The 57,671-nt window shown below is 37.8% G+C and carries 53 protein-coding genes, 1 tRNA gene, 1 other RNA gene and 3 other annotated features (1 of these 58 running past the window's edge); of the genes, 46 read left to right on the top strand and 9 right to left on the bottom strand.

The window, feature by feature from the left end; genetic code table 11:
* Positions 1-371: 371 nt before the first annotated feature.
* The 24 genes from rpsD (at position 372) to NPA36_RS08625 (ending at position 23,819) form a co-directional block, all read left to right on the top strand.
* On the top strand, positions 372-983 hold the full coding sequence (rpsD, locus tag NPA36_RS08510; RefSeq protein ID WP_256945703.1) for a 30S ribosomal protein S4: 612 nt from the start codon (positions 372-374) through the stop codon (positions 981-983).
* Positions 984-1,050: 67 nt separating this feature from the next.
* Positions 1,051-2,403 carry an MATE family efflux transporter gene (locus NPA36_RS08515; RefSeq protein ID WP_256945704.1) on the top strand — a complete coding sequence of 451 codons (1,353 nt, stop codon included), beginning with the start codon at positions 1,051-1,053 and terminating at the stop codon, positions 2,401-2,403.
* A 147-nt stretch (positions 2,404-2,550) separates the two neighbouring features.
* On the top strand, positions 2,551-4,269 hold the full coding sequence (locus tag NPA36_RS08520) for a septation ring formation regulator EzrA (RefSeq protein ID WP_256945705.1): 1,719 nt from the start codon (positions 2,551-2,553) through the stop codon (positions 4,267-4,269).
* Positions 4,270-4,389: 120 nt separating this feature from the next.
* On the top strand, positions 4,390-5,520 hold the full coding sequence (locus NPA36_RS08525; protein ID WP_256945706.1) for a cysteine desulfurase family protein: 1,131 nt from the start codon (positions 4,390-4,392) through the stop codon (positions 5,518-5,520).
* Between the two features lie 21 nt (positions 5,521-5,541).
* On the top strand, positions 5,542-6,747 hold the full coding sequence (gene thiI / locus NPA36_RS08530) for a tRNA uracil 4-sulfurtransferase ThiI (RefSeq protein WP_256945707.1): 1,206 nt from the start codon (positions 5,542-5,544) through the stop codon (positions 6,745-6,747).
* Between the two features lie 21 nt (positions 6,748-6,768).
* Positions 6,769-7,263, top strand: coding sequence for a thiol peroxidase (gene tpx / locus NPA36_RS08535; RefSeq protein WP_256945708.1), 495 nt, complete (start codon positions 6,769-6,771; stop codon positions 7,261-7,263).
* A gap of 73 nt (positions 7,264-7,336) precedes the next feature.
* Complete coding sequence (locus NPA36_RS08540) at positions 7,337-8,080, top strand: DUF975 family protein (protein WP_256945709.1); 744 nt, start codon at positions 7,337-7,339, stop codon at positions 8,078-8,080.
* A 126-nt stretch (positions 8,081-8,206) separates the two neighbouring features.
* Entirely contained in the window at positions 8,207-9,214 is a 1,008-nt protein-coding gene (locus tag NPA36_RS08545) for a DUF975 family protein (RefSeq protein WP_256945710.1), read from the top strand.
* A gap of 65 nt (positions 9,215-9,279) precedes the next feature.
* Positions 9,280-9,495, top strand: a binding site (T-box leader).
* A 57-nt stretch (positions 9,496-9,552) separates the two neighbouring features.
* A complete protein-coding gene (locus tag NPA36_RS08550; RefSeq protein ID WP_256945711.1) occupies positions 9,553-12,204 on the top strand; it encodes a valine--tRNA ligase in 2,652 nt (883 codons plus the stop codon).
* A 12-nt stretch (positions 12,205-12,216) separates the two neighbouring features.
* Positions 12,217-13,512: a bifunctional folylpolyglutamate synthase/dihydrofolate synthase gene (locus NPA36_RS08555; RefSeq protein ID WP_256945712.1), complete on the top strand. Its 1,296-nt coding sequence runs from the start codon at positions 12,217-12,219 to the stop codon at positions 13,510-13,512.
* A 59-nt stretch (positions 13,513-13,571) separates the two neighbouring features.
* Positions 13,572-14,264, top strand: a complete 693-nt coding sequence (radC, locus tag NPA36_RS08560; protein ID WP_256945713.1) for a RadC family protein — start codon at positions 13,572-13,574, stop codon at positions 14,262-14,264.
* 90 nt (positions 14,265-14,354) lie between these two features.
* Positions 14,355-14,627: a hypothetical protein gene (locus NPA36_RS08565; protein ID WP_256945714.1), complete on the top strand. Its 273-nt coding sequence runs from the start codon at positions 14,355-14,357 to the stop codon at positions 14,625-14,627.
* Positions 14,628-14,734: 107 nt separating this feature from the next.
* Positions 14,735-14,808, top strand: a tRNA-Arg gene (locus tag NPA36_RS08570).
* Positions 14,809-15,364: 556 nt separating this feature from the next.
* On the top strand, positions 15,365-16,372 hold the full coding sequence (locus NPA36_RS08575) for a rod shape-determining protein (RefSeq protein ID WP_256945715.1): 1,008 nt from the start codon (positions 15,365-15,367) through the stop codon (positions 16,370-16,372).
* Between the two features lie 39 nt (positions 16,373-16,411).
* Positions 16,412-17,257 carry a rod shape-determining protein MreC gene (gene mreC / locus NPA36_RS08580; RefSeq protein WP_256945716.1) on the top strand — a complete coding sequence of 282 codons (846 nt, stop codon included), beginning with the start codon at positions 16,412-16,414 and terminating at the stop codon, positions 17,255-17,257.
* Positions 17,258-17,260: 3 nt separating this feature from the next.
* Positions 17,261-17,812 carry a rod shape-determining protein MreD gene (gene mreD, locus NPA36_RS08585; RefSeq protein ID WP_256945717.1) on the top strand — a complete coding sequence of 184 codons (552 nt, stop codon included), beginning with the start codon at positions 17,261-17,263 and terminating at the stop codon, positions 17,810-17,812.
* 60 nt (positions 17,813-17,872) lie between these two features.
* Positions 17,873-18,130: a binding site (T-box leader), on the top strand.
* Positions 18,131-18,218: 88 nt separating this feature from the next.
* A complete protein-coding gene (locus NPA36_RS08590; protein WP_256945718.1) occupies positions 18,219-19,019 on the top strand; it encodes an amino acid ABC transporter substrate-binding protein in 801 nt (266 codons plus the stop codon).
* Positions 19,020-19,059: 40 nt separating this feature from the next.
* Complete coding sequence (locus NPA36_RS08595) at positions 19,060-19,695, top strand: amino acid ABC transporter permease (protein WP_256945719.1); 636 nt, start codon at positions 19,060-19,062, stop codon at positions 19,693-19,695.
* Complete coding sequence (locus NPA36_RS08600) at positions 19,695-20,363, top strand: amino acid ABC transporter ATP-binding protein (RefSeq protein ID WP_256945720.1); 669 nt, start codon at positions 19,695-19,697, stop codon at positions 20,361-20,363. Before NPA36_RS08595 ends, NPA36_RS08600 begins: the two co-directional genes overlap by 1 nt.
* A gap of 82 nt (positions 20,364-20,445) precedes the next feature.
* Positions 20,446-20,518: a sequence feature (ribosomal protein L21 leader region), on the top strand.
* Between the two features lie 16 nt (positions 20,519-20,534).
* The gene (rplU, locus tag NPA36_RS08605; RefSeq protein ID WP_256945721.1) at positions 20,535-20,843 is read left to right on the top strand and encodes a 50S ribosomal protein L21; all 309 of its coding nucleotides are present in this window, start codon (positions 20,535-20,537) and stop codon (positions 20,841-20,843) included.
* A 5-nt stretch (positions 20,844-20,848) separates the two neighbouring features.
* The gene (locus NPA36_RS08610) at positions 20,849-21,181 is read left to right on the top strand and encodes a ribosomal-processing cysteine protease Prp (RefSeq protein ID WP_256945722.1); all 333 of its coding nucleotides are present in this window, start codon (positions 20,849-20,851) and stop codon (positions 21,179-21,181) included.
* 21 nt (positions 21,182-21,202) lie between these two features.
* Positions 21,203-21,487 carry a 50S ribosomal protein L27 gene (gene rpmA, locus NPA36_RS08615; protein ID WP_256945723.1) on the top strand — a complete coding sequence of 95 codons (285 nt, stop codon included), beginning with the start codon at positions 21,203-21,205 and terminating at the stop codon, positions 21,485-21,487.
* 74 nt (positions 21,488-21,561) lie between these two features.
* A complete protein-coding gene (locus tag NPA36_RS08620) occupies positions 21,562-22,578 on the top strand; it encodes a class I SAM-dependent methyltransferase (RefSeq protein ID WP_407932810.1) in 1,017 nt (338 codons plus the stop codon).
* Positions 22,579-22,628: 50 nt separating this feature from the next.
* The gene (locus NPA36_RS08625) at positions 22,629-23,819 is read left to right on the top strand and encodes an acetate/propionate family kinase (protein ID WP_256945725.1); all 1,191 of its coding nucleotides are present in this window, start codon (positions 22,629-22,631) and stop codon (positions 23,817-23,819) included.
* Positions 23,820-23,883: 64 nt separating this feature from the next.
* Here NPA36_RS08625 and NPA36_RS08630 read toward each other — a convergent pair whose 3' ends face one another.
* The 3 genes from NPA36_RS08630 to NPA36_RS08640 all read right to left on the bottom strand — a co-directional run bounded on the left by NPA36_RS08630 (position 23,884) and on the right by NPA36_RS08640 (position 26,069).
* Entirely contained in the window at positions 23,884-24,351 is a 468-nt protein-coding gene (locus tag NPA36_RS08630) for a universal stress protein (RefSeq protein WP_256945726.1), read from the bottom strand.
* A 127-nt stretch (positions 24,352-24,478) separates the two neighbouring features.
* Positions 24,479-24,669: non-coding RNA, 6S RNA (ssrS, locus tag NPA36_RS08635), on the bottom strand.
* Between the two features lie 140 nt (positions 24,670-24,809).
* Positions 24,810-26,069, bottom strand: coding sequence for a replication-associated recombination protein A (locus NPA36_RS08640; protein ID WP_256945727.1), 1,260 nt, complete (start codon positions 26,067-26,069; stop codon positions 24,810-24,812).
* Positions 26,070-26,568: 499 nt separating this feature from the next.
* On the opposite strand from NPA36_RS08640, the gene gshAB reads away from it, so the two are divergent.
* The 3 genes from gshAB to NPA36_RS08655 all read left to right on the top strand — a co-directional run bounded on the left by gshAB (position 26,569) and on the right by NPA36_RS08655 (position 30,414).
* Complete coding sequence (gene gshAB, locus NPA36_RS08645) at positions 26,569-28,830, top strand: bifunctional glutamate--cysteine ligase GshA/glutathione synthetase GshB (RefSeq protein WP_256945728.1); 2,262 nt, start codon at positions 26,569-26,571, stop codon at positions 28,828-28,830.
* A gap of 21 nt (positions 28,831-28,851) precedes the next feature.
* Positions 28,852-29,985, top strand: a complete 1,134-nt coding sequence (locus NPA36_RS08650; RefSeq protein WP_256945729.1) for a cysteine desulfurase family protein — start codon at positions 28,852-28,854, stop codon at positions 29,983-29,985.
* Between the two features lie 84 nt (positions 29,986-30,069).
* Entirely contained in the window at positions 30,070-30,414 is a 345-nt protein-coding gene (locus tag NPA36_RS08655; RefSeq protein ID WP_256945730.1) for a DUF1831 domain-containing protein, read from the top strand.
* Positions 30,415-30,861: 447 nt separating this feature from the next.
* Here NPA36_RS08655 and NPA36_RS08660 read toward each other — a convergent pair whose 3' ends face one another.
* Positions 30,862-31,095, bottom strand: coding sequence for a helix-turn-helix domain-containing protein (locus NPA36_RS08660; RefSeq protein ID WP_256945731.1), 234 nt, complete (start codon positions 31,093-31,095; stop codon positions 30,862-30,864).
* A gap of 219 nt (positions 31,096-31,314) precedes the next feature.
* Here NPA36_RS08660 and mnmA point away from each other — a divergent pair, with 219 nt between their 5' ends.
* Complete coding sequence (gene mnmA / locus NPA36_RS08665; protein ID WP_256945732.1) at positions 31,315-32,442, top strand: tRNA 2-thiouridine(34) synthase MnmA; 1,128 nt, start codon at positions 31,315-31,317, stop codon at positions 32,440-32,442.
* A 540-nt stretch (positions 32,443-32,982) separates the two neighbouring features.
* Positions 32,983-35,484 carry an SF1B family DNA helicase RecD2 gene (gene recD2, locus NPA36_RS08670; RefSeq protein ID WP_256945733.1) on the top strand — a complete coding sequence of 834 codons (2,502 nt, stop codon included), beginning with the start codon at positions 32,983-32,985 and terminating at the stop codon, positions 35,482-35,484.
* Here the strand turns inward: recD2 and NPA36_RS08675 are convergent.
* The gene (locus tag NPA36_RS08675; protein WP_256945734.1) at positions 35,481-36,446 is read right to left on the bottom strand and encodes a diacylglycerol/lipid kinase family protein; all 966 of its coding nucleotides are present in this window, start codon (positions 36,444-36,446) and stop codon (positions 35,481-35,483) included. The genes recD2 and NPA36_RS08675 overlap by 4 nt on opposite strands.
* Before the next feature lie 167 nt (positions 36,447-36,613).
* Between NPA36_RS08675 and NPA36_RS08680 the strand changes: the two genes are divergently transcribed.
* The 12 genes from NPA36_RS08680 (at position 36,614) to NPA36_RS08735 (ending at position 47,883) form a co-directional block, all read left to right on the top strand.
* Entirely contained in the window at positions 36,614-37,726 is a 1,113-nt protein-coding gene (locus NPA36_RS08680; RefSeq protein ID WP_256945735.1) for a formylglycine-generating enzyme family protein, read from the top strand.
* Positions 37,727-38,034: 308 nt separating this feature from the next.
* Entirely contained in the window at positions 38,035-40,680 is a 2,646-nt protein-coding gene (gene alaS, locus NPA36_RS08685) for an alanine--tRNA ligase (protein WP_256945736.1), read from the top strand.
* Between the two features lie 126 nt (positions 40,681-40,806).
* Positions 40,807-41,073: an IreB family regulatory phosphoprotein gene (locus NPA36_RS08690; RefSeq protein WP_256945737.1), complete on the top strand. Its 267-nt coding sequence runs from the start codon at positions 40,807-40,809 to the stop codon at positions 41,071-41,073.
* Positions 41,073-41,495 (top strand): Holliday junction resolvase RuvX, encoded by a 423-nt coding sequence (gene ruvX / locus NPA36_RS08695; protein ID WP_256945738.1) that lies wholly within the window; start codon positions 41,073-41,075, stop codon positions 41,493-41,495. Before NPA36_RS08690 ends, ruvX begins: the two co-directional genes overlap by 1 nt.
* Before the next feature lie 31 nt (positions 41,496-41,526).
* Positions 41,527-41,832 carry a DUF1292 domain-containing protein gene (locus NPA36_RS08700; RefSeq protein ID WP_256945739.1) on the top strand — a complete coding sequence of 102 codons (306 nt, stop codon included), beginning with the start codon at positions 41,527-41,529 and terminating at the stop codon, positions 41,830-41,832.
* Between the two features lie 654 nt (positions 41,833-42,486).
* Entirely contained in the window at positions 42,487-43,632 is a 1,146-nt protein-coding gene (mltG, locus tag NPA36_RS08705) for an endolytic transglycosylase MltG (protein WP_256945740.1), read from the top strand.
* Between the two features lie 4 nt (positions 43,633-43,636).
* Entirely contained in the window at positions 43,637-44,287 is a 651-nt protein-coding gene (gene udk / locus NPA36_RS08710) for a uridine kinase (RefSeq protein WP_256945741.1), read from the top strand.
* 89 nt (positions 44,288-44,376) lie between these two features.
* Positions 44,377-44,856 (top strand): transcription elongation factor GreA, encoded by a 480-nt coding sequence (gene greA, locus NPA36_RS08715; protein WP_256945742.1) that lies wholly within the window; start codon positions 44,377-44,379, stop codon positions 44,854-44,856.
* A gap of 185 nt (positions 44,857-45,041) precedes the next feature.
* Positions 45,042-45,785, top strand: a complete 744-nt coding sequence (liaF, locus tag NPA36_RS08720) for a cell wall-active antibiotics response protein LiaF (protein WP_256945743.1) — start codon at positions 45,042-45,044, stop codon at positions 45,783-45,785.
* A gap of 230 nt (positions 45,786-46,015) precedes the next feature.
* Positions 46,016-46,831, top strand: coding sequence for a sensor histidine kinase (locus NPA36_RS08725; protein WP_256945744.1), 816 nt, complete (start codon positions 46,016-46,018; stop codon positions 46,829-46,831).
* Between the two features lie 38 nt (positions 46,832-46,869).
* Positions 46,870-47,505 carry a response regulator transcription factor gene (locus NPA36_RS08730; RefSeq protein ID WP_256945745.1) on the top strand — a complete coding sequence of 212 codons (636 nt, stop codon included), beginning with the start codon at positions 46,870-46,872 and terminating at the stop codon, positions 47,503-47,505.
* Positions 47,506-47,586: 81 nt separating this feature from the next.
* Positions 47,587-47,883: a HesB/YadR/YfhF family protein gene (locus tag NPA36_RS08735; protein ID WP_256945746.1), complete on the top strand. Its 297-nt coding sequence runs from the start codon at positions 47,587-47,589 to the stop codon at positions 47,881-47,883.
* Positions 47,884-48,356: 473 nt separating this feature from the next.
* Here NPA36_RS08735 and rnjA read toward each other — a convergent pair whose 3' ends face one another.
* From rnjA to def, 4 genes are all read right to left on the bottom strand, one after another.
* A complete protein-coding gene (rnjA, locus tag NPA36_RS08740) occupies positions 48,357-50,054 on the bottom strand; it encodes a ribonuclease J1 (protein ID WP_256945747.1) in 1,698 nt (565 codons plus the stop codon).
* Position 50,055: 1 nt separating this feature from the next.
* Positions 50,056-50,268, bottom strand: coding sequence for a DNA-directed RNA polymerase subunit epsilon (locus NPA36_RS08745; RefSeq protein WP_256945748.1), 213 nt, complete (start codon positions 50,266-50,268; stop codon positions 50,056-50,058).
* Between the two features lie 125 nt (positions 50,269-50,393).
* On the bottom strand, positions 50,394-51,110 hold the full coding sequence (locus NPA36_RS08750) for an HAD family hydrolase (protein ID WP_256945749.1): 717 nt from the start codon (positions 51,108-51,110) through the stop codon (positions 50,394-50,396).
* Complete coding sequence (def, locus tag NPA36_RS08755) at positions 51,103-51,663, bottom strand: peptide deformylase (protein ID WP_256945750.1); 561 nt, start codon at positions 51,661-51,663, stop codon at positions 51,103-51,105. Before def ends, NPA36_RS08750 begins: the two co-directional genes overlap by 8 nt.
* 185 nt (positions 51,664-51,848) lie before the next feature.
* On the opposite strand from def, the gene gdhA reads away from it, so the two are divergent.
* The 5 genes from gdhA to lpdA form a co-directional block, all read left to right on the top strand.
* Positions 51,849-53,192 (top strand): NADP-specific glutamate dehydrogenase, encoded by a 1,344-nt coding sequence (gene gdhA / locus NPA36_RS08760; protein ID WP_407932811.1) that lies wholly within the window; start codon positions 51,849-51,851, stop codon positions 53,190-53,192.
* Positions 53,193-53,561: 369 nt separating this feature from the next.
* Positions 53,562-54,668 (top strand): pyruvate dehydrogenase (acetyl-transferring) E1 component subunit alpha, encoded by a 1,107-nt coding sequence (pdhA, locus tag NPA36_RS08765; RefSeq protein WP_256945751.1) that lies wholly within the window; start codon positions 53,562-53,564, stop codon positions 54,666-54,668.
* 2 nt (positions 54,669-54,670) lie between these two features.
* Positions 54,671-55,648: an alpha-ketoacid dehydrogenase subunit beta gene (locus NPA36_RS08770; protein ID WP_256945752.1), complete on the top strand. Its 978-nt coding sequence runs from the start codon at positions 54,671-54,673 to the stop codon at positions 55,646-55,648.
* Between the two features lie 130 nt (positions 55,649-55,778).
* A complete protein-coding gene (locus NPA36_RS08775) occupies positions 55,779-57,416 on the top strand; it encodes a dihydrolipoyllysine-residue acetyltransferase (protein WP_256945753.1) in 1,638 nt (545 codons plus the stop codon).
* Between the two features lie 13 nt (positions 57,417-57,429).
* Positions 57,430-57,671, top strand: the 5' end (the start) of a protein-coding gene (gene lpdA, locus NPA36_RS08780) for a dihydrolipoyl dehydrogenase (protein WP_256945754.1). Its footprint extends 1,165 nt past the window's final position; the window shows 242 of its 1,407 coding nt (coding positions 1-242); the start codon lies at positions 57,430-57,432; its stop codon lies off the right edge, out of view.

Raw genomic sequence — 57,671 nt, forward strand, 5'->3', positions numbered from 1 at the left:
TTGGTTTCGCAACTTAACAATAACACAAGGTGTGTTCTTTTTGTACACCTAAATGGTGTACAATAAAAAAAGCCTAACTAGTGATAGATAGGCTTTTTTGTGTGCAATTTTAAAAACTATGAACAATCTAGGTTATTGAAAGTTGCTTAAGCAGAAAAACAAATCTAACTATTGCATTCTCATACCAAATAACGTACAATAATAAAAGTGTAAAATATGCAGCAGGAGTGAAGAAGAACGTCAACAGTTTGTCGCCGAAAGGGCAAAAGAGTAACCGCGGCTGCAAAGGTGAAATTTAAAGGACAAACTGCACGAATCGATCATCCGACTTAATATTTTACTCCAAAAAACAATTATTGGAGGAAACAAACATGTCACGTTACACAGGACCAAGCTGGAAATTATCTCGTCGTTTAGGGATTTCACTTTCAGGAACAGGTAAAGAAATCGAACGTCGTCCTTACGTACCAGGTCAACACGGACCAAACAACCGTAAAAAATTATCTGAGTATGGACAACAATTACAAGAAAAACAAAAATTACGCCATATGTATGGTATGAATGAACGTCAATTTGCTACGCTTTTCAAAAAAGCTGGTAAAATGAAAGAAGGGAAACATGGTGAAAACTTCATGATCCTTCTAGAACAGCGTTTAGACAATGTTGTTTACCGTTTAGGCCTTGCAACTACTCGTCGTCAAGCACGTCAATTAGTTAACCACGGTCATATCACAGTAAATGGCAAACGTGTTGATATTCCTTCATTCTCAGTACAAGTTGGAGATGTTATCGGTGTCCGTGAAAAATCAAGAAAGCTTTCTATCATTACAGAAGCTGTTGAATCATTATTTGGACGTCCTGAATTCGTCTCATTTGATACTGAAACATTAGAAGGTTCTTACACTCGTTTACCATTGCGTGAAGAATTAACTTCTGAAGTTGACGAATCATTTATCGTTGAATACTACAACAAACTTGGTTAATCTTATGAAAGGTTGTAAGTCCCTTAAACAAGGACTTGCAGCTTTTTTATTTTGAAGGAGGTGTCAAATGAAAACATCAAATCGTTTCGACCTGACACAAGGATCGATTATTCCAACCTTGATTCGCTTATCTATGCCCTTAATGGCTACCGCCTTCGTACAGATGGCCTATAACTTAACGGACATCTTTTGGATAGGAAAAATGGGTGTGGAGCAGGTAGCAGCAACAGGTACAATAGGTTACTATATCTGGCTGGCCAGTTCAGTGGTGCAGATTCCTAGGATTGGAGTTAGTGTTTTGGCCTCTCAATCCTTTGGGAAAAAGGATTTAGCCAAAGTTCAACGAATTGTCGAAAATGGTTTACAGATGGCATTGGCTTTATCTATTAGTTATGCGAGCTTCCTTTACCTGGCAAGAGGACCACTTATTGGCTTCTTCCATCTCTCTGAAAATGTGGCAAATTATGCTAATGAATATTTGTCGATTATTTTATTAGGTATGCCCTTTGTTTTTATGAATCCAATTCTTTCAACTACTTACACCAGCATTGGAAATAGCAAGACGCCATTTAGAATTAATGCCTTAGGTCTGTTAGCGAATATTCTTCTTGACCCGATTCTGATATTTGGTTTGGGTCCCATTCCTAGTTTAGGGGTAAAAGGAGCCGCTTTGGCAACAAGCCTTGCAAATCTTTTAGTAACCACACTTTTCTTATTAACCATGAGAAGGGAATATGAACTTTTATCTAGAGTTCGTATTCAAGCGAAAACGGATTGGGAATTGTGGAAAAGAATGGCTAAATTAGGCTTTCCGAGTAGTTTACAAAACAGCATTCATGCCTTTATCAGTATTCTATTAACGCGCTTAGTAGCTAAATCAGGCTCAGCAGCTGTTGCTGTATACTCCACTGGCTCACAAATCGAATCGATAAACTGGTTAACAACTGAAGGTGTTTCGTTTGCCCTAACTGCTTTTGTTGGTCAAAACTATGGTGCTCGGTTAAAAGAGAGAACTTTAACAGGTATTCGCTTAGGACTGAGATTGATGATATCTATCGGTTTAGTGGCCACTATTTTGATGGTTGTAGGTAGAAATTTTTGGTTTACCTTATTCATCTCTGATAGCCAAGAAGCCCTACGACTTGGAGCGATTTACCTACTTATTTTAGCTGCAAGTCAAATGTTTATGAGTTTAGAAATTGGTTCAACAGGTATCTTCCATGGAGTAGGAGAGACACGAGCTCCATCCATGGTTGGCATAGTATTTAATCTTTTGCGTATCCCATTAGCCTTACTTCTATTGCCGTATTATGGTGCTATCGGTGTTTGGGTAGCCATAACCATTTCTAGTATCATTAAAGGGATTGTAAATCCAATTTTATTAAAACAATTTTTAAAGAAGAAAATTTCATGGTCTTAATGTAAGGAAATTTTGAAATTTTTTTTGTGAAACTTTATGGGAATTGTCAATAAACTTTGCTAATGACTAGAAATACATGCTATACTAGAAAATGATAGTTAAATTGATAATATGTTTGATAGATATGAATATTTGGAGGAGTGGCAGATGGAATTTTTCTGGTTTTTACTTTTTATAGTAGTAATAGGGGCACTTGCATACGGAGCAACCTATTATATGAGACGAAGACAAGCAAAAGAAATTGAAGAAGTGAATGTAAGAAAGCAAAAAATAATGGCAGTTCCCATCGCGGACACTATTTATACCTTAAAGAATCTAAATTTGACTGGGCAGACGAAACGTACCTATGAAACATGGAATGCTACATGGCAGACGATTACTCGTTTTCGCTTTCCAGAAATTGAAGCGGCTATCGTCAGTGCTGAGCAGTATACAGAACGCTTGAATTTTGTAAAAGCTTCTCAAACAACAAAACTTGCTAATGAAATGATTGATGAAGCAAAAGTGGAAGTGGATAGAATTTTTTCTGCCTTACAAAAACTGCTTGATAGTGAAAAACAAAATAGAGCGGAATTAGAACAATTACAAGAGAATTATTCAACTCTAAGAAAAGATCTCTTGGCTCACTCATTTTCATTTGGTGATGCTCTAGAAACTTTGGAAAAACGATTGTCTTACCTTGAATTGGATTTTGCGAAATTCAATACCTTAACCAATGAAGGCGATCATTTAGAAGCTAAAGAAGTGCTTAGTCGCATAACAAAAGACATGAAGGAATTAGAAGAGATTATTGATTCTGTTCCTAAATATTTTAAAGAGATTGAAACAACCTATGAAGAACAAGTCGTTGATCTAAAAGAAGGCTACCAACGCATGGTGGAGGAGCACTACCTTTTCTCTAAAATTAATGTGGATGAAGAAATTCAAGAAATTGAAGAATCCATCAAACAAGCCAAAGAATACATTGCTACAACAGACTTAGATGATGCACGTAAACAAATGGATAAAACTAGTCGGGAAATCGATAGTCTTTATAATGTTCTACAAACAGAAATTGATGCTAGGGAATATGTCAATGTACATCAAGTTCAGATTGAGAAGAAGCTTGATCAAGTAATGCAGAGCAATCGCTATGTGAACTTGGAAATCGATCGAGTTGCACAAAACTATTTACTAAGCAATAATGAATCGGTGCAAGTGAAAGAATTTGAAGAACAACTGTTACAGGAAAAAGAAGCGGTAGATTATTATGCTAAAGCTTTAAAAGAGCATCAAGTTCCTTACTCTATTGTTAGAGAATACTACCAATTGGCAGCTAAGAAACTGACAGATATTGATTCTAACCAATCAGGATTGATTTCTCATCTGTCTACCTTGCGTCAACAGGAAAAAGGTATTCGTGATAGCTTGGATGTCTACGAATTAGATTTGAGAAACATGAAGCGTACGGTTGAAAAATACCATTTACCAGGATTGCAAAAAGAGTATCTAGAATTATTCTTCTCTACTGGTAGCAAGATTGAACAATTATCTCAAAAACTGAATAGGGTTAAAATTGATATGAGAGAGATTAACCAATTAAACAGTATTATTGAAGAAGATATTGAAGCTTTGGACATTAAAACAGAAGAGATTGTTGATAATGCTCAATTAACCGAATATATGATTCAACATGCTAATCGTTACCGTCTGTCCAATCCAACGATTGAAAGTGCCATTGAACAATCCCTAAAAATATTCAATGGAACCTACAATTATGCGGAATCTCTAGCAGTTATTGAAAGTGCCTTAAATGCGGTAGAACCAGATGCTGGTCAACGTGTTCGCAGTAACTATGAGAGTGAAAAACGCAACCCATTCTTTTAAACGCAAAACTCCTTATGGACCTGTTCTATAAGGAGTTTTTTCATGGGAAAAACGCAAAATAGTATTGACTCTGGCGTGAGTATGATAAAATGAGAACAAGAGAAAGTGAAGGAGAAACAAATGATTTATTTTGATAATAGTGCAACCACCCCTGTTTATCCGCAAGTTTTAGAGGTCTATCAAAAAGTAACACAGGACTACTGGGGAAACCCATCAAGTTTGCATGACTTAGGAGTTCAGGCCAATCGTGTTTTAGATAGGTCTAGACAAAATGTAGCAGGACTCTTGGGCGTTCTGCCAACAGAAGTTATTTTTACATCAAGTGGTACTGAGGGGAACAATTGGGTTATAAAGGGAACCGCCTTAGAAAAAAGAGTATATGGCAATCACTTGATTACCAGCAAGATTGAACATCCTTCTGTCCTTAGAACGATGAAACAGCTAGAAGAACAAGGATTTGAAGTGACTTATCTAGATGTGGATGATAAGGGAGAAGTGATGCTAGACCAACTAGTCCAAGCTTTGCGAAAAGACACCATTCTTGTTTCTATTATGGCTGTCAACAATGAGATTGGCTCTGTGCAGCCAATAAGAGAAATTGGGCGGATACTAGAAGATTATCCTTGGATTCATTTTCATGTGGATGGTGTGCAAGCTGTTGGGTTGAATCAAGCTTTAGTGACTAGTGAAAGAATTGATTTTCTAACACTTTCGGCTCATAAGTTTCATGGCCCAAGAGGGATAGGCATTGTCTACAAAAAGAAAAATAAAAAAATTCAGGCTCTTCTTTCTGGTGGGGGGCAGGAATTTGGCTATCGTAGTTCGACCGAGAATGTAGCTGGCATTGTAGCGACAACTAAAGCTTTACGAATGTCATTAGAGGAAGATAAGCATACAGAAACCCTTCGCAAAGAATTGTGGGATTTTTTAGCTCAACAGGAAGCTGTTCGTATTTTCTCACCGAAAAATGGTGCCCCTCATATTATTTGTTTTGCGCTTAAAGGAGTTAAAGGTGAGGTGCTTGTCCACGCTTTGGAAGAAAAGGATATCTATCTTTCTACGACCAGTGCCTGTTCAAGCAAGAAAAATGACCATTCCTCAACTCTAGGAGCTATGAATATTGATGATGCATGGGCAAGTGGGGCGGTTAGACTTAGCCTATCCAATCAAAATACTTTGGCAGAAGTTGCTGAGTTTAAAAGAGTGTTCTCAGATTTAATTAAAAAATTTAACTTATTTCGCTATAAATAAGTAAGAAAAGGGTGATAAAGAATGAAGGTCAGATTATTAATTCGCTATGGCGAACTGTCAACAAAAGGTAGGAATAAAAAAGCTTTCACGCAACGATTGGCTAGAAATATTAAACGCTGCTTGGTGGATTATCCCCACATAAAAGTCCATCCTGAATATGATTTTATGTATGTAGATTTAAATGGTGCTGATGTTTGGCAAGTTATTGATTTGCTAAAACCAGTATTTGGCATTCAATCTTTTTCACCAGTATATATCGTTGAAAAAGACATGGAGTTGGTTAAGGAAACAGTCATCAATCTCTTATCAACACTGAATCCAAATGAAAAAACCTTTAAAATTGCTACCAAACGGACAGACCATGAGTTTGCTTATAATACCAATGACAGTAATATATTTTTGGGCGATGCAGTATTGGAGGCTTTTCCGGGTATAAGAGTACAGGTGAAGAAACCAGATATCACGGTTCGGGTTGATATTCGACGAGAACATATTATGGTAAGTACTCAAACTATTCAAGGTGCTGGAGGACTTCCGGTAGGTACAAGTGGACGAGTCTCACTGATGCTTTCTGGTGGTATTGATTCACCAGTTGCAGCTTATTTAGCACTAAAAAGAGGGATGGAAGTTCAACTAGTCCATTTTGCTAGTCCGCCATATACTAGCCCTCAAGCTTTAGAAAAAACTAAAAAGTTAGCGGCAAAACTAGCTATTTATGGTGGCTCTATGCAATTCTTTACAGTCCCATTTACAGAAATTCAAGAAGAAATCAAAAAAGCAGTGCCTGAAAATTATATTATGACTATCATGAGACGACTCATGTTACGAATTACGGATAGGATTAGAGAAGAACAAGGTGGGTTAGCTATTTTGAATGGTGAGTCAGTTGGACAGGTTGCTTCACAAACCTTGGAAAGTATGATTGCCATTAATGATGTCACCAAAACGCCTATCATTCGCCCGGTTGCTACCATGGATAAATTGGATATTATTGCTATTGCTCAAGAGATAGATACTTTTGACTTATCTATTCAACCATTTGAAGACTGTTGTACGGTTTTTGCACCACCAAGTCCAAAGACAAGACCAAAACTAGAAAAAGCTAGAGAATATGAAGCACGTTTAGATATAGAAGCCCTTATGGAGCGGTGTTTAGCTGGCGTAGAAGTTGAAGAAATAAAGGCAAATTCGTTTACAAGTCAAAATGATATAGATGATTTATTCTAAAATTGAAAGGGGAAAAAGAAAATGGAAGTTACTCGTAAAGGCTCACCTTATCAAACAGAAGGACAAGTACCACAAGTTGGAGAATTAGTACCAGATTTTGTGGTGGTCAGTAGTAAAGATGATGAGTTACGTCTGGACACTCTAAAAGGACAAGTTACCCTAATTAGTGTGGTTCCTGATATCAATACTAGCGTTTGTGATATCCAAACTAAGAAATTCAATCAAGAAATAGCAGCACTCGATGATATCCAACTAGTGACCGTTTCAACCAACACCAAAGAAGATTTTCTAGAATGGTGTGCAGGAAATGGTGTAGATATGTTGATGGCTAGCGATACGCAAAGAGATTTCGGTAAAAAATATGGTATCTATATTCCAGAATTAGACGTAGATCAACGTGCAGTATTCTTGTTGGATAAAGAAGGAAGACTGGTTTACAAAGAAATCTTGGTAGAGATGGTTGACCAACCAAACTATGAAGTGGCTATTGAAGAAGCAAAGGCTTTGCGTGAATAAGTGATTCAATTCTTGAAGAAGGCTTGTAAATAGAGTTTGTCAAATACAAAGTAGAAAAAAGAAGTGTGTCGTAATGGAAAAAAAGCCTTTTAACCGTGTCAAAATAAAGAAAGAAGCAAAAAATATTGTTTTGAAACATTATCTAGCTGCAATTGTTCCTTTTATTCTTGCTGCACTTGGAGGTGTTTTTGCTAATCAGGATTGGACTATTTTAGCTGCAATTTATAGTATTGTAGTGAGTTTGCTTATCCTTAAGTATTCGTTAGCCTTGGTGCGAAACCCTGATAGAGTTCAGTCCAACATCCTTGATACCTTGCGTTATTCATTGGTGGATAATTTTTGGACAAGATTAATCTATATGATTATTCTTAGTGTTATCGTTTTTATCATTAATATGGGTGTATTTTTGGCCGTAACAACTATGGGAGGATTATCCTTTATTTTTGGGATATCTCTCTTTAGAGCAGACTTAGATTTTATGTTTTTGTTAACCTTTTTTGCTGTATTAGTATTCTTATTTTTCATCTATCTAATTAATATCTATTTTTATTTTTATTCTTACATCATTCAGGATAATCTATCTGAAGGGAATCGATTACCAAAACTAACAGTTCTTGAAACTCTTTCAAAATCTTTTGAACTGATGCGTGGCCGTGTAGGAGAGTTCATTCTATTACATCTATCTATGCTTGGTTGGGCCCTATCTTGTGTACTAATTATTCCAATCTTTTTCGTTGTTCCATATATGAGCACCGTGACAACTATCTGGATTAATAAAGTCATGGCTGAGGATGATGAAATAGTGGATTTTGGTTAGTTTCGTATTTTTATGGTAGACCTCCCATTCTAGAAAAGTAGTAGGGAGGTTTTTGATTTTTTTGGACAAATTTTCTGCTAATTTTTTAAGTTTTGCTTGAAAAAGTGAGAATCTATTGGTAAAGTATTGTATATTAGTGAACAATTAGGAGGGCTTAAAATAAAAATCGCTATTGATCGTAGAAAAATAAAGAAAGAAGCAAAAACGTTAGTAGGAAAAAATTATTTTTTGGGATTTGTGGGTACCTTGCCATTAATGGTGTCACTTTTTACTTTGGTAAGAAACGTATTTTTTGGTATTTTGTTAAACAATGAATTGATTTCTTCCCTGTTATCGTCTGCGTATTTGGATTACTTTATAGTAATGTATATCATTGTGTCATTAATTATGTTTATTGGAATATGGTTTTACTATCTGTTGCCCGGTTTATTTATTGGAGTGCAACTTATAATTATCTTTTTCTCACAAAAAAATGATTTTTCTTATTTTTTTAATTCAATTCCTGATATACTTATTCAAACAGTGATTTCTGCAATCCTCTTAACCATTGTCAATAAATTCTTTTTAATTTTTGTTAGAAACCCATATTATGTTAGAGCAAATATAAAAAAAACTATTGCTTATATTTTTCAAGATAATCTTATTTCAAGAATGTTATATTCATTTATAGGAATAATAACAATATCACTTTTTAATCTTCTGATTACAGTAATATCATCTTTGGTAGTAGGAACTCTACTTGGAATTGCAATTTTTTCTCTTTCGGCAGGATTTAGTGGTCTTCCTTTTCAACTTTTTTCTTTATTACTATCTCTTTCAAGTCCATTTTTAAGTCTATTTTTTATTTTTATCAATTTCAATTTCTATTTTTTCTTTTTCATTATTCAGGATAATCTATCGCATGGAAATCAAGCAGAAAACTTTTCAATTTGGGAAACCTTAAAAAAATCAAAACAGTTAATGTCAGGTCGGACTTGGGAATTTTTAAGGTTATTACTTTCAATGTCTGGTTGGATTCTTACTTGTATTTTTGTTATTCCAGCTTTTTACGTTGTACCATATGTGATTACGACAATAACTATTTGGACAGATCAAGTTATGGCAGAAGATAGTGAGATAGTCGATTTTGGGTAACATTTGCTAGCTCAAGATTGCAGTTATGGGTTAAACATGCTAAACTAGTGGCAAGCAAATAATACGAATAAACTTTGATCAAGAGGAGTATATTCTAGTAGACGTCCAAGAGAGAAGAACATAGGCTGAAAGTTCTTTACGATACGGGATAGAAGGTAGCTTGTGAGTTCAAGTGGCGAAACGATGAGCCATTTGCGGAAAAACTCCGTTAACAGTGTAAAGGTGTTTATGAGATTTGTAGACACAAATTTAGGTGGTACCACGATATATTCGTCCTATAGGGAGCTTGCTCTCTATAGGACTTTTTTTATTTTTATAACAACGAAAGAGGGGATTACATGTCAAAAGCAGAAGAAATGGCAACAAAATACCAACCAAAGATGGTTGAAGAAGGTAAGTATAGTCAATGGGTAGAATCAGGAGTGTTTCGTCCAAACGAGGATCCTACAAAAGAAGCTTATTCCATCGTTATTCCACCACCAAATGTAACAGGTAAGCTTCATCTGGGCCATGCTTGGGATGTTACCTTGCAGGACATGATTATTCGTCAAAAAAGAATGCAGGGCTATGATACCCTATGGCTACCAGGAATGGACCATGCTGGTATCGCAACTCAAGCCAAAGTAGAAGAAAAACTACGTGGCGAAGGAAAAACGCGTAATGATTTAGGAAGAGAAGGCTTCTTGGCACAAACTTGGGAGTGGAAAGAAGAGTATGCAGGTCATATTCGTCAGCAATGGGCAAATATGGGTATCTCTGTTGACTATAGCCGTGAACGGTTTACCTTGGACCAAGGCTTATCTGATGCTGTTCAAAAGGTCTTTGTAACCCTCTATGAAAAGGGACTTATCTACCGAGGCGAGTACATTATTAACTGGGACCCGAAAGCAAAGACATCTCTATCTGATATCGAGGTCATTCATAAAGATCTAGAAGGTGCCTTTTACCACATGAAATACCCATTGGCAGATGGCTCTGGTTTCTTAGAAGTGGCAACAACTCGACCTGAAACCATGTTGGGAGATACGGCAGTCGCTGTTCACCCAGATGATGAAAGGTACCAACAATACATTGGAAAATCAGTTATCCTACCTTTAGTGAATAAAGAAATTCCAATTGTAGCCGATGAGTACGTGGAGCAAGATTTTGGGACCGGTGTTGTAAAAATTACACCTGCTCATGACCCAAATGACTTTGAAGTAGGTAATCGCCACAACCTTCCACGTGTCAATGTAATGAATGATGATGCTAGCATGAATGTCTTGGCTGGCAAATATGCTGGTATGGACCGATTCCAAGCAAGAAAGTCGATTGTTGCTGATTTAGAAGAAGCTGGATTGTTGGTGAAAATTGAAAAACATATTCATAGTGTAGGACACTCAGAAAGAACTGGGGTTGTCGTTGAGCCTCGTCTTTCTACACAATGGTTTGTTAAGATGCAACCACTGGCTCAAGAAGCTATTAAAGCTCAAAGAGAAGGGGGAGACAGAAGTGTAAACTTTTATCCACCACGCTTTAATGATGCCTATATTCGTTGGATGGAAAACATTCATGACTGGGTAATCTCACGTCAATTATGGTGGGGACATCGAATCCCAGCTTGGTACCATAAAGAAACTGGTCAAGTCTACGTTGGTATGGATGAACCGAGCGACATTGCGAATTGGCAACAAGACCCAGATGTTTTAGATACTTGGTTTAGTTCAGCACTTTGGCCATTTTCAACCATGGGCTGGCCGGATGAAAGTTCTAGAGACTTCCAACGGTATTTCCCTAACAACACCTTGGTTACTGGCTATGACATTCTAACCTTTTGGGTGAGCCGTATGATGTTCCAAAGTTTAGAATTTACTGGCAAACGTCCATTCCAAAATGTATTGCTTCATGGACTAATCCGTGATTCCCAAGGCCGTAAGATGAGCAAGTCACTGGGAAATGGTGTTGACCCAATGGAAGTCATTGAAACATATGGTGCAGATGCCTTACGTTGGTTCCTTGCAACAGGGTCCACTCCAGGACAGGATGTGCGCTTCTCAGAAGAAAAAATGGATGCTGCTTGGAACTTTATAAATAAAATTTGGAATGCAAGCCGTTTTGCCTTAATCAATATCGGTGACTTGACACTTGACCAGCTGGATATTTCAGGCAAAAAATCTTTGGCGGACAAATGGATATTAACTAGATTGAATCAAACTATTGAAAAAGTTACGGAACTCTTTGATAAGTTTGAATTTGGTGAAGCTGGAAGGTACTTGTACCATTTCATCTGGAATGATTTCTGTGACTGGTATATCGAAATGTCGAAGGAAACCTTATCTGGTGATGATGAGGAAGCTAAATTGACCACTAAATCAATTTTAGTCTATGTGTTAGATCAAACCTTACGTTTGTTGCACCCAATCATGCCATTTGTAACGGAAGAAATATGGCAGGCAGTTCCTCATAAGGGCGACTCCATCGTGGTAGCTGACTATCCAACATTCGACCCAAGCTTAATGGATGAAACTGCAGCAGACCAAATGGAGTTCCTAATGGACTTTATTCGTGCCGTACGTCAAGTGAGAAATGAGATGAACACACCTCTTTCTAAACCGATTGAGATAATTGCTAAGACGAGTCAGCAAAACTATACGGAAATTTTAGAAGCCAATAAAGATTACATTTCACGTTTTTGTAACCCATCTTTCTTGGCATTTGGCTTGGATAAAACTGCTCCTGATAATGCGGTAACCACTATTATTACTGGTGCTGAGATTTATTTACCACTTGCTGGCTTGATTAAGATAGATGAAGAAATCCTCCGTTTGGAAAAAGAAGCAGAAAAACTGAATGAAGAAATTCAACGTGTTGATAAAAAGTTAGCCAATGAGAAATTTGTCGCCAAAGCACCACAAGCAGTCGTTGAAGCTGAAAAAGAAAAAGGACTTGCTTATCAAGAACAAAGAAAAGCTGTACTAGATAGAATTGAGAATCTAAAAAAATTAAATTAAGGAATATACCTCATGATTAGTACACAAATAGATGAATGGTTACAGACCCGTCAAGATGGAAAACGAAAGCATGGGTTGCAACGGATGGAGTTGGTATTACAACTTTTGGATAATCCTCATTTAGATTACCCCATCATCCATTTGACGGGGACCAATGGCAAGGGCTCAACCACAGCATTTTTGCAATCTTTAGCTATGTCTCATGGTATTCAGGTAGGTATTTTTGTTTCGCCGCATTTGGAACGTATAAATGACCGAATTCGTGTGAATCAAATGGACATTTCGGATGGTGATTTTGATCGGATTGCCCATATAATTCAAAAAGCTGAAAGAAGTTTACCTAGCGATATGGAAAATTTATCGTACTTTGAGATAATGACCTTGATTATGTTGCGGTATTTTTCTGAGAGAAAAGTAGAACTGGCCTTGATTGAGGTGGGCATTGGTGGTTTGATGGATTCAACCAATATTGTCCCCTCATGGATTAGTGTTATCACGTCAATTGGCTTGGATCATCAAGCACTCTTAGGCTCAACCATTGAAGAAATTGCTATTCAAAAGTCAGGTATTTTCAAGAAAGGAACCGTTGCTGTTTGTGGGCCCTTGCCTGACCAAGCAAGATTGGTTGTGGAGCGTGTGTCCCAAGCTTACCAAGTTGACTTGAGAATGGTTGACAGGGATTTTAGTATTGTTAGAGATTTAGAACATGCTAAGTATTTTAATTTTACATCAAAGAATTTACCTTTGTATAAAATTGAAAAACTCCAATCAGGTTTAATTGGTTCACATCAACAAGTCAATGCTAGTTTGGCAATTGAAGCTTTCTTAATATTTATGAACAAAATTAAGCGACAAGTTGATCTTGATAAGATAAAAGAAGCAATTGCAAATACTTCTTGGCCAGGTCGGATGGAATTAATTCAAAAAAATAAAGTCGTCTATCTAGATGGAGCTCATAATGTTCCAGCAGTGGAAGCCTTAGTGCGTGTTATCCAAGATATGAATGATTTTCAAGCAAATAAAGGGACAATCTTGTTTGGTGCCTTAAAGAGAAAAGATTATCATCAAATGTTGGAACTGTTAGAAAAGAAGCTTCCCCATACAGAACTAGTCTTAACGACCTTTTCTGGACATGGATCGCTAGACAAGAAGGATATCGAGGAATTGCTGGTGATGCACCGAGTATCATTTGTTGACAACTTTCAGGAATGGATTAATCAGTGGTTAGCTGTACCAGACAATTCATGGTTAGTCATTACAGGTTCTCTATATTTTATATCTGAAATTCGAACTTTTTTACTAAAATAAAATAAATTCCACCTTTTTTGCGTATCTATATGTAGAGACAATGAAAGGTGGAATTTTTAATGCGAGAAAAAAATATTTTGATGGAAGTACCCTTATCGGCCATGCCACGTGAAAGGTTAGAACACTATGGTGAAAAAGCCTTATCAACTCATGAATTATTGGCGATACTACTGCGAACTGGTTCAAAAGAACTGAATGTTTTACAATTATCCCTTTTAGTTCTTAATACCTTTGAGGATCTCTACTCTCTAAAGATGGCTAGTTTGGATGAACTGACAAAGATTCATGGCATAGGACGAACCAAAGCCATTGAAATTAAGGCTATGATTGAATTGGGCATAAGAGTCTCTGAATCCAATCAAGTTAAGATGGGAACATTATCGTCATCCCAAGTTGCTGGAAAGATTATTCAAAAAGAGTTAAAAGATGAGTACCAAGAACATTTACTTGCTTTATTTTTAAATACTAAAAATGAAATTATTAAGAAGAAAACCATTTATCGAGGTGGACTAAACTCAAGTATCGCACATCCAAGAGAAATATTTCGTGAGGCTGTCAGGTTTTCTGCAGCTAAAATTATTATTGGGCACAACCATCCAAGTGGCAATCTGGAACCTTCAGAAGCTGATATAAATTTTACCAAAAGAATGTGTGAGTGCAGTCACATGATGGGGATAGACTTTCTAGATCATTTTATTGTAGGCTCAAATGGGTTTCAGTCTTTGAGAGAGTTGGGTTATATTAGCGATTAAATAAAAATTTCTTTTTCTACTTGTTAAAGCTTGTTTAGATTAGGTATAATAGTAGTGTGACTAAGTGAGCAAATAAGGAGAGTGGAACTTATGTTAGATGAGATGATTACCTTATTAAAATATGAATATCGAGTTGTACCAGGTGAGTATTTTAACGTAGAAACGCCATGGGTAGAGGATATTTCGGAAGTTAAAACGATTATTATTGACCAGGACCATGTGTTTACCAAGATGGTCAGCATCTATCCAAGAAATTTTGTCATCTTTTTAGAACAATTTCCTGAAAGTAGTATCTATCGGACTAACTACCCACTTGAAATGATTGAAAATAGTGATTCTCATCGTATTATTTTTGATAAGTAAGTGTTGATCGAAAAGGAGGGACCTAGAAGTGGGGAACTTCTTTTTGATTTTTCAAAATTCCTTTGACACAGGGATAGAAGATGGGGTATAATTGTCAGTGTTCTGATGTTTCAGTAGCTCAGCAGGATAGAGCATTCGCCTTCTAAGCGAACGGTCGGGGGTTCGAATCCCTCCTGAAACGTATAAGCATATTAGAAAGTCGTTAGTAAGAGGTCATCTTACTAACGACTTTTTGTTTACCAAAACCTTTCTAACAAGTCAGATATAACTGGGCAAAAATTCTGCAATAAAATAAAAAATTTTCTAAATCATAAAAGAGTCCCCCAGAAATCTATCCGAAATGAGAACGGTGGCACCGCCGTGAGCCAAGGTCTCACCGGCTTAGCTGTCTACGTGGCTGTAAATCGGCACAAGCCAACATCCACTGTGCGTCAGCTATGCATTACACCGTTCTGTACGGATAGATTTATGGGGAGCTCTTTTATTTGGTTACCATTTGGACTTTTCTCCAGCCCTGATATATTTCTAGGGAAAGTCTGTTATTACGTAAGCGAAGAGAATTTTCATCTATTTATTACAAACACAAGTCAAATCTCAGAAATAAAACGGTTTACGTAACAAATTTAAAAAAACTTTTTAAAATGCAATAAAAAGCGAGCGAGACATGCCAAATTTTGTTATACTAGATAGGAATTCTTACAGACAATCTGTTGAAGAATTATTGAGGAGGAATATGAGTGACTTCATTATTATTTAAAGGACAAAATATTGGTATTGATTTAGGAACGGCGAATACTATTGTATATCTTGAAGGACAGGGTATTGTAACTAGAGAGCCTTCTGTTGTAGCCAAAAACTTAAACACTGAAGAAATTATCGCTGTGGGACAAGCAGCATTTGACATGATTGGAAGAACGCCTGAAAATATTGTTGCAATGAGACCAATGAAAGATGGTGTGATTGCAGATTATAATACGACAACTGCCATGCTGAGATACCATATTCAAGCCTTAATCGGTAAAGCATTCTTTAAGCCAGTTGTTATGATTTGCGTACCTAGTGGCATTACCGATGTTGAAAAAAGAGCTGTATTAGATGCAACTAAAATAGCTGGTGCTAAGGAAGCCTATGTTGTTGAGGAACCATTTGCTGCAGCGGTAGGAGCCGGTCTGCCTGTACAAGATCCGACTGGTAGTATGATTGTTGATATTGGTGGTGGAACAACAGATGTTGCGACTATTTCTCTAGGTGGCATTGTTAACAGCCAATCGATTCGTATTGGTGGCGATGAGCTCAATGATGCTATTATTCAATTCGTGCGCAAAAAACACAATCTATTGATTGGGGATCGTACCGCTGAAGAGATTAAAATTGAGCTAGGTACTGCTTCTATTAAACACGCAGAATCCTATGGTACCATGCAAATTAGAGGACGTGACATGGTTTCAGGTCTGCCTAGAACAATAGAGGTTTCAGCAGTAGAAGTTGCGGAAGCTATGAGCGAGATTATTGGACAGATTCTACAAACGGTTAAGGAAGTCTTAGAACAAACACCACCAGAAATTTCTGCAGATATCATTGACCATGGAATTGTTTTAACTGGTGGCGGAGCCATGCTTAGGAATTTAACAGATGTTATTGCTGAGCAAACTCAAGTACCTGTATTTGTTGCGAATGCTCCTCTCGATTGTGTTGCTATTGGAACCGGAATGATTTTAGCCAATCCACATTTAATGAAAAAATAATGCCAAAGCGCACAAAAATACGAGAGAGGACTTGATCAAGTGAATCCATTTTTTTCAAATAAAAAATTAATCGGATTACTATTAAGCGTGATTGCAATCGTTTCTCTAATTGTTATTTCTATCAATATGCGTAGCTCTTTTATTACGCAAGGAATAAATGATGTCACATCTATTGTGGGAAGAGTTATTGCGTATCCAGCTAATAGTCTCCGAAACTTTGTAGAAGCCATTGATGATATTTCTAATACCTATACAGAAAATCAACAACTAAAACAAAAAATCGCAACTATTTATGAATTAGAAACAACGCTAAATGATTTAAAAAAAGATAATGAAAAAATGAAAGAAGCCCTTGCTCTTCAAGATACCTTGAATGAAAAAGAGTTAATTAATGCTACTGTCATTGCCCGCAACCCTGATTCTTGGTTGGATCTGATCACAATCAATAAAGGAAGCAATCAAGGAATTGAAGCCAATATGTCCGTTATGAGTGATAATGGACTAGTTGGTAAAGTCCTAGATGTTAATGCGACTAGTGCTCGAGTTGCGCTATTGTCAAATTCAGATACTAGCTTGATTCGTGTAGCTTCAATGATTCAAAGTGAATCTGAACCAGTTTATGGGACCATAACTGGTTATGACCTTAAAACAAATCAATTAATTATGAGTCAGATTAAAGCTTCTGTTGATATAAAAATTGGGGACAAGGTTGTCACATCTGGTTTGGGTGGTGTTTCACCAAGTTCTCTATATATCGGTACCGTTCAAGAAGTAACCATGGACCGTTATGGCCTATACAAAGAAGTGAAAATTACACCAGCTGCTGACACAAATGATATTCGCTATGTAACTGTTGTAAAACGTACCAGTGAAGGCGGGGAATAGACTATGTTCCATGCTAAACGTTATTTTTGGGTACCTATTCTTTTGTTCTTTCTAATGTTATTGGATGGGGTATTTGCTAGTGTATTCTCGGTTTGGCTAATCGAACCGGGCTATATTTTAGTACCACGGCTGACCGTAATTGGGTTAGTCTTGATTAGTTTTTTGGTCAACATGCCATCCTTGTGGTGGGTTTCTATTATCATCGGTTTGATGTATGATAGTTATTTCTCAGGTATTTTGGGTATTTATTTATGTATTTTCCCTTGTATCGTGTCGATTATTAGACGATTTAAAAATAATATTCGTATCAATGCCTTTACTATGGGACTTTCCATTATTGTTTTTATCACTTTTGTTGAAGCGGCTGTCTTCATCTTCTATATGTTTTTGGGTAAGGCACACATGGATTGGCAAACCTTCCTTGTTCGCCGTTTAAATCCAACCTTAGTATTAAATATAGTGCTCTATTATATTAGCTATATTCCTTTGAAGTCTCTTGCGTCATGGATTAGTGAAGAACCAAGACGGTCTAGGCATTCTCTTTTAAGAAAATAATTATCAAAAAAGCCTTGCTTTTTAAAAATTTTATGGTATTCTAACCATATATTAATTTTATACTCTGCGTTGAAGAGACCCAGTAAGACTTGCTCTGGTTAAAGAGAGGTTGCGGTGCTGCAAGCAACTACCATCAAGGATGAATCACAGCTCTAAGCATAACTATTGAAGAGTCTACTCCTTATAGGATGTATCCATTTGTAGATAGTTACGGGAATATCCGTTAGCGTATAAAGAATAGGGAAACTATTCTTACAGAGGTATTTCTTGCGAGAGGAATACGAAAAAAGGTGGAACCACGTCATTAACGTCCTTTTCTAATCTAGCAATAGATTGGAAAAGGATTTTTTTGTTTTAATTTTTTGGTTTAAAAAGTATCTTTATAAAATGGAATGGAGTGAGAAAGATGAAAGCAAAACAAATAGCAGGTATCTTAATGGTAGGGTTAACAAGTCTAGCTCTCGCAGCTTGTGGGAATAGTAGTAAAGAAGGAGAAAATTCTGGCGTTAAATCAACTGAAAAAACCAATCTTATAGTAGGATTAGATGATACGTTTGCACCGATGGGTTTTCGTGATGACAATGGTGAAATTGTTGGATTTGATATTGATTTGTCTAAAGAAATTGGAAATAGAACTGGACTAACCTTTACCTACCAACCCATTGATTGGGCCTTGAAAGAAACGGAATTGAGTTCAGGAAATATTGATTTGATATGGAATGGTTATACCATAACCGATGCTCGTAAGGAAAAAGTCTTATTCTCTGCTCCTTACATGTCCAATGCTCAAATTGTTGTCGTCAATGAAAATAGTCCCATTCAAAATATAGCAGACCTATCTGATAAAATTGTGGCAACTCAAACGGCTTCCAGCTCTTATGAAGCTTTGGAAGCCAGTGGCAAAGTATCCAGTTTTAAAAATGGAGAAGTTATCTCTTATGCAAGTTACAATGATGTGTTTAATGATTTGGAAGCTGGGCGTGCTGATGCGATTGTGGTCGATGAAACCTTAGGCCGTTATTACATGCAACAAAAGTCTGTCACATCGCTACGTGTTCTAAAAGAAAACTTTGGGCAAGAAGAGTATGGTATCGGTCTTAGAAAGGCTGACACAGACCTTAAAGCCAAGATTGACAAAGCCCTTGAAGAGATTAAAGCAGATGGAACTTATGATAAAATTCATTCCAAATGGTTCTCGAATAACTAAAACAAGGCAAAAGTGATAGAAAAAACAAAGAGGTGAGCACATGACCATTATCGCAGAAATATGGAGATCTTTATTGTCTGGGTTGCAAACGACCTTAAGCATCTTCTTGATTGTATCCATTGTAAGTATTCCATTAGGTTTCTTGATTGCCTGTGCAAGAGTTTTCGCCGGCAAATGGATTGGAGCAATCATTCAAGTTTATATTTATATTATGAGAGGCAGCCCCTTGTTACTCCAATTGATGTTTATCTTCTTTGGCTTACCAACTGTAGGGATTGTTTTAGATCGTTTTACAGCAGCTATACTAGCCTTTATTTTAAACTATGCCGCCTATTATGCCGAAATTTTTCGTGGTGGGATTATGTCAATTCCACAAGGTCAGTTTGAATCGATTGCCGTTTTAGGGATTGGTAAACTTCGTGGATTTCGTCGAATTATCATTCCTCAAGTTTTAAAAACAGTATTGCCATCAGTTGGTAATGAGGTCATCTCTTTGGTTAAGGACACCTCCTTAGTCTATGTCTTAGGCATTGGAGAGCTCCTAAGAGCTGGTCAGATTGCTGCTAATGCCAAAGCCTCACTAATCCCTTTTGTAGCAGTGGGCATCCTCTATCTGTCCTTAACCGCTATTGTAACACTAATCCTTAATTGGACAGAAAAGAAGGTGGTCTATTAATGAACCAGGTATTATTACAAGTAACTTCTATCTCAAAAAGTTATGATGAACTCTTAGTGATTAGAGACTTTTCTATGACCATTAAAGCTGGCGAAATTGTAGCCCTTTTAGGCCGCTCTGGGACAGGTAAAACAACCTTTATGAGATTGATTAATAATTTGGAAAAAACCAATCAAGGAAGTATTCAAATTGGTCAGACTTTTCTTTGTAAAGATGGTCTATACTCTGATAGAAAAGAACAACGACTTTACCAAAATAAAATTGGTATGGTCTTCCAAGATTATCAATTATTCCCAAATTTAACCATTCTAGAAAACCTATGTGAAGCCCCTTTGGCACAAAAGTTAGATAAGAAAGAGGTCATCGTTCAAAAAGCTAGACAACTATTAGAAAAACTTGGGATAGCAGATAAAGAAGGGGTTATGCCATCAACCTTATCCGGTGGTCAAAGACAAAGGGTGGCGATTGCTAGAGCCATGATGCTTAACCCAGACATTTTATGCTTTGACGAACCAACTTCAGCACTAGATTTAGAGACTACCAATGAGATTGGCCAGCTAATAAAAACGCTAGCTAAGGAAGGAACGGGGATTCTAATCGTAACGCACGACAACCCATTCGCTGAGAAATTCAGCCATCGTATGGTCTATTCTAGTGATTTTGTTTAAAGTCTTTAAGCAGGTAATAAATAAACTACTTGACTTAGTAGGTTCGTTTTTGGTACTATATGACTGTTGTAATTGTGAAGCACCACAGCTACAACCGCACGGCTTAGAGTTATAAGACCTTAGGGCACTTTAAGCTGGCGAGTCTGAGTCTAATATAATAGGAGGTGCAATATGTACGCAATTGTTAAAACAGGTGGAAAACAAGTTAAAGTTGAAGTTGGACAAGCAATCTACGTTGAAAAAATTAATGCAGAAGCTGGTGACAAAGTAACTTTTGACGAAGTAGTATTTGTAGGTGGAGATTCAGTGAAAGTTGGAGCGCCATTCGTAACAGGAGCAACTGTTGAAGGAACTGTTGAAAAACAAGGCCGTCAAAAGAAAGTTGTGACATTCAAATACAAACGTCGTAAAGATTCTCATCGTAAACAAGGTCACCGTCAACCTTACACAAAAGTTGTCATCGAAGCTATCAACGCTTAATCGCTATGATTACTGTAACTGTAAGGGATAATGATTTTAGGGTAGTGTCACTCGAGATGACTGGACATGCCAATTATGCAGAGCACGGATCCGATATCGTATGTGCAGCTGTGTCTGCCTTAGTATTGACGACTGTTAACAGCATTGAACGCCTAGCTAGTTATCAACCTATCGTAGAAGTTGATGAACAAAATGGAGGCTATCTTTATTTTGAAACATTAACCAATCTCACTAGTGAGCAAGAATATATTACCCACATCTTATTACAAAATTTACTGTATGGATTGGAAGATATCCAAGAACAATATGCTTCTTATCTTTCAATTTCATTTGCATAAACATCCAAGGAGGTGCACACCATGTTAAAATTGAACTTACAATTATTTGCCCACAAAAAAGGGGGCGGTTCTACTTCAAACGGACGTGATTCAGAATCTAAACGTCTTGGCGCTAAACGTGCTGATGGACAATTAGTTTCAGGTGGATCAATCTTATACCGTCAACGTGGAACAAAAATCCATCCAGGACAAAACGTTGGAATCGGTGGAGATGATACTTTGTTTGCTAAAGTTGATGGCGTTGTTCGTTTCGAACGCAAAGGCCGTGACAAGAAGCAAGTATCTGTATACCCAGTAGCAAAATAATGACTTAATACCCCTAGAGATGATTGATTTCTAGGGGTTTGTTTTTGCATATTTTTGATTAAAATCTTAGTGAGGTGAGTGGATTGAGTGAAACGTCTCTAGTATTTAAAGGCTTTGAGCAACTGTGGAAAGCCGTTCAGATCCTACAAGAAGAAATCGGCTATTCGTATGTTGAATCTTTAGGAGAAAATCTACAAAATCTATTGAATAATCAAGAAGCCCAACAAGTTGATGGACAACCTTCATTGGAAACCATCAACAAATTGGATAAATTGTATCAAGACTTACAGATAAAAGATATGTCAGGTGATGACATTAGAAGATTAGTACAATATACCTTCTTGAAAGCTGCCAAAGAAGATGGCTTGCAGGCCAATCATCAGATGACACCAGATGCGGTAGCCTTATTAGTAGCGTTTATGGCAGACCATTTAACCAAAAAAGGTCAACAGATTTTTATTGGAGACTTTGCGGTTGGTTCTGGAAATTTATTGAGCACTATTTTACTGTTTTTGAAGCAATCTCATAAAAATGTGGCAGGTGTGGGGATTGATAATGATGAGGTCCTGTTGCACTTGGCTACACAAGCTATGTATTTAGAAAACTTAGAAGTTAGCCTAGTCTTACAAGATTCCTTGACTGAATTATTGGTTAAACCTTTGGATTTAGTGGTCAGTGACCTACCAATTGGTTATTATCCAGTAAAATCTAATGCTGAAAGATTTCAAACCAATAGCATAGATGATGATGCGTATGCCCACCATCTACTGATTGAGCAACATATCAACTATCTAAAAGAAGGTGGAATTGCTATTTTTGTCGTTCCAAGTAATCTTTTTGATAGCCCACAAGCTCCAGCCTTATTAGATTATTTGCAAAAAGAAAGCTTTATCCAAGCCATGTTAGGGTTACCGAGCAATCTTTTCCAATCTCAAAATATGGCTAAGTCCATTTTAATTGTGCAAAAGAAGGGCAATGGTGCTAAACAGGTTTCACAAGTCTTATTAGGTGAGATTCCCGATTTAAAAAACATCAAAAAAACCACAAAATTCACTGAAACATTCGAAAAGTGGTCTAAAGAAATGGTATAATGTTAGCGGTACATTGTACAAGATTTACTAATAGAATAGGAGAGAAGAGAATGTCAAAGTCTATTGCTATAAATGCAGGTAGTTCTAGTTTAAAATTTCAATTATTTAATATGCCACAAGAAGAAGTTGTTGCTAAAGGATTGGTAGAACGTATTGGAATCAATGATTCTATTTTTTCAATCTCATATGGAGACGACCAAAAATTTGAAGTGGTTGAAGACATTCCAAACCATGAAGTTGCGGTTGAAAAATTGCTAGCAAAACTTGTAGAGTTAGAGATTATAAAAGACTTTAACGAAATTACTGGTGTGGGTCATCGTGTCGTAGCTGGGGGAGAATTATTTAAAGATTCAGCCCTAGTTGATGATAAAGTGATTGAACAAGTAGAAGAATTAGCTGAGTTTGCACCATTGCATAACAAAGCTGAAGCAGTTGGTATGAGAGCCTTTAAGCATTTATTGCCAGATATTACTAGTGTGGCAGTTTTCGATACTTCTTTCCATACAACAATGCCTAAAAAAGCTTATTTATACAGCATTCCAATGGACTATTACCACAAATTTAAAGCTCGTAAATATGGTGCTCACGGAACAAGTCACCGTTACGTATCTGAACGTGCAGCAATCTTGATGGGCAAACCAATTGAAGATTTAAAAATTATCACATGTCATTTAGGAAATGGTGCTTCCATTACTGCCGTTGATGGCGGTAAATCAGTTGATACATCAATGGGCTTCACTCCACTAGCAGGGATTACAATGGGAACTCGTTCAGGTGATATTGACGCTTCATTAGTAGCCTTCTTGATGAATAAATTAAACATTACTGATGTGAATGAGTTTGTGGATATCTTAAACAAAAAATCTGGTTTGCTAGGTCTTTCAGGAGTTTCCAGTGATATGCGTGATGTGATGGCTGCTGCAGAAACAAACGAAGACGCAAAAGTTGCGGTTGAAATCTTCGTTGACCGTATTCAAAAATATATTGGTCAATATGTAGCTGTTATGAATGGAGTAGATGCTATCGTCTTCACTGCAGGTATTGGTGAAAACTCAAAAGAAATTCGTAAAGCTGTTATTGAAGGACTAACTTGGTTTGGTTGTGACATTGATGACGAGCGCAACAACATCCGTGGAAAAGAAGCCATTATTTCTACAGATGCTGCTAAAGTAAAAGTCTATAACATTCCTACCAACGAAGAAGTTGAAATCGCAAGGGATATCGAAAGACTTCGTAAATAAGAATAAAATAAAAAGCCCTAGTAGCTCAAGTGATGAGCTGCTAGGGCTTTTTTTGAAAGGTTTATTAATCTTTAGCAGGTAATTCATTGCTGAGGTCGGTACGAACAACCATCACATCACAAGAAGCATTTCTAATAACATACTCAGAAACTGATCCAATAAAGAGTCGCTCAACAGCATTTAATCCTGTCGCTCCAATCATAATTAAATCAATGTTGTGCAAATGAGGAAGCTCTTTGGAGATAAACATCTTCGGAGAACCATACTCGATAATCGTTTCAATATTGAAAAACTCATTTTCGTTGGCATAAGCAATGTAATCATTGAATAAGGCTTCAGTTTGTTTTTGGATTTCGTCTGTAAAATCACCTTCAAAACCAGTTGGTGTTTGTAGAGAACGGGTGTCAATAATGTGTGCTAAAAAAATTCTAGCTTTATGACGTTTTGCCACTTCGACTGCCTTGTTGTAGGCTAATCTTGCTTCATCAGAACCATCCACTGGGACTAAAATGCGACTGTATTCATGGTACATAGTTATCACTCCTTTGATTTCTATATACTTATTGTACAACAATTTCACGAGAAATGAAATCGTAACCAATCAGAACACAGAAAAACCATCCAAATGAATGGATGGTAAAAGTTTAAAACTTTATTAGTAGATCTCCGATGGTGCCGTTTTTGTATTCCTAAGTTTTGAACCCGCATCAAAAGCAGGTGGGCTCCTATGAGTTGCTTGCTAACTTCCATGTGAAATGGCTTGTTATCTGCAGCATCAATGTGGATCCCGTTAAAAGTAATTATTTGTTCGGTCAACACATATCGAATACCGCGCACACCTCAGATTTCTATAGTCATATATTAGCATAGAAAAACGATTAATGCAACCACTTACAAGGATTAATCTATTAAGAAGTGCATAAGATTATAAGCATTCGTTAAACTATTTTGATAGGTCAATGGAAGATTTTTGTTTATTTCTATTAGCATTTAATGGTATTTTTTGTATTGTTGCTGCAAGGCTTCTTCATATTTTCCGGTAGGGTCTGCCTCGAAATAACGGGCATTTTTTAAGTTGCTCGGTAGGTAATCTTGTTTGACCCAGTGGTTTGGGTAGTTGTGAGGGTACTTGTAGTCTATCCCACGTCCTAATTTTTCTGCACCTTGATAGTGGTTGTCTTTTAAATGGAGTGGAACAGAGCCGGATTTTCCTAATCGTACATCTGCTAAGGCAGCGTCAATGGCTTTAATAGCTGTATTGGATTTAGGTGATAGGGCTAGGTCGATGATGGCATTGGCAAGGGGGATACGTGCTTCTGGCAAGCCAAGTTTTTCTGCGGCTTGTACAGCAGAGACGACGCGAGAGGCGGCTGCGGGGTTTCCTAAGCCGATGTCTTCATAGGCAATGACCATGAGCCTACGACAGAGAATGACCAATTCGCCAGCCTCAATGAGCCTTGCCGCATAATGAAGTGCAGCGTCTACATCACTGCCACGGATAGATTTTTGAAATGCTGAAATCACATCGTAATGGGCATCACCATCTTTATCGTGGGTCAAGGCCTTGCGTTGCAGGGATTGTTCTGCAATTTCTAAAGTAATGGTGATAAGACCATCTTGATCAGGTTTTGTGGATAAGACAGCCAATTCCAAAGCATTAAGGGAGCTTCTGACATCGCCATTTGACGTTCTGGAGAAATGCTGCAATGCTTCAGGAGCTAGCTTAGTTTGATAAGACCCCAATCCATTATCTGAATCAGTTAAGGCACGTTCTAAAGTCAGTGCAATTTCGTCATCTGTTAAAGGATAGAGTTCAAAAATTTGGCATCTTGACCTTATGGCGGGGCTGATACTCATGTATGGATTCTCTGTGGTTGCACCAATCAAGACTATTCGACCACTTTCAAGGTGTGGGAGTAAGAAATCTTGTTTTGGTTTGTCCAGACGATGAATTTCATCTAAGAGCAGGATAACGGTGCCGCTCATCTTGGCTTCTTCAGCCACAATTTGTAAGGATTTTTTGCTATCAGTTGCTGCGTTAAGGATACGAAAGGCATACTTAGTAGAACCGGCAATAGCACTGGCTATACTAGTTTTTCCAATACCAGGAGGGCCATAGAGAATCATGGAACTCAACTTATTGGCTTCGACCATCCGTCGAATAATCTGATTAGGGCCTACCAAATGATTTTGTCCCACAACTTGATCTAGATTAGTAGGACGCATACGATACGCTAAAGGTTGACTCATAAAGAACACCACACTTTCACTAACTAGTATACCCTATAAAAGACAAGAGTAAAATAAAAGCAAATTACAAGGCAAACAAAAAAATATAGAATATAATAGAGAGAGAGTGAGGAGTAGCGCTTAGGGCTGTAGAAATTTAGGGAATTCTACGAAAGCATCAGAGATGCTGTAGAGAATTCATCTAATTTCATAAGCCCTGTTACTCCGAACGCGTTTAAAGAGAGAGCGTGAGCTTGGGTGTTAATACCTGACAGAAATTTAGGAAATTCCACGAAAGCTTCGCAGAAGCTGTAGGGAATTTATCTAATTTCCGAGGGTATACCTAAGCGAGCGCGTTTAAAAACAGAGCGTGAGGGCGACTGCCCAGCTATGACAGGATTTTAGGAAATTTTTACGGAAGCCTTGAGATGGCCAAAGCAATAAAAAAGCATTTAACAATTTAACCCATATCTTCACCAGAACCTCACCACCAAGAAACTTATAGAAAGTAGTGAATCCAATGCAACTTCGAGACTACATTAAACAACAAGATATTGAAGCTCTCTTCTATCACAATACATTCGGTATTGAAAAAGAGGGACTTAGAGTTCAAACGGATGGACAAGTTGCTAGTTCTAAGCATCCGAGTCTATTTGGAAGTAGAACGAGTCACCCCTACATCCAGACCGACTTTGCGGAATCGCAACTAGAACTCATCACGCCACCTATGCCTTCGACACATGAAGCCTTTCGTTGGTTAACGGCTATTCATGAGGTCGTTTTGCGTAGTCTAAAGAAAGATGAGTATCTATGGCCGCTTTCTATTCATACCAATCTGCCAGCCCAAGAGGATATTGAAATCGCCCAACTAGAGGATCAAAAAGAAGTAGACTACCGCAACTATCTAGCCCAGAAATACGGCAAGACAAAGCAATTAATGAGTGGTATCCATTACAACTTCCAAATCAATTCAACCGTAATTGAGCACCTAGCCACTTCAATCAAGCAAGACCCAAAAGAAGTCAACAATCAAATCTATTTCAATCTAGCTAAATCATTTTTAACCTATGAATGGATTTTAACCTATCTTTTTGCAGCAACACCATTTGAAGCCAGTGGTAATAATTTTGAGAAGCCAGTAAGGAGTATTCGAAACAGTCAAAAAGGCTATGTCAATCATAAAGAGGTAGAAATTTCTTTAGAAAGTCTGCCTAAGTTTGTGGAAAGCCTTGAAGAGATGGTCTCCAAAGGGATTTTATTATTAGAAAAAGAGCTCTATTCATCCGTAAGATTTCGTGGCCAAGAATCGGCACGAAAATTGTTAGAGGAAGGAATCGGTTATTTGGAATTTAGAGGCTTTGACTTAAACCCTTATGTCCCATATGGTATTCTTGAAAAAGACTTGGAATTCGTGCACCTTTTCGTTTTGAATCTCTTATGGACTTCAGAGGACTTATCACAAGATCAAGTAATCATTGGGAAAGCAAAGAAAGAAAAAATCGCCTTGTCTTCACCAGACCAGTCTCTGAAAGACTTAGGTTATCTTAATGATGCTCTAGGTTTTCTAGATCAAATGACCAATATGGTAAAGCAATTAAAATCACCATATGAAGAAAATTGGTTGGAATTGATAGAAGAAAAAAGACAAGAATTATTAGACCCAAAGAAAACAATTGTTTATAAAATGCTTGAAGAGATAAATAGATCAAGTTATGCTGTCCTTGGACTTAGATTAGCAAAAAAATATCAAGCATTGGCTATGAAAGAAGAGTTTGCTTTAAAGGGCTTTACCAATCTGGAATTATCTACGCAAATTCTATTCTTTGACGCTATTCAAAAAGGAATTAAGGTAGGCCTGTTAGATGAATCGGATCAGTTTCTACAATTGGATTATGCGGGCAGACGTGAATTTGTAAAAAATGGCAATATGACTTCCAAAGACTCAGTCAGTTCCATGTTAGCCATGGAAAATAAAGTAGTTACTAAAAAAATCTTAAAAGAAGCAGGCTTTCATGTACCTAATGGACAAGAAATTAAGAATCAAGAAGAAGCCAGATTATATTGGCAAACTTACGCAGGACAACCATTAGTCATCAAACCCAAATCAACCAACTATGGTTTAGGAATTACTATTTTTAAAGTAGTGCCTGAGCTGGCTGATTTTGAAGAAGCGGTTAGACTAGCGTTCTTGGAAGATGATCGTGTTTTAATAGAAGAGTTTGTTGCGGGAACGGAATACCGTTTTTTTGTTATCGAAGGGCAAACGAAAGCCGTTCTGCTTCGTAAACCTGCCAATGTTATTGGTGATGGCAAACATACTATTGAAGAATTAGTAATAGAAAAAAATAAACATCCATATCGTGGGCTGGGGCATCAGTATCCCTTAACTAAGATTGTTTTGGGTGAGATTGAGCTATTGAACCTTAAACAAGAAGGTTATGGTGCGCAAAGCATCCCAGACAAAGGCCAGACAGTTTATTTAAGAGAAAATTCTAACATTTCAACTGGGGGCGATTCGATTGATGTTACCAAGCAAATGCACCCTTCTTACAAAGCTATTGCTGGACAAGCCGTTCAAGCTCTCCAGGCAAGCATTTCAGGAATTGATTTATTAATACCTGATTTAAGCAAAGCAACTGATATAGAACAAGTACAAGACTATGCCATTATTGAAGCGAATTTCAACCCAGCAATGATGATGCAGGTCTATCCGCAAGAAGGTGAGGGAAGGCGTTTGACCATGGATGTTTTAGAAAAACTATTCCCAGAGATTAAAAAATAACGATTAAATAAGGAGGACATTGTGATTTATTTAGATCATGCTGCAACAACACCAGTACATCTCTTAGTCCAAACAACTATTGCTTCTGCCTTGCAAGATTATGGCAATCCATCAAGTTTGTATGCAATCGGCAGACAGCAAAAACAAGCTATTCTAGGCGCTAAAAAAAGAATTGCCGACTATATCAACGCAGTACCAGAAGAAATCATTTTTACAGCATCAGGGTCGGAAGCTAATAATTTAGCGATTCAATCAATATTATCCACTTACCATAAAGAAAAAGGGCATCTTATTACTAGTCAGATTGAACATCCATCAGTACGAAAAACCATGCAATGGGCAGAAACACTTGGCTTTACAGTGACCTATTTGCCTGTAAATCAAGAAGGCATGATTTCATTAAAAGACTTAGAAGCTGCCATAACCAAAGAAACGCGACTAGTATCTATCATGATGGTGAACAACGAAATTGGTAGCCAACAACCAATAAAAGATATTGCCGCTCTTTTGAAAGAATACCAGATTCCACTTCATACGGATGCGGTGCAAGCTTTTGGTCAAGAGGGTATTGATGTTGATGAGTTAGGGGTGGATTTCCTATCAGTTTCTGGCCACAAAATCAATGCTCCAAAAGGAATTGGCTTTCTTTATAAACGGAAAACCAGTAAATTACTGCCACTCATTCATGGTGGATCTCAGGAAAATGGTCTAAGAGCGGGTACGGAAAATGTTCCTTATATTCTTGGATTAGCGAAGGCGGTTGACATCATAGAGGAGTTTCAAGACGAAAGGATAGCAAAAAATAAATTATTAATGGAATTACTTTTTGACTCCTTACATCAAGAAGGGATTGATTTTGAAGTCAATGGCTACTCATCCACTAATAGTCACCATGTAGTGAATATTTGGCTAAAACATATCCCATCCAGTCAAGTAGTTATTGTCTGTGATTTGGCTGGAATTGCCATCTCAGCAGGTTCTGCTTGTTCTGCAGGCAGTTTGGAGCCTAGTCCAATCTTAACAGCCCTTTATGGTTCTGACTCTCCAAGAGTTTCTGAGTCCATCCGTATTTCTTTTGGATATCAAAGTCAAGAAGAGGATATTCTTCGCCTGATACAAGCCCTTAAACCACTTGCAGAGAAATTACAACGATAAAAGATACAAGTAGAAAAAAGTCTATTGTCTCTTTCAAGACTATGATATGATGATACTATAACAAAACAAGATAGGAGAAAGACCATGGCATTTACAGAGACAGCAAAATTATCAGGAGCTCCAAAAACATACAAGGTAGCTTCCACGGTTAGACGATATACCTTAATCGATAATGGCTTTGAAGAAACGAAATCTGGAAATTTTCAATTAATTCGTAATTTAGATGCGAATATTGAGGACAAAAGAGGCTTGAAATTAAAGTTAACGGTCAGCAAAGATTTGAAGCAATTAAAAATTTCAACCACTACCAAAAATGGACTACAATCCATTAATCTTTACGCAAAAAATAATACAGAGATGGCTATCGAAAAGTTAGACTTTCTAATGGCTGGTCTAGTTGAACGTGGCGTATTAGAAGAAGTGGAATAAGACTAATAAATAAAGTAGTAAAAGTATAGCACCCCAAAAAGTTGGTCTTTAGTTCTAACTTGTTGGGGTATTTTACTGAGTAAAAGTTTTGAATGGGGCTGGGCAAAAAGTCTAGGATACTATACAAACAAACGAGTTTTGCGGAAATCTTATCAGAAATAACGGTGTAAAGCATAGCTGGCGTACAGTGGATGTTTCGGCTTTAGCCGATTACAGCCACGTAGACAGCTAAGCCAGTGAGACCTTGGCTCACGGCGGTGCCACCGTTCTCATTTCTGATAAGATTTCCGCAAAACTTTTTTGTGATTTAAATAAATATTAGTCATTATGGACTTTTTGACCAGCCCCATTCCTTTGTTTAACAAGTTATGTTTTAAGTAAAAAAAGTTGACGATGAAAATTACTCATCGTCAACTTCATAGATAAATGTCTTAATTTGTTCTAAAATTATACTTCAGGCAATGGTTTAAATTGTGCTGTGAAGGCAGATACTTTTCCAAAGAATAGGTTCTCTGCTGGAACTTCATATAGTTCTTGCATACGTTTGCTAAGAGAATATGGGATGTCACTTGAGTCACGTTCGTATTTTGTCAAGGTATCTTTATTGATTTTTAGATATTTTGAAGCTTCTAATAAGGTCATGTCTCTGTTTACTCGTGCAGCGCGTAATGTAATAATCATTGGTTTCACTCCTTCATATTTTATTCAAACAGATTATATCCGAAAAAAGTGAGCCTGTCAAAGGTTATGTTTACAAAATAATCTTAAGGAAGCTTAAGAATTGGCAAAAGAAAGCGTTAGACTTGTTTTTTTTTAGTCTGCCATTATAATAAGATAGACTGAATCAGCGACCTTCAAATCGTTTAGAGTCAGAATACGAACTGAAATGATGGTGAAAAAATGCAAGATAATAGCAAGATTCGTGTGGTTGTCGGCATGAGCGGAGGAGTAGACTCTTCTGTTACAGCACTTTTACTCAAACAAGCCGGCTATGACGTGATTGGTATCTTCATGAAGAATTGGGATGATACGGATGAAAATGGTGTTTGTACAGCAACAGAAGATTACAAAGATGTTGTTGCTGTGGCAGAACAAATTGGAATTCCTTATTACTCAGTAAATTTTGAAAAAGAATATTGGGATAAAGTTTTTGAATATTTCTTGTCAGAATACCGACTAGGAAGAACACCCAATCCAGATGTCATGTGCAATAAAGAAATTAAGTTTCAAGCTTTTTTGGAATATGCTGAAAATATCGGGGCTGACTATGTTGCAATGGGGCACTATGCACAAGTTGTCAGAGATGAAGATGGTGTGAGCCATTTATTACGAGGAAAAGATAGCAATAAAGACCAAACTTATTTTTTAAGCCAACTCTCTCAAGCCCAATTACAAAAAGCACTCTTTCCAATTGGACACTTGGATAAAAAAGACGTCCGTAGAATTGCAGAAGAAGCTAATTTGGCAACGGCAAAGAAAAAAGATTCGACAGGAGTTTGTTTTATTGGCGAAAGAGATTTTAATCAATTTCTTTCTAACTATCTACCAGCCCAAGCTGGAGATATGGTGACCCTTGATGGTCAGGTTAAAGGACAACATGCTGGTCTAATGTACTATACTATTGGGCAACGCCAAGGATTAGGAATTGGTGGTGGCGGTGAAAGCAATGAACCGTGGTTTGTGATTGGCAAAGATTTGTCGACCAACACTCTTTATGTGGGGCAAGGTTTCCATCATGAAAACCTATACTCAGATTCCTTAAGCGCAAGTAGCGTTCATTTTACAAGTGACCAACATATCAAATCAAATTTCACCTGTACAGCCAAATTCCGTTACAGACAAGAAGATATTGGTGTCACGGTGACCTTGGATTCACAAGACCCAACAAAAGCAGAAGTTGTTTTTGACCAACCAGTGCGTGCCATTACACCAGGTCAAGCAGTGGTCTTCTATCAAGGACAAGAATGTTTAGGCGGCGGAATTATTGACAAAGCCTATGCAAATAGGCAAGAAAGACAATATGTATAAGCTTTAAGTGACTGGCTCAAGTAGATTTACTTGGGTCAGTTGTTTGTTTTAGAACTTGAAAAGGCATGCTTATTTATCTTTAAAGCACAAAAGAGTTTTGCGAAAATCTTATCAGAAATGAGAACGGTGGCACCGCCGTGAGCCAAGGTCTCACTGGCTTAGCTGTCTACGTGGCTGTAATCGGCTAAAGCGCCAAACATCCACTGTACGCCAGCTATGCTTTACACCGTTATTTCTGATAAGATTTTCGCAAAACTCTTTTGTTTGTATAGCGGTCTGGACTTTTGCCTAGCCCAAAACAGATACGTAGACAGTTAAGTTGAGAGACCAAGCCTTTCGGCGGAGCCATCGTTATTCCGGATATAGTTCTCTGGAACTCTGTTATGATTTAGCAATAGATGCTATTTTTTGAGACTTTTTTTATTAAGTCATTAAAATGGAATTTTTGTTTAGAGCTTTGTTCTTTTGATTGATTTTTAAGGCTAGTAAAGAGTATAGTAATATGTGAACTGATATCAAATCACTAGGAAAGGAGCAGCTATGGAGTCAGAAAACTTTATTGTGGGTCAGATAAAAACATTCTTTTATGAAAATCCGACTAATTTCTACAAAGTTTGCTTGATTGATGTTGAGGAAAGCAACCTAACACTTGAAAAGAATGTCATTGTCGTAACAGGCACATTTGGTCAACTTCATGAAGATGTATCTTATCGTTTTCTTGGTCAATTAGTGTCTCATCCAAAGTACGGGCAACAATTCTCAGCTAGTTCCTATCAGCAAGCTCAGCCAACTGGCAAGACTGGTTTGATTTCTTATTTTTCAAGCGAGCGATTTCCCGGTATCGGTAAAAAAACAGCCGAAAGAATCGTTGACCTCCTAGGTATAGAGGCTATCGATCGTATTATCGAAGATGAAAATGCTTTGAATGGCATACCAGGCTTAAACAAACGAAAGCAGAATATGATGCGAGAAACCATTATCCAAAATCAGGGAAGTGAAAAAACTAGGCTAACACTAATCAACTACGGCTTTTCTTTTCAATTAGCGCAAAAAATCATCAATACCTTTAAGGGACAAACCCTAGATATATTAAATGAAGATCCCTATCTATTCATGTACTCGGTTAAAGGGATTGGCTTCAAAAGAATCGATGCCCTAGCCGAACAGATGAATATTAGCGCCGATTCGATGGTACGTCTTAAAGGTGCGGTTTATTATGTATTACGAGAAATTTGCTTTCAATATGGGCATACCTATCTTTATAAGAATGACCTCTTGATGCATACGCAAACTATTCTAGAACAATCAAGAAGCTATATCATCGAGTTAGAACAAATTGAAGAAGCCATCATGGAGCTCGTTCGTGAGGGGAAAGTGATTGTAGATAAGGACAGGCTAGCTTTATTTCCTTTCTTTTATTCTGAGATAGGGATAGCGTCTTCTTTAGAACGATTAAAAGCAGAGCAATCAGAACAAGTATATTCAGAAGAAAAAATAAAAAGAGCCATCAAAAGTGTTGAAAAAGAAAATGGCATTCACTATGGGGATAGCCAAGTGCAATCTATCATACAAGCTATTCAATCTCCAATCTTTATTCTAACTGGTGGGCCTGGTACTGGTAAGACGACAGTTATCAATGGTATTGTCTCAGTCTTTTGTCAGCTCAATCACATTGATTTGAATAAGAAATTGCGCTTGCAGGAACCACTACCTATTTTATTGGCAGCACCAACAGGTCGGGCAGCAAAACGAATGAGTGAAACAACCAGTATGCCAGCTTCAACCATTCACCGCTTGCTAGGCATGACTGGTGAAGAAGATGAAATGGATCTAGATGAGTTTCATGAGCTAGAGGGTGATTTACTCATTATAGATGAAATGTCCATGGTCGATACTTGGTTGATGAATCGCCTTTTAAAAGCTGTTCCTACAAACATGCAAATTCTTTTTGTCGGTGATAAAAATCAATTGCCTTCAGTTGGACCAGGACAAGTTCTCAGCGACTTATTAGCTTCAGGTGAAATTCCGCAAGTTGAATTAACCGAAATTTATCGTCAAGAAGCTAGCTCTACTATTATCTCTTTAGCCCATCAAATGAAAGATGGACGCTTACCTGATGATTTTAGACAGAGAACAAGTGACAGGTCTTTCATTCCTAGCATGCCACAACAGATTTTGTCAGTGGTTGAACAGGTCATCAAGAAAGCTGTCGCAAGTGGCTACAGCAAGCGTGACATTCAAGTCTTAGCCCCCATGTATAAAGGGGAAGCGGGGATTGATGCCATTAATACATTGGTACAGAATCTACTAAACCCGCTCGTTAGACCAGGGCAACGCCAAGTCGAGCATTTTGACCGTATCTTCCGTGTTGGGGACAAGGTTTTGCAATTAGTTAATCAAGCCGAACAGAATGTATTTAACGGTGATATGGGTGAGATTGTTGCTATTCAATTTGCCAATGAAAATGAAGATAAGACTGATAAACTATTTGTTGCTTTTGACCAAACTGAAGTGGAGTATGCTAGAAATGATTGGCAGCAGCTGACTTTGGCCTATTGTTGTTCTATCCATAAAGCGCAGGGAAGTGAGTTCCGTTTAGTCATCCTGCCTATGCTACAAGCTTATTCACGCATGTTACGTAGAAACCTCGTCTACACCGCTGTGACTCGTGCCAAAGAGACCTTGATTCTTTGTGGACAATACCAAGCCTTTAGCCAAGCAGTCAGTCAGGTGTCAGATGTGCGTCAAACATTGTTAAAAGAATTTATAATGGCGGAGGAAGAGAATGACCTTGGACTTGAAATGGAATCACTAAGTACAAGTCCTAATCAAGCAGACACTAGACAGCCAAAAATATCAGAAAAAAATAGCCCTATAGAAAACTCTATAGAGCTAGAAAATCAACCAGACGTCAACAAATCAGAGGATAAACAAGACAAGCAACTACCAAGTTATTTAACAGAAAACATGGTCATGATGCGTATGGTTGACCCTATGATTGGGATGGAAGACCTAAGTCCCTATGACTTTATGTCTGTCTAAGATGACATGGTATCACTAGTATCCCAAATTGGATAAGTAATTAAACTGATGGACAGGTCGTAAGCCTTTGGCGGATAGACTTCTCCATCAGTTTGCATATATGCTGGTTGGTCTAATGTGATGGAGAACGATTTGGCAGCTTGTCTACTAATATGGTTGACTTCTTTATAGTGGCTGCCTGTGAAAAGAATCTTTGGCGCAATTCTAAAAATATCACGAGCCTTAACATGATGGGCGGCTAGAAAAGCAACTTGGTGGTCATTACTTTTAGAAAGTGGGTCAATACGAATGCCACCACCAAAATAAGAATGATTCAGAATATCAATGAAAAGAATTTGTTGGAAGTGGTAGGATTGACCTGAGTCATCAAGCAAATGTGCAGAAAAAGCAGAATGTGATTTGAAAGCCTTGGCTAGTTTGCTTAAGTAAGTAAGTTTGCCTAATCCTAAGCGACTGAGTAGACTTTTTTGACTGGAATTTTTTTTCAACTGACAAATATAGGCATCAAAGCCAAATCCAATTGAGTTAAGGGCATAGCCAGACATTTGTTGGGAGTGACTTTCATAGGTTAAAAGTTCAACTTCTTTCGTTGGAGCTATTTGGATTAACTGCAAGAATCTATCGATGGATTTAGTAAGCTTTAATTCTCTTGCGAAGTCATTGCCGGAACCAGCTGGAAAATATGCGATAGGTAGATCTTGTTTGGATGTAAGGAGACCAGTGATTGCTTCGTTAAGCGTTCCGTCACCACCAATAACGACTAATCGTTGTTCTTTTGTTGACTGCTTTATCTCAAGTGCCATTTCTTTGACTAAGGCAATAGTATGACCTTCATAGTCAGAAATGCGATAGGTGTATGAAATGTTTTGCGCTTTACAAGCACTTTTTAACTGGTCAAAAATTTCCTGACCTCGGTGGCCGCCAGATTGAACATGGACTAGCAGATAGAGATGAATAGACATAAGGGATCCCCTTTTATAGATTGGAATAAGATAAGATGAAGTTTAAATGATTATTATCCCTCCTATTATGACATAGAAAAGTGGAAGAGTGAATAAAAGAATCGACTTATTTTGGTAATAGCTTATTTTTTTGCTATACTGATAAAAAATAGTGGAGGTTAGCGGCTATGAATGCAGACTTTTTTCAACAACTAAATAACCCGATTTGGAAGCAACTTTCTTTTGACAACAAACAAGTGCTTCTTCAACATGTTCTGAGATACTTTGTGAATCCACTTTTATCCGTTAGCAATATTGAAGCGAAACACTTTCATTATGGCGGTATTAAAACGGATACTTTTGAAGTGACGATTGATGGCTCACGCTTTGTTTTTGTTCCAGGGCAAACAGACTGTTTGCTTGGTTGGGATGGCGGTTTATCCGGTTTGGATGGGTTAGATTGTAGCGAAGAGCGACAAGAGCTACGCTATGCTTTAAAAAACTATCTCAATGAATATTTAAATGGCTATATTTTTCAAAGTAAGGCACCGTCTTGGTCAGAAATAACCAATCAAAAATTAACTACCCAAGAAGTGGCACAAACCATTAATCAACAAACATCTCCCTTAAGAGAAGTGTCGATTCCGCCTTTATTGGTTGAAGTTAGTCCTAAGTTTGTGGGCTTAAGACCTATTGGTAGCTACTCGGTTGTAACGGGAGAACTAAGTGATTCAAGTGAAACCTCACAAGCTATCCTTAATCAAATTCGTGATTTGGTCATTCCAGATCATAGTCAGGACGTCTTTTTACAGGAATACCCACGCACTATTCGAACAGAAAAGCTGTTTATTAAAGAAAACAAGGCTAATCCTGATTTATATGATTGCTATATAGACAACCCAGTTTCTTATCAAGCAGTCAAAGAAGATATTCAACGAACAGGCATGGGGCTCTTATCAGAAGATGAGTGGGAGTATTGTCGTGGAGCTTCAACTCGTCGACTTTTTCCATGGAGTAACAAACTTCATCGTAGTGTCCTGAGTGATCTGCAGGAAAGCCCACTAGGTCAAAGAAATATGTTTGGTTTAGAAATTGCTGCACCGGAATGGGGACCAGAACTCATTGAAGACCAAGCTTATACGAAAGGTGATTGGATTGAAGAAAAGCATAAAGCACCCATCATTAACCTATTACCATTTTCTAACTATTACAGAAGTTCAAGCCCCCTAGATATTACTAATCATAAATACTTAGACCCAGGTTACTATTGTGTACGTAGAAGTATTCGGATAGAACTATAGTTAGAAAAACATGGCGGAATCATTGACATTAGTGCTTAGTTTGACTATACTTGTTAAGGAAATCATACAAGTGAAACAGATAAACATTTGAGAACAACAGAGAGGTCAATAAGGTGAGAATGACCAATCAAATGGAGCTCCTGGTTCAATACTTTTTGTAGAAATACAAACGTCTCCTGCGTTAAAGGACTGAATGAGAATGAAGTTCGTTTCATTGAAAGCAAGGTGGTACCGCGAAGGACAACGCCCTTGTAGTCAATGGAGCGATTTTTTTATTACGAAAAAATACGAGAAAAGGTAGGAATAAGATGAAACAATTAAGTAGTAGTCAAGTGCGTCAAATGTATTTAGATTTCTTTAAAGAAAAGGGGCATAGTGTTCATCCTAGTGCTTCTTTAATTCCGGTCAATGACCCAACGCTTTTATGGATCAACTCCGGAGTTGCTACCCTAAAAAAATATTTTGATGGCAGCGAGATTCCTGAAGTACCAAGAATTGCCAATGCGCAAAAAAGTATCCGTACCAATGATATTGAAAATGTAGGACACACAGCTCGTCACCATACACTTTTTGAGATGATGGGGAATTTCTCCATCGGTGATTACTTCAAAGAAGAGGTTATTCCATGGGCATGGGAATTTCTAACATCTGATAAGTGGCTAGGTTTAGAAGCAGAGCGTCTCTATGTGACTTACTACCCAGAAGATGAAGAAACAAAAGAAATATGGATGAAAAAAGTTGGGTTGCCAGAAAACCATATTATTCCAGTTGCAGATAATTTTTGGGATATTGGTGCAGGACCTTGTGGACCAGATACAGAAATCTTTTATGACCGTGGACTAGATTTCCAAAACTTAGCAGAGGATGACCCAGAAAACTATCCCGGTGGTGAAAATGAACGTTATTTGGAAATCTGGAACTTAGTTTTCTCTGAATTTAACCATTTGCCAGATGGAACTTATCCTCCTTTACCACATAAGAACGTCGATACAGGTATGGGTTTGGAACGGGTTGTGTCTGTTCTACAAAATACACCAACCAACTTTGAAACAGACTTGTTTATGCCAATCATCAAAGAGCTAGAAAGCTTAAGCCAAGACAAACACTATGGTCAAGATAAAGCAACAGATGTATCTTTCAAGGTTATCGCCGACCATATCCGTGCAGTGAGCTTTGCTATTGGAGACGGTGCTTTACCATCAAACGAGGGGCGTGGCTACATTATTCGTCGTTTGATTCGTCGTTCAGTAATGCATGGACAAAGACTAGGCATTCAAGGGGCCTTTTTGACAAAATTAGTACCAATCGTAGCTCAAATTATGGAAAGCTACTATCCGGAAGTTAGAGAAAACCAAGACTTCATCCAAAAAGTCATCTTAAATGAAGAAGAAAGATTCCAAGAAACCATCCACGATGGTCTAACTATTCTAGAATCTATCTTCCAAGAAATGAGAGAGAAACAGCAAACGACGGTTTCAGGAAGTGATGCCTTTAAACTCTACGACACGTATGGTTTCCCTTATGAATTAACCTTGGAATATGCTAGTGATAATGGCTTTACTATTGACCAAGACGCATTTGACAAAGAAATGCAGGCTCAAAAAGAACGAGCTCGAGCTGCTAGAAATACGGATACTTCTATGTCTGTTCAATCTAAAATTTTGCGTGATATTACCCTAGAAAGTAAATTCCTCGGTTATGAAACAGATAGGAGCCAAGCTAAGTTGACAGCAATCATCGACCAAGATGAGTTGGTAGAATCAGCTGAAAGTGGTAACCGAGTTCAAGTCATTTTCGACCAAACGCCATTCTACGCTGAAATGGGTGGACAAGTTGCTGATAAAGGTTGGATCAAAGATTTAGATGGTCATGTTGTAGCACATGTTATCCAAGTTAAGAAAGCTCCTAATGGACAATCACTTCATACTATCGATCTAGAAGGTGCGATTCAAAAAGATGCTATCTACCAACTGGAAGTTGATTCACAGCTTCGTTCTAAGATTCTTAAAAATCATACAGCAACCCATTTGCTCCACCAGGCCCTAAAAGATGTTTTGGGACACCATGCCAATCAAGCAGGTTCGTTAGTTGCTCCAGACTATCTTCGTTTTGATTTTAGCCATTTCGGCCAAGTAACCAATCAAGAATTGGCACAGATGGAAGAGATTGTAAATCAAAAAATCTGGCAGGCGCTTGATGTCGTCACCATTGAAACTAGTCTTGAAGCAGCCAAAGAAATGGGCGCAATGGCTCTATTTGGCGAGAAATATGGCAAAGATGTTCGAGTTGTCTCAGTGGACGACTGGTCTATCGAATTGTGTGGTGGCTTACACGTTTCAAATACTCAAGAAATTGGACTTTTCAAGATTGTATCCGAATCAGGAATTGGTGCCGGAATTCGTCGTATCGAAGCAGTTACCAGCAAAGAAGCTTATCTATTGCTGAGCCAAAGAGAAAACCTCTTAAAAGAAGCTGCACAAGCTGTTAAATCTATTCATTTGGACAGCGTTCCAGAAAAAATAGTGAACTTACAAGGTGAATTAAAAGACTTGCAACAAGAGATTCACTCTTTGAAAGCTAAAGTCATGAAGAGCGAAACAGCTGATCTATTCACCAATAGCGAAACCATCAATGGAACAAGTATCATCACTGCCAAATTGGAGAATAAAGGCATGGAGGAATTGCGCCAACTAGTTGACCAATGGCGTCAAAAGGAGGCATCAGATGTCTTCTTAGTGGCATCTGAACAAGATGATAAGGCAGTTCTTTTAGCTGCGGCATCGAAGAAGGCTAACCAAAATGGTATTAAAGCGGGTGAGTTGATTAAGGCTGTTGCACCAAAAATTGGTGGTGGCGGTGGTGGCCGACCTGATATGGCTCAAGCTGGTGGTAAGAATCCATCTGGAATTCCAGATGCCTTAAACGAAGCAAAAGTTTGGTTACAAACTCTTTAAGATGTTTATTCTCAGGGAGAGGCATTTAAGATTGCCTGTTTAAAAGCAATTTGCTTAGCACCTTTAAGTTGTAGTTTCCATTATTATTTAGTAGAATAGACTTATATTATGAAATGGGGTGACGTCATGAATTCAATTGATGAGACGGTCTTATTTAAACTGAATGATAAGGACGAAAAAAGTGTCAAAGAAACAGTAACGATTGTTTACGATGCATTAAATGAAAAAGGGTATAGCTCTATTAATCAGATTGTTGGCTACTTACTTTCTGGTGACCCAGCTTATATTCCACGTCATAAAGATGCTCGTAATTTAATTCGTCGTCATGAACGTGATGAGATCTTAGAAGAATTAATCAAGAGTTACATTCGTTCAACAGGAAGAGAAGTTTAATGCGTGTAATGGGTTTAGATGTTGGTTCTAAAACAGTCGGAGTTGCCATTAGTGACCCCATGGGTTGGACAGCTCAAGGCATTGAAACCATTGTAATCTCCGAAGAAGAGAAGATTTTTGGTTTTCAACGTGTTTTAGATTTAGCCAAAGAGTATGAGGTTGGAAAGATTGTTGTTGGATTACCCAAAAATATGAACAATTCAATTGGATTTCGAGCTCAAGCATCGCAAGATTACGCCAAGCAACTCTCTGAATTAAGTGACATTCCCATTGATTTTCAAGATGAACGGTTGACAACTGTTCAAGCAGAAAGAATGCTAGTTTCAGAAGGTAATGTTTCACGAAAGAAAAGGAAAAAGGTCATTGATAAGCTAGCTGCAGTGATTCTTTTACAAAACTATTTAGATAGCCATCCTCAATAGTTGAGGATAAAAATAAAAAATGAGGTGCCTTATGACAGAACATCACGATCATTCACATGACGACCACGAACATATCACAATCATCGATGAAGATGGAACGGAAGTCTTATACGAAATTTTGTTTACCTTTGATTCAGATGAATTTGAAAAATCTTATGTTTTAGCTTACCCAGCTGAATTTGTAGATGAAGGGGAAGAAATTGAAATTCAAGCTTTCTCTTATATTGAAGCTGAAGATGGTACAGAAGGTGAATTAAAACCAATTGAAACCGACGCAGAATGGGATATGATTGAAGAAGTTTTAAACACTTTCCTAGATGACGAAGAACAAGAATAAGCAATAAAAAATTAGAACACTGCAAAACCAATCTTGGTCTTGTGGTGTTTTTTTATTCCGTATTATCTAGCAAAGAGAGAGGCTACAGCTTATAGGTTGGAAATAACGGTGTACAAGCGTAGCTGTTTTGACTTTAGTCGATTACAGATACGTAGGCAGCTAAGGGGATCGGTAAATAGTAAAATCTATTTTTTTAGTCACAAAAGAGTTTTGCGAAAAAGCTTATCAGAAATGAGAACGGTGGCACCGCCGTGAGCCTAGGTCTCACTGGCTTAGCTGTCTACGTGGTTGTAATCGGCTAAAGCCGAAACATCCACTGTACGCCAGCTATGCTTTACACCGTTATTTCTGATAAGCTTTTTCGTAAAACTCTTTTGTTTAAATAGCAGCAGAGACCTTTTGCCCCCCCATGTAGACAGCTATTCTGATGAGACCCTGGTTCACGACAGTGCCACCGTTCTGATTTTCGGCCCATTAGCTAGAGTCTATCTCTTTTAACAGTGGTAACTTTTCTTAGATTTTCTAAGGATTTGACAATTTTTGAGAACAATAGTTCATTTTCTTACAATATTCATGTATAATAACAAAAGTGCATACAAAAAATAAACTATTACCCACAAACAATATAGATGTTCATTATGCAAGGGGGAAATTATGAAGAAGAAGCGCGAAATTAAAAAAAGACCGTTAATTGGAGAAAATGATTCCATCAGAGATATACGTCAAAAAGAATCCTCTATTGTTAGAAAAGTAGTTGTTGGGGTTGTTTCCGTATTGGTAGCTTTGTTGGTTATCTTTTCCATCGTATTTTACCGATATGTTGATACCAATATCCAGCCGGTTGATGCTAGTCAAACTCAAACATTTGAGGTGGAAATTCCTTCTGGCTCTTCTGTACGAGAAATTGCCGATATTCTTCAAACCAATAAGGTTATTCGTAATGCAAAGATTTTTAATTACTATACAAAGATGAAGAATGTCTCCGAATTTAAAGCTGGATTTTACAAATTTTCATCATCTATGACCTTGGATCAGGTTATTACGGCACTAACTGGAGGTGGGCAGGACCAATCGGAGACCGCCGCCAAAATTCTGATTCGAGAGGGCGATCAACTCAAGGATATTGCTAAGGCAGTAGAAGAGGCGACGGCTTATACAGCAGAAGAATTTATTGCCAAAGCTCAAGATATGACCTTCTTCAACCTATTATTAGAAACCTATCCAAAATTGCTAACAGCCTCTAATTATGTTGCCGATACTCGCTATCATTTGGAAGGATATTTATTCCCAGCTACCTATGATGTGGATAAAAACTCAACCTTACAAATGATTATTACGGCTATGGTTAAAAAGACAGATGAAGTGATGTCTAAATATTATGACCAAATTGAAGAAAAAGGGACAGATGTGCATAAAATCTTAACGATGGCTTCTTTAGTTGAAAAAGAAGGTGTGTCGGATGAAGACCGTAAATTGATTGCAGGAGTCTTCTACAATCGAATTAAAGATGATATGATGCTTCAAACCGATATTTCAGTCTTGTATGCTTTAGATGTTCATAAAGAGATTGTTACACTCCAAGATTTAGAAGTAGATTCTCCTTACAATTTATACAAACATTATGGAATGGGGCCTGGGCCATACAACAGTCCAAGTGACCATGCTATTCAGGCAGCTTTAAATCCTACCGATAGTACCTATCTTTATTTCTTAGCGGATACTAGTACCGGTAAGGTTTATTATTCAGAAACCTATGAGCAGCACATGGAATTGCAAGCTAAGTATGTAGATAAGGAGTAAGAACATGTCACGAAAAAAACCAATCGTAATAGGCGTAACAGGTGGATCAGGCAGTGGGAAGACAAGTGTTAGCAGAAAAATATTAGCTAATTTTCCTGATCTTTCAATTGTTAAAATCGATCAAGATTATTATTACAAGGACCAAAGTTATCTCCCTTTCGAGGAAAGATTGAAAACCAACTATGACCATCCATTTGCTTTCGACACGGATTTGTTGATTGAACATCTGGAAAAATTAATTCGTTTTGAATCCATTGATGAGCCAGTTTATGACTATGAAATGCATACTCGTAGCAACAAGGTTATCCATCAAGAACCTAAAGATGTCATTCTAATTGAGGGAATCTTGATCTTGGAAGATAAACGAATGCGTGATTTGATGGATATTAAGGTCTATGTGGATACCGATGATGATATTCGAATTATTAGACGTATCAAACGAGACATTGAGGAAAGAGGCAGAACCTTAGATTCAGTTATTAATCAATATCTAACGGTTGTTAAACCCATGCACCATCAATTTATTGAACCAACAAAAAAATTTGCTGATATTATTATTCCAGAAGGTGGATCAAATATTGTAGCAATTGACCTTATGACGACTAAAATAGATTCAATTCTTAAGTCCAATTCAGCAAATAATAATTTAGACTAAAATAGATTGCATTCTTTTACAGAACGTGTTATCTTTACTTCATTGTACATTTACGTACAGAAAGACAAGAACCTAAAGGAGATTAATTCATGAACGAAAAAGTATTCCCAATGACTCTTGAAGGCAAAGAAAAAATAGAAGCTGAGTTAGAAGAATTAAAAGTTGTTAAACGTAAAGAAATAGTTGAACGCATTAAGATTGCTCGTTCTTATGGAGATTTGTCTGAGAATTCAGAGTACGAATCTGCTAAAGATGAACAAGCTTTCGTGGAAGGACGTATTTCAACTTTAGAAAAGATGATACGTTATGCCGAAATTATTGATGATCAAAATATTGAAAAAGATATTGTATCATTAGGACGTACCATTACATTTAAAGAATTACCTGATGGAGATGAGGAAACCTACACAATCGTAGGTAGTGCAGAAGCAAATCCAATCGAAGGTAAGATTTCTAACGACTCTCCAATTGCCAAAGGGATTATTGGAAAAAAACTGGATGAAGAAGCAGTAATTTCTACACCAGGTGGCGATATGCATATCAAGATTGTAGATATTCAATCTGCCTAAAATAGATTAATTAAACAAATAGCTGAGCTAGTAGACTGATAAGTCATTATCGACTACTAGCTCAGTTTTTTTGGAATTTTTAATTTGTCTAGGACTTTAGACTGAGTTCTTTTCCGCCTTTTGTAAGTGCACATCAGGCAGAAAGTAGTGTATGATAAGTGTGACAAAGTAGAGGGGGATACACGGTGAAGAATTTCAAAGTAAAAATATTATTATTACTAGTTTCTTTCTCCATGCTAATTACAACAGCACAATTAATTAATGATAGAAGTTTGCTTGTCATGACCGTTTTAGGTTTATTTTTATTGGTCTTAAGCTTTACTAGTAAAACCAGACGAAGAACTAGAATTATTGGAATCATGTTAGGTTTAACCTTAGTTATCATTGCCATGTTTTCAACCATTGGATTTTGGTTTGCCATAGCGATCACTTTGGTGGCTCTGGCATTATTTGGCAATGATATACTTCCTAGTTTTTCGGGTAAAAATAATGGTGCTAGTAGTTTTTGGAATAAGAAAGAATATAGGGCTGTAAAAACAGTAGAGCCTAGTGGACTAAAAAGAAGAAGTCGACAACAATGGATAGGCAGTCAAGAAGTTGGTGAAGATATCTATGAGTGGGATGATATTAACATCATCACCTTGGCAGGAGATACCATCATAGACCTAGGGAATACCATCCTACCTCGAGATGAAAATATTATTCTAATTCGTAAAGGAGTTGGAAAGATTCGTGTCATCGTCCCACTTGGTGTTGGTGTGGCCTTGCATCATAGTACAATTCTAGGACAGGTGACCTTTGAAGGTGTTGATACGGAAGTGAAGAATGAAGTCCTTGAATTTCAATCAAAAGGCTATAGCCAAGCCAAGAAAAAAGTCTTAATCTACACCACTATTTTGGTAGGAAGTGTAGAGGTGATTGAGCTATGAGGAAGCGGCTAAGTTTTAAGAATTTCATTTACTTTCTAGTATATTCCTTGCTTCTTGTTCTGGTAGTCTTACTCATCTTGAGACCTGTGATTAGCTGGAACTCATTTTTTACTCTGGATGGCAATACGAAAATTCCTATGATACTTTCTTTAGGAATTTCGATACTATTATTTGCTATTATTTTCTCGTTTATATATTATTTTAGTATCCAACAAAGTGAACGGTTAACCATGCAAAAAATTGAGTGGTTGATTTTAGGGAACTATCAACACCCTTTGTTTTCTCAAGAAGTTTGGTATGAGAATTTTCTTCCTTTTAATCTACGGCGAATTAACGCTAGTCTACAGCGCCTACGTGTCAAATTAATGGATTTGTCCAATGAGGTGCAACATCTGTCATCAGTGCCTCAGTATATTGGTCAGGAGACTAAGGAAGAAATTCTAGAGAATGAACGACACCGGATTGCTCGAGAATTACACGACTCAGTTAGTCAACAGTTGTTTGCTGCTATGATGATGCTATCGGCAATAAATGAACAAAAAGATAGTATTCCAGAAAAATTACAAAAGCAATTGACCTTGGTTGAACGAATTATCAATGAATCCCAATCAGAAATGCGTGCTTTATTACTCCATCTACGCCCTGTTTCCTTGGAGAATAAATCTCTGAAAAAAGGGATTGAGATGCTCTTAAAAGAATTGATGACTAAAGTGCAATTGGAAATTCATTGGGAACTAGATGATATCCATACTAAACCGGGAATTGAAGATCACCTCTTTCGAATTATGCAGGAGCTTTTATCCAATACTTTGAGGCATGCCAAAGCGAAAAACTTAGATGTATTCTTGAGACAAACTCCTGAGTGGATTTCCCTTCGTGTGGTGGATGATGGCATTGGTTTTGATACCAATGAATCTCGCCCTGGAAGTTATGGCTTGGTCAACATTCGTGAGCGTGTAACTGGAATGGGTGGTACATTGAAACTATTGAGTTTTCCAAACAAAGGAACGATTGTAGAAATTAAAATCCCACAGATTACAGATTAAATAAATCTGGCCAATCAAGTGTTAAAAGGAGTAGCCAAATGATAAAAGTACTGTTAATTGATGATCATGAGATGGTTAGACTAGGTGTATCTGCCTATCTTTCGGTGCAAGATGATATAGAAGTAATTGGCGAAGCAGAAAATGGGCAAGTCGGTGTTGCTAAAGCTTTAGAATTACGACCTGATGTGATTTTAATGGACCTTGTTATGCCAGAAATGGATGGGATAGAAGCCACCCAAGAGATTATGAAAGCATGGCCACAAGCTCGAATTATTATCGTGACTAGTTTTATTGATGATGAAAAAGTATTTCCAGCTATCAATGCAGGAGCTAAAAGTTACCTTTTAAAAACTTCCTCTGCCAGTGAGATTGCCCAAGCTATTCGAAACACCTACAAAGGTGAAGGTGTCTTTGAAGCAGAAGTGACGGATAAACTGGTCAACCGCATTCAGCGTCAACAGAAAAAGAATCTTCATGATGAACTCACAGCTCGTGAGATGGAGGTCCTTTTATTGATTGCAGAAGGTATGTCTAATCAGGATATAGCAGATAGTCTATATATCACCCTGAAAACGGTCAAAACCCATGTGTCTAATATTCTTTCTAAATTAGAAGTAGAAGATCGAACTCAAGCAACTATTTATGCGTTTAAACATCAATTAGCCAAGCCTTAACTTCACTGTGAGCATATCCTATTTTATTTTCACTAACTTGTGTTAGGATTATGTTAGAGTTTAAAGGAGGTAGGGAAGGCTATGAAAATAACAGTAACAAAAAAAGCTCAAAAATGGTTTGAATCCGAGATGGGGGTATCTACTCAAAGAGGCGTACGCTTCTTAGGGAAAGTATATGGCTGCAGCCCTATTCATGAAGGGTTCTCTTTAGCGGTAGAAGTCGACCAACCAAATTCACCTATTGCTAGTGTCGTGGAAAATGGGATTACTTATTTTGTGGAAAGTGGAGATGAGTGGTTCTTCCAAGATTATGACTTAGCAGTAGATTTTGACGAAGAGTTAAATGAACCATCCTATAATTATAATCGACTTGACTAAGAAGGAGCTACAAGTTTTTGTGTGTAGATAAGAGAGTCTCCGACTTGTTTGGCTGTAAGGGGCTGGGTAAAAGTTTAGGGTGCTATTCAAACAAAAGAGTTTTGCAAAAAAGCTTATCAGAAATAACGGTGTAAAGAGCATAGCTGGCGCACAGTGGATGTTTCGGCTTCAGCCGATTACAGCCACGTAGACAGCTAAGCCAGTGAGACTAGGCTCACGGCGGTGCCACCGTTCTCATTTCTGATAAGCTTTTTTGCAAAACTCTTTTGTGATTTAAAAATAAATATAAGTCATTATGGACTTTTTGCACAGTCCTTTACAGCCAACTAAATTAGAGAGTCTTTAGTGTGCTATGACTTGGAAACTTATATATAGTATCAGAGAGTATTTACCCAACTCTGTTATCTATAACAAAAAAGACGATTCTCACGAGATTAAGTTGTGAGAATCGTCTTTAATTTTATATTCATTACTTACGAGACAGCATCTTCAGCGGTTACGTCTAAAATAACAGGTAGAATCATAGGGCTACGTTCTGTTTTTTGGTAGAGGTAAGGTTGCAAGGTATCAATGATGCCGTTTCTTAGAGAACGTTCATTGCTAGGTTCATCAGGGGATGACAAAGTCTCAATCATCTCTTCTTTGAGAAGTTGTTGAGCTTGATTTAGTAATTGACCTGATTCACGCATGTAGATAAAACCGCGAGATAAAATGTCTGGACCAGCTACTAATTGACCTGTTTCATAATCGACCGTTGCCACAACAATGACTAAACCATCTTGTGATAGGGTTTTACGGTCTCTGAGGACAATGTTACCAATATCTCCAATACCTTTACCGTCCACATACACATCACCTGCAAAAAAGTGTCCAGCACGTCTTGCGCTATCAGCAGTAACAGCTAGAACATCACCATTTCCAAGGATGAAGGAATTTTCAATTGGGATGCCTACTTGAGCTGCTAGATTGGCTTGGATTTTTTGCATACGGTATTCACCGTGGACTGGAACGAAGTATTTTGGCTTCATTAAACGCAACATTAATTTTTGTTCTTCTTGAGAACCGTGTCCGGAAGTATGAATGTTGTTCAAGCGACCGTGAATGACATCAGCGCCAGCTTCTGATAAAAGATTAATAACACGGTTGACGCTGGTTGTATTTCCTGGGATAGGTGAACTTGAGAAAATGACAGTATCCCCAGGTTGTATTGAGATTTGGCGGTGAGTTCCGTTAGCAATCCGACTTAGGGCTGCCATTGGTTCGCCTTGTGATCCTGTACAAAGGATAATCACTTTATTGGCAGGATATTGATTAATTTCTCTACCATCGATAAAGGTTTCATCTGGAGCATCGATATAGCCCAATTCTCTGGCGGTAGCAAAACTAGCCTCCATGCTACGACCAAATACGGCAATTTTACGACCTGTTTCAACGGCAACATCAGCCACTTGTTTCAGACGAGAAACATTTGAGGCAAAAGTAGCAAAGATAATTCTGCCTTCAACTCGTTGAATAATTTGTTTAATGGATTTACCCACAATTTGTTCAGATTGTGTAAAGCCAGGAACTTCAGAATTGGTACTGTCGCCCAAGAGGACAAGAACACCTTCGCTACCGATTTGTGCCATACGATGGAGATTGGCTGGTTCACCCACAGGAGTGAAGTCAAATTTATAGTCACCTGTGAAGACGATGTTTCCAGGAGGAGTTTTCACTACAATCCCAAAAGCATCAGGAATACTGTGAGTAGTCCGATAAAAACTAACCGTTGTTTTTCTGAATTTAATAACAGAGTCCTCATCAATCTCATGTAAAATGGCATCTCTAAGCAATCCATGCTCATCTAACTTGTTACGGATGAGGGACATAGCCAATTTGGTTGCATAAATAGGAATATTGACTTGTTTTAGTAGGAAGGGGACGCCACCGATATGGTCTTCATGGCCATGGGAGATGAAAAGGCCCTTAACTTTATTTTGATTTTGTACGATATAACTGTAGTCAGGTATAACATAGTCGATACCTAATAAGTCATCTTCAGGGAACTTAATTCCAGCATCTAGTAGGATGAGTTCGTCTTGAAATTGGATGCCATACGTATTTTTACCAATTTCACCCAAGCCACCAAAGGCAAAGACTCCAGTTTCGTTATTTTTAATATTTGGTTTCATATTAAAACACCGTTAATTCAAAGCTAGGATCTTTCATTTCGTAGGCCAAATGTTTTTCATCTAACTCCTGAATAAATTCAACATTGTATTCAGTATTGTCTTCAATTAATTTGCGTGCTTCTGGTTTGTTTGCTGCTTCTACATAAAGAGACAGCGTATTTTCGCGACGGGGTGCTTCAATTTTATTTTCTTGATAAGTTACTTTAAATATCATATTTTTTCTCCTTTGAGTTTCTTATAGTTTTGAATAATATTAAGACGTGCAATATACATCATTAGTATATTAGCACAAACAAGGCTTGAAGTATATTAATTGTCCTGTTTGGGACTTGTGAACGCTTATTCCGGCGAATCCAAAAGTCTGAGAATATCTTGTGGTTTAAAGGCTGTCTTATAGCTTGCCGAATGAGCAGTAGGAAACTGTTGGCGGTGTTCTTGATACCAAATGGATTTCCAACCATATTTTTGGGCACCAGTGATATCAGCTTCTAAGGTATCGCCGACCATAACAATCTGATGGGGGTGAAGCCCTAAAGATTCTTCAACAGCTAGAAAAGACTGGTAGTGAGGCTTATGGAAACCAAGATCCTCAGAGATAAACCATTTGTTTTCAGGAATGAAGGGTTCAATATTCAAAGCATCCAATTTATGACGTTGGTGCTGACTAGGTCCATTGCTTAAGATGGCCAATTGATATTGGTCTTTCAAGGTTTCTAGTAGTTTCTTCCAATCTTGCGATAGGCTTATCTGGGTTTGTTGGAAATTGTAAGAGTGGATAAACTTTTTAATTTCTTGATCAGTGAGGGTAATGCCCAACTCGTCAAACAAATGACTATAGCGATAAACATGAGATTCTTCTAAAGTTAGTTGCTCTTGATTAAAGAGCTGAAAGGCTACTTCACTTTGCTGAGAATAGACATGGTATAGTTCTTGAGGACTTAAAGAAGTCTGGGCAAATTTTTGAAAGGTATTAAAAAATACATCAGCCTTTGAGTAGAGTGTATCATCAAGATCGAATACAAGAGCAAGCGGTTTGGAGTTTTTTATTTTAGCCAATAACCGTTACTCCTTTCGGCAAGAATTGTGGGTCTGCTTCGTTGATATGGTCGTAAAACATGATACCATTCAGATGGTCAATCTCATGTTGGACAACGATTGCTTCATATCCCTCAAGTTTCATTTCTTTCTTTTGTCCTTCAAGGTCGTAAAAGCTAACCGTAATCTTGTCTGGTCGAATGACTAACCCTGGTACTTCACGGTCAACAGACAGACAACCTTCGCCATCTTTCAATGCTGTTTGTTTAACAGACTGTCTCATGACCCTCGGATTAACCCAAACATCATTTAAGATTGGTTCATCATCTTCATACTCACCGGGTAAGAGCAGGGCAATCATTTGTTTGGTGACACCTATTTGAGGAGCAGCTAAGCCGACTCCTGCCCGTAACTCATACTGTTTAGCGATATCTTCATCCTGACTATTTTTTAAAAATTCCAACATGTCTAAGGCCATTTGTTGTTCTTCCTCTGACAAAGGAAATGTCATCTTGCTAGCACGCTCTCTTAGCGCTGGGTGCCCTTCACGGACAATATCTTTCATAGTTAACACGAATGGTCCTCCTTGATATGATTCTAGTTCTCTTGTAATAGTATAGCATTTTTCGGCAAGTTTGGCACTTTATTGAAAACGAAATTCTAACTATTTTCATAAAATTTTAAGCAAACTCTTGTTAAATTGTCAGAATATTGTTTATAATGTGTCTGTTAGAATTTTTTTATGAAATGAGGGATTTGATGGAAGCTAGCAAATATTTGAAACAGGTATATGCTAAAGTAGAAAAGGCCAACCAACATGAAAGTGAATTTTTACAAGCGGTAGAGGAACTCTTATCAACAGTTGAGCCAGTTTTTGAAAAACATCCAGAATACATTCGTGAAAATATCCTTGAGCGAATTCTGGAACCTGAACGTGTCATAAGCTTTCGTGTCCCTTGGATAGATGACAAAGGACAATACCAAGTCAATCGTGGCTACCGTGTGCAATTTAATTCAGCAGTCGGACCTTATAAGGGTGGCTTAAGATTTCATCCTAGTGTCAATCAGAGTATCTTAAAATTTTTAGGCTTTGAGCAAATCTTTAAGAACGCTTTAACCGAACTATCTATTGGCGGCGGCAAAGGTGGCAGTGATTTTAACCCTAAAGGAAAATCCAACCAAGAAGTCATGCGTTTTTGTCAAAGCTTTATGACAGAACTACAAAAACATATTGGCCCTTCACTTGATATTCCTGCAGGAGATATTGGTGTAGGTGGTCGTGAGATTGGTTATTTGTTTGGTCAATACAAACGTTTGAAACAGTTTGATGCTGGTGTCTTAACAGGCAAACCTTACGGATTCGGTGGTAGTTTGATAAGACCAGAAGCCACTGGATATGGCTTAGTCTACTACACGGAAGAGCTCTTAAAAGAACATGGTAAGTCATTTAAAGACCAAAAAGTAGTGGTATCTGGGTCAGGCAATGTGGCTCAGTTTGCAACTCAGAAAGCTCAAGAACTTGGTGCTACCGTAATTGCAGTTTCTGATTCAAATGGCTATATCATTGATGAGACGGGTATTGACGTTGATTTGTTATTGGATATAAAAAACAATCGTCGTGAACGTTTGACAGTTTATGCACAGGAAAAAGATACAAGCTCATACCACGAAGGTAGTGTTTGGACCTATGAAGGTGCTTATGATATTGCCTTGCCATGTGCAACCCAAAATGAAATTACAGCTGACTTGGCTAAAAACTTTATCACACAGGGTGTTTACTGTGTAGCAGAAGGGGCGAATATGCCATGTGACTTGGAGGCTATTGAGCTTTATCGTAAGGAAGGTATCCTTTTTGGACCAGCAAAAGCAGCAAATGCAGGTGGAGTTGCTGTTTCAGCCTTAGAAATGAGCCAAAATAGCCAACGATTACGTTGGAGTGCTGAGCAAGTTGATGAAGAGTTGAAAAACATCATGACCATGATTTATAAGACAGTTAGTCAAACAGCTAAAAAATATAACTTGGACAAAGATTACTTAGCAGGAGCTAATATAGCAGCCTTTGAGAAGGTTGCTGATGCAATGATTCTGCAAGGACTCGTCTAATGGTGGAACAGGTAGACATGTGTCTACCTGTTTTTTAGTACAGTTGTTACAAGACTGTGTTAGAGTCTTTTGTAAGACATTTATTATTCAAATGCAGTAAATTATTATAAGACAGAATGTGAATTGAGTCACGATAAAAAACGGAAAACTAGTGAAAGTACAATGAAAATACAATGTAAGCAAGTAGGCTATTTTGTGATAAAGAAAAATATGGACCTTTTTTCTGATTCAGTGAATTATTCTTGCATCAAAGCAAAAAGAGTGTTAAATTTAAACATGAAAGATGAAAGATTAATACAGTTTTTTTAAACTGTATGATTTTCAACTATTATTTAAGAGTATTCTTAAAAGAAAAGAGGAATGAAAAGTATGGCAACGAAGAAAAAAATTGATCTCGATGCACTATTTAGCGACACAAATACTGATTTCCGTATGGTTCAAATTTTGGACCAAGATGGAAATGTTGTAAATCCAGATTTGGTTCCGGATTTGTCAGATGATGAATTAGTAGGGTTGATGTCAGATATGGTTTGGTCTCGTATCTTACATGAACGTTCAACAGCTCTAAACCGTCAAGGACGTTTAGGTTTCTATGCACCAACTGCTGGTCAAGAAGCTAGCCAATTGGCAAGCATTAAAGCAATTGAAAAAGATGATGTTTTATTACCAGGATATCGTGATGTTCCTCAATTAATAAAACACGGCCTACCATTGTCACAAGCCTTTTTATGGTCTCGTGGACACGTAGCTGGAAATATGTACCCAGAATCATTAAAAGCTTTGCCACCACAAATCATTATCGGTGCTCAATACGTTCAAGCAGCCGGTGTTGCTTTAGGACTTAAAAAACGTGGCAAGAAAAATGTTGCAGTAACCTATACAGGTGATGGTGGATCTTCACAAGGTGATTTCTATGAAGGAATCAACTTTGCGGGTTCTTTCAATGCGCCAGCAATCTTCTTCATCCAAAACAATGGATGGGCAATCTCTACACCTCGTTCAGTACAAACAAAAGCAGTTACCCTAGCTCAAAAAGCTGTTGCAGCTGGTATCCCTGGTATTCAAGTAGACGGTATGGACCCATTAGCGGTTTATGCTGTAACTAAAAAAGCACGTGACTATGCTGTAGCAGGAAATGGTCCTGTCTTAATTGAAACCATCTGTTACCGTTATGGTCCACATACCTTGTCAGGTGACGACCCAACTCGTTACCAACCTGAAGGCGTTCAAGATGAATGGGCTAAAAAAGATCCGTTGATTCGTTTCCGTAAATATCTAGAAGATAAAGGATTATGGTCTCAAGAAAAAGAAGAAGAAGTAATCGAAGCAACAAAAGAAGAAATCAAAGAAGCGATTAAAGAAGCTGACAAACAGCCTAAACAAAAAGTTTCCTTCTTCTTAAATACAATGTTTGAAGAACCAACCAATACTATTCAAGAACAAATTGATGTATTTGAAGCAAAGGAGAGTAAATAATTATGGCACAAATTACAATGATTCAAGCCATTACAGATGCCTTAGCAGCTGAAATGGCAAGTGACCCAAATGTTCTTATATTTGGAGAAGACGTTGGTAAAAACGGTGGAGTATTCCGTGCTACTCAAGGCCTTCAAGAACAATTTGGCGAAGACCGCGTATTTGATACTCCTTTAGCAGAGTCTGGTATCGGTGGATTAGCTATTGGTCTAGCCTTAGAAGGGTATCGTCCAGTTCCAGAAATCCAATTCTTTGGGTTTGTTTTTGAAGTATTGGACTCCGTTGTAGCACAAGCAGCTAGAACTCGTTACCGTATGGGTGGAACACGTCATTTACCAATCGTTTTCCGTTCGCCATTTGGTGGTGGTGTTCATACACCTGAACTTCACTCAGACAACTTAGAAGGTATCATCGCACAATCACCTGGTATCAAAGTTGTTATCCCTTCAAATCCATATGATGCAAAAGGTTTAATGATTGCGGCTATTCGTGATAATGACCCAGTTGTTTTCTTAGAGCACATGAAGTTGTACCGTTCTTTCCGTGAAGAAGTTCCAGAAGAATCTTATACAGTTCCAATTGGAAAAGCAGCTGTAACACGTGAAGGAACTGATGTATCTATCATTACTTACGGAGCTATGGTTCGTGAATCTATCAAAGCAGCTGAAGTCTTGGAAAAAGAAGGCATTTCAGTAGAAATTATTGACTTACGTACTGTTTCACCGCTTGATTTAGATACCATCCTAGCATCTGTTGAAAAAACTGGTCGTGTGGTTGTTGTTCAAGAAGCACAACGTCAAGCAGGTGTAGGCGCTATGGTTATGTCAGAAATTTCCGAACGTGCTATCTTACATCTACAAGCGCCAATTGGTCGCGTAGCAGCACCTGATACTGTATTCCCATTCGGTCAAGCAGAAAATGACTGGTTGCCAAACGCTAGTGATATTGAAGCTAAAGTTCGCGAAACTTACAATTTTTAATCCTTAATGACGTCATTTCAAGAGCATGAGCTATATGAGCTTTGCTTTTGAAGTGTTTGTCTATCCTTATAACAAACAAGATTGTGAAACTAAGGTGACTAGACCTAGATAAAAGAAGGGAAGTTCAAACATGGCTTTTAAATTCAAAATGCCTGATATCGGTGAAGGTATCGCAGAAGGCGAAATCGTAAAAATTGACATCAAAGTTGGTGATGTTATCGAAGAAGATGATATTTTATTCGAAGTACAAAATGATAAATCAGTAGAAGAAATTCCATCTCCAGTAGGTGGTAAAGTTCTTGAAGTATTGGTTCAAGAAGGAACTGTTGCACGTGTAGGAGATACTATTGTAGTAATCGATGCACCTGGACATGAAGACGAAGTAAGCGAAGCTCCAGTTCCAGCAGCAAGTGAAACGGTAGCACCGGCAGCTGCACCAGTAGCAGCCTCAGCACAAGCTGGAACTTTCCAATTCAAATTGCCAGATATTGGTGAAGGAATTGCAGAAGGTGAAATTGTTAAGATTGACATTAAAGTAGGCGATAAGATTGAAGAAGACGATATCTTATTTGAAGTACAAAATGACAAATCTGTAGAAGAAATTCCATCTCCAGTTGCGGGGACAGTTACCGCAGTTTTAGTTTCTGAAGGAACTGTTTCACACGTAGGCGATGTTATTGTTGAGATTGCAGTTGAAGGATTAGCACCAAGTAATGCGGCTCCTGCAACTCTAGCCCCAGCAGCAAGCACACCAAGTCAAGCTGCTCCAGCTGCACCAACAGGTCTTCCTGCAACAGGAAACCCAGACAAATTAGTTTTAGCTATGCCATCCGTACGTCAATACGCACGTGAAAAAGGTGTGGATATTACAGCAGTTACGCCAAGTGGAAAAGGTGGACGTGTCACTAAAGAAGATATCGACAACTTTAACGGGCAAGCACCAGCTCCAGTAGCAAGTGCTCCAAGTCAACCAGAAGCTAGCCAAGCTCCTGTAGCTGCACCACAAGCAGCAACACCTGTAAAAGAAGCTGAACCAGCAAAACCATTTGTATCGTCTAACAAAGAAAGAGAAGAGCGCGTTAAGTTAACACCAATGCGTCGTGCGATTTCTAAAGCGATGGTTAACAGCAAACACACAGCTCCACACGTAACCTTGCATGACCAAGTTGAAGTAAGTAAACTTTGGGATCACCGTAAGAAATTCAAAGATGTTGCAGCTGCACAAGGTGTGAAATTAACCTTCTTACCTTATGTGGTTAAAGCTTTAACTGTAGTTATGAAGAAATACCCTATCTTGAACGCATCAATCGATGATGCAAGTCAAGAAATTGTGTACAAAAACTACTATAACGTGGGTATTGCAACAGATACAGATAACGGTTTATTTGTTCCAAACCTTAAAAACACAAATACATTGAGCATGTTCCAAATTGCAGACGAAATCAACAGCTTAGCTGCTAAAGCACAAGCAGGTAAATTAACTGCTGGAGAAATGTCTCAAGGTACAGTTACTATTTCTAACATTGGTTCTGTTGGTGGTGGCTGGTTTACACCAGTTATCAACTACCCTGAAGTAGCTATTTTAGGAGTAGGGACTATCGTTCGCGAACCAGTTATCAACGACAATGACGAGATTGTTATCGGTCGTAACATGAAATTATCGCTAAGCTTCGATCACCGTATCGTTGATGGCGCAACTGCTCAAAAAGCAATGAATGAATTAAAACGTTTATTGAATGATCCTGAGCTGTTATTAATGGAAGGGTAATGGTGATAAAGAAATGGTAGTAGGAGATTTCGCAATAGAATTAGATACGATTGTTATCGGAGCAGGACCTGGTGGCTATGTAGCTGCCATCCGTGCTGCCCAAGAAGGACAAAAAGTGACTATCGTAGAAAAAGAATACATTGGTGGTGTTTGTCTTAACGTTGGATGTATTCCATCGAAAGCCTTGATCGCTGCGGGACATCATTACCAAGAAGCCATGCACTCAGAAGTTTTTGGTGTAACAGCTGAAAATGT

It is taken from the genome of Granulicatella seriolae, assembly GCF_024543085.1.
Classification (GTDB): domain Bacteria; phylum Bacillota; class Bacilli; order Lactobacillales; family Aerococcaceae; genus Granulicatella; species Granulicatella seriolae.

What these genes read in the sequence shown, in the direction of transcription:
- rpsD (WP_256945703.1), top strand. Translation starts at nt 372, where the DNA reads ATGTCACGTTACACAGGACCAAGCTGGAAATTATCTCGTCGTTTAGGG.
- NPA36_RS08515 (WP_256945704.1), top strand. Translation starts at nt 1,051, where the DNA reads ATGAAAACATCAAATCGTTTCGACCTGACACAAGGATCGATTATTCCA.
- NPA36_RS08520 (WP_256945705.1), top strand. Translation starts at nt 2,551, where the DNA reads ATGGAATTTTTCTGGTTTTTACTTTTTATAGTAGTAATAGGGGCACTT.
- NPA36_RS08525 (WP_256945706.1), top strand. Translation starts at nt 4,390, where the DNA reads ATGATTTATTTTGATAATAGTGCAACCACCCCTGTTTATCCGCAAGTT.
- thiI (WP_256945707.1), top strand. Translation starts at nt 5,542, where the DNA reads ATGAAGGTCAGATTATTAATTCGCTATGGCGAACTGTCAACAAAAGGT.
- tpx (WP_256945708.1), top strand. Translation starts at nt 6,769, where the DNA reads ATGGAAGTTACTCGTAAAGGCTCACCTTATCAAACAGAAGGACAAGTA.
- NPA36_RS08540 (WP_256945709.1), top strand. Translation starts at nt 7,337, where the DNA reads ATGGAAAAAAAGCCTTTTAACCGTGTCAAAATAAAGAAAGAAGCAAAA.
- NPA36_RS08550 (WP_256945711.1), top strand. Translation starts at nt 9,553, where the DNA reads ATGTCAAAAGCAGAAGAAATGGCAACAAAATACCAACCAAAGATGGTT.
- NPA36_RS08555 (WP_256945712.1), top strand. Translation starts at nt 12,217, where the DNA reads ATGATTAGTACACAAATAGATGAATGGTTACAGACCCGTCAAGATGGA.
- radC (WP_256945713.1), top strand. Translation starts at nt 13,572, where the DNA reads ATGCGAGAAAAAAATATTTTGATGGAAGTACCCTTATCGGCCATGCCA.
- NPA36_RS08565 (WP_256945714.1), top strand. Translation starts at nt 14,355, where the DNA reads ATGTTAGATGAGATGATTACCTTATTAAAATATGAATATCGAGTTGTA.
- mreD (WP_256945717.1), top strand. Translation starts at nt 17,261, where the DNA reads ATGTTCCATGCTAAACGTTATTTTTGGGTACCTATTCTTTTGTTCTTT.
- NPA36_RS08590 (WP_256945718.1), top strand. Translation starts at nt 18,219, where the DNA reads ATGAAAGCAAAACAAATAGCAGGTATCTTAATGGTAGGGTTAACAAGT.
- NPA36_RS08595 (WP_256945719.1), top strand. Translation starts at nt 19,060, where the DNA reads ATGACCATTATCGCAGAAATATGGAGATCTTTATTGTCTGGGTTGCAA.
- NPA36_RS08600 (WP_256945720.1), top strand. Translation starts at nt 19,695, where the DNA reads ATGAACCAGGTATTATTACAAGTAACTTCTATCTCAAAAAGTTATGAT.
- rplU (WP_256945721.1), top strand. Translation starts at nt 20,535, where the DNA reads ATGTACGCAATTGTTAAAACAGGTGGAAAACAAGTTAAAGTTGAAGTT.
- NPA36_RS08610 (WP_256945722.1), top strand. Translation starts at nt 20,849, where the DNA reads ATGATTACTGTAACTGTAAGGGATAATGATTTTAGGGTAGTGTCACTC.
- rpmA (WP_256945723.1), top strand. Translation starts at nt 21,203, where the DNA reads ATGTTAAAATTGAACTTACAATTATTTGCCCACAAAAAAGGGGGCGGT.
- NPA36_RS08625 (WP_256945725.1), top strand. Translation starts at nt 22,629, where the DNA reads ATGTCAAAGTCTATTGCTATAAATGCAGGTAGTTCTAGTTTAAAATTT.
- NPA36_RS08630 (WP_256945726.1), bottom strand. Translation starts at nt 24,351, where the DNA reads ATGTACCATGAATACAGTCGCATTTTAGTCCCAGTGGATGGTTCTGAT.
- NPA36_RS08640 (WP_256945727.1), bottom strand. Translation starts at nt 26,069, where the DNA reads ATGAGTCAACCTTTAGCGTATCGTATGCGTCCTACTAATCTAGATCAA.
- gshAB (WP_256945728.1), top strand. Translation starts at nt 26,569, where the DNA reads ATGCAACTTCGAGACTACATTAAACAACAAGATATTGAAGCTCTCTTC.
- NPA36_RS08655 (WP_256945730.1), top strand. Translation starts at nt 30,070, where the DNA reads ATGGCATTTACAGAGACAGCAAAATTATCAGGAGCTCCAAAAACATAC.
- NPA36_RS08660 (WP_256945731.1), bottom strand. Translation starts at nt 31,095, where the DNA reads ATGATTATTACATTACGCGCTGCACGAGTAAACAGAGACATGACCTTA.
- mnmA (WP_256945732.1), top strand. Translation starts at nt 31,315, where the DNA reads ATGCAAGATAATAGCAAGATTCGTGTGGTTGTCGGCATGAGCGGAGGA.
- recD2 (WP_256945733.1), top strand. Translation starts at nt 32,983, where the DNA reads ATGGAGTCAGAAAACTTTATTGTGGGTCAGATAAAAACATTCTTTTAT.
- NPA36_RS08675 (WP_256945734.1), bottom strand. Translation starts at nt 36,446, where the DNA reads ATGTCTATTCATCTCTATCTGCTAGTCCATGTTCAATCTGGCGGCCAC.
- NPA36_RS08680 (WP_256945735.1), top strand. Translation starts at nt 36,614, where the DNA reads ATGAATGCAGACTTTTTTCAACAACTAAATAACCCGATTTGGAAGCAA.
- alaS (WP_256945736.1), top strand. Translation starts at nt 38,035, where the DNA reads ATGAAACAATTAAGTAGTAGTCAAGTGCGTCAAATGTATTTAGATTTC.
- NPA36_RS08690 (WP_256945737.1), top strand. Translation starts at nt 40,807, where the DNA reads ATGAATTCAATTGATGAGACGGTCTTATTTAAACTGAATGATAAGGAC.
- ruvX (WP_256945738.1), top strand. Translation starts at nt 41,073, where the DNA reads ATGCGTGTAATGGGTTTAGATGTTGGTTCTAAAACAGTCGGAGTTGCC.
- NPA36_RS08700 (WP_256945739.1), top strand. Translation starts at nt 41,527, where the DNA reads ATGACAGAACATCACGATCATTCACATGACGACCACGAACATATCACA.
- mltG (WP_256945740.1), top strand. Translation starts at nt 42,487, where the DNA reads ATGAAGAAGAAGCGCGAAATTAAAAAAAGACCGTTAATTGGAGAAAAT.
- udk (WP_256945741.1), top strand. Translation starts at nt 43,637, where the DNA reads ATGTCACGAAAAAAACCAATCGTAATAGGCGTAACAGGTGGATCAGGC.
- greA (WP_256945742.1), top strand. Translation starts at nt 44,377, where the DNA reads ATGAACGAAAAAGTATTCCCAATGACTCTTGAAGGCAAAGAAAAAATA.
- NPA36_RS08725 (WP_256945744.1), top strand. Translation starts at nt 46,016, where the DNA reads ATGCAAAAAATTGAGTGGTTGATTTTAGGGAACTATCAACACCCTTTG.
- NPA36_RS08730 (WP_256945745.1), top strand. Translation starts at nt 46,870, where the DNA reads ATGATAAAAGTACTGTTAATTGATGATCATGAGATGGTTAGACTAGGT.
- NPA36_RS08735 (WP_256945746.1), top strand. Translation starts at nt 47,587, where the DNA reads ATGAAAATAACAGTAACAAAAAAAGCTCAAAAATGGTTTGAATCCGAG.
- rnjA (WP_256945747.1), bottom strand. Translation starts at nt 50,054, where the DNA reads ATGAAACCAAATATTAAAAATAACGAAACTGGAGTCTTTGCCTTTGGT.
- NPA36_RS08745 (WP_256945748.1), bottom strand. Translation starts at nt 50,268, where the DNA reads ATGATATTTAAAGTAACTTATCAAGAAAATAAAATTGAAGCACCCCGT.
- gdhA (WP_407932811.1), top strand. Translation starts at nt 51,849, where the DNA reads ATGGAAGCTAGCAAATATTTGAAACAGGTATATGCTAAAGTAGAAAAG.
- pdhA (WP_256945751.1), top strand. Translation starts at nt 53,562, where the DNA reads ATGGCAACGAAGAAAAAAATTGATCTCGATGCACTATTTAGCGACACA.
- NPA36_RS08770 (WP_256945752.1), top strand. Translation starts at nt 54,671, where the DNA reads ATGGCACAAATTACAATGATTCAAGCCATTACAGATGCCTTAGCAGCT.
- NPA36_RS08775 (WP_256945753.1), top strand. Translation starts at nt 55,779, where the DNA reads ATGGCTTTTAAATTCAAAATGCCTGATATCGGTGAAGGTATCGCAGAA.